The 57,671-nt window shown below is 37.2% G+C and carries 51 protein-coding genes (2 of these 51 cut by a window edge); 36 read left to right on the top strand and 15 right to left on the bottom strand.

What is annotated here, in order from left to right; genetic code table 11:
- The 4 genes from P278_RS12790 to P278_RS12775 all read right to left on the bottom strand — a co-directional run.
- Positions 1-1,165: the 5' portion of a BatD family protein gene (locus P278_RS12790; RefSeq protein ID WP_038267478.1), read on the bottom strand. It extends 491 nt beyond the left edge of the window; only the first 1,165 of its 1,656 coding nucleotides appear in the window; it begins with the start codon at positions 1,163-1,165; its stop codon lies off the left edge, out of view.
- Positions 1,166-1,167: 2 nt separating this feature from the next.
- Positions 1,168-2,034, bottom strand: coding sequence for a DUF58 domain-containing protein (locus tag P278_RS12785; RefSeq protein ID WP_038267476.1), 867 nt, complete (start codon positions 2,032-2,034; stop codon positions 1,168-1,170).
- Between the two features lie 94 nt (positions 2,035-2,128).
- The gene (locus P278_RS12780) at positions 2,129-3,130 is read right to left on the bottom strand and encodes an AAA family ATPase (protein ID WP_038267475.1); all 1,002 of its coding nucleotides are present in this window, start codon (positions 3,128-3,130) and stop codon (positions 2,129-2,131) included.
- A gap of 154 nt (positions 3,131-3,284) precedes the next feature.
- Positions 3,285-4,367, bottom strand: a complete 1,083-nt coding sequence (locus P278_RS12775; protein ID WP_038267474.1) for a DUF4382 domain-containing protein — start codon at positions 4,365-4,367, stop codon at positions 3,285-3,287.
- A 321-nt stretch (positions 4,368-4,688) separates the two neighbouring features.
- Between P278_RS12775 and P278_RS12770 the strand changes: the two genes are divergently transcribed.
- The 8 genes from P278_RS12770 to P278_RS12735 all read left to right on the top strand — a co-directional run bounded on the left by P278_RS12770 (position 4,689) and on the right by P278_RS12735 (position 11,982).
- Entirely contained in the window at positions 4,689-5,447 is a 759-nt protein-coding gene (locus P278_RS12770; protein ID WP_038267473.1) for an SDR family NAD(P)-dependent oxidoreductase, read from the top strand.
- Positions 5,444-6,580, top strand: coding sequence for an ATP-binding protein (locus P278_RS12765; RefSeq protein ID WP_038267471.1), 1,137 nt, complete (start codon positions 5,444-5,446; stop codon positions 6,578-6,580). Before P278_RS12770 ends, P278_RS12765 begins: the two co-directional genes overlap by 4 nt.
- A gap of 65 nt (positions 6,581-6,645) precedes the next feature.
- Entirely contained in the window at positions 6,646-7,377 is a 732-nt protein-coding gene (locus P278_RS12760) for a metallophosphoesterase family protein (protein WP_038267470.1), read from the top strand.
- Positions 7,378-7,437: 60 nt separating this feature from the next.
- On the top strand, positions 7,438-8,202 hold the full coding sequence (locus P278_RS12755; RefSeq protein WP_038267468.1) for an exodeoxyribonuclease III: 765 nt from the start codon (positions 7,438-7,440) through the stop codon (positions 8,200-8,202).
- Between the two features lie 25 nt (positions 8,203-8,227).
- The gene (locus tag P278_RS12750; protein ID WP_038267970.1) at positions 8,228-9,187 is read left to right on the top strand and encodes an OmpA family protein; all 960 of its coding nucleotides are present in this window, start codon (positions 8,228-8,230) and stop codon (positions 9,185-9,187) included.
- A 75-nt stretch (positions 9,188-9,262) separates the two neighbouring features.
- Positions 9,263-10,297, top strand: a complete 1,035-nt coding sequence (locus P278_RS12745) for an aldo/keto reductase (RefSeq protein WP_038267465.1) — start codon at positions 9,263-9,265, stop codon at positions 10,295-10,297.
- A gap of 88 nt (positions 10,298-10,385) precedes the next feature.
- Positions 10,386-11,303, top strand: a complete 918-nt coding sequence (locus P278_RS12740) for a GlxA family transcriptional regulator (RefSeq protein WP_038267463.1) — start codon at positions 10,386-10,388, stop codon at positions 11,301-11,303.
- 94 nt (positions 11,304-11,397) lie between these two features.
- The gene (locus tag P278_RS12735; protein WP_038267460.1) at positions 11,398-11,982 is read left to right on the top strand and encodes a DJ-1/PfpI family protein; all 585 of its coding nucleotides are present in this window, start codon (positions 11,398-11,400) and stop codon (positions 11,980-11,982) included.
- 150 nt (positions 11,983-12,132) lie between these two features.
- Here the strand turns inward: P278_RS12735 and radA are convergent, their stop codons facing one another.
- The 6 genes from radA to panC form a co-directional block, all read right to left on the bottom strand.
- Positions 12,133-13,500, bottom strand: a complete 1,368-nt coding sequence (gene radA, locus P278_RS12730) for a DNA repair protein RadA (protein WP_038267458.1) — start codon at positions 13,498-13,500, stop codon at positions 12,133-12,135.
- A 67-nt stretch (positions 13,501-13,567) separates the two neighbouring features.
- Positions 13,568-16,003, bottom strand: a complete 2,436-nt coding sequence (locus P278_RS12725; RefSeq protein WP_038267454.1) for a glycoside hydrolase family 2 TIM barrel-domain containing protein — start codon at positions 16,001-16,003, stop codon at positions 13,568-13,570.
- 150 nt (positions 16,004-16,153) lie between these two features.
- Positions 16,154-17,290 carry an alpha/beta hydrolase gene (locus tag P278_RS12720; protein ID WP_038267452.1) on the bottom strand — a complete coding sequence of 379 codons (1,137 nt, stop codon included), beginning with the start codon at positions 17,288-17,290 and terminating at the stop codon, positions 16,154-16,156.
- Positions 17,291-17,329: 39 nt separating this feature from the next.
- Positions 17,330-18,292, bottom strand: a complete 963-nt coding sequence (locus tag P278_RS12715) for a lysylphosphatidylglycerol synthase transmembrane domain-containing protein (RefSeq protein ID WP_038267449.1) — start codon at positions 18,290-18,292, stop codon at positions 17,330-17,332.
- Between the two features lie 3 nt (positions 18,293-18,295).
- Complete coding sequence (panD, locus tag P278_RS12710) at positions 18,296-18,646, bottom strand: aspartate 1-decarboxylase (RefSeq protein ID WP_038267447.1); 351 nt, start codon at positions 18,644-18,646, stop codon at positions 18,296-18,298.
- A gap of 12 nt (positions 18,647-18,658) precedes the next feature.
- Positions 18,659-19,507: a pantoate--beta-alanine ligase gene (gene panC, locus P278_RS12705; RefSeq protein WP_038267444.1), complete on the bottom strand. Its 849-nt coding sequence runs from the start codon at positions 19,505-19,507 to the stop codon at positions 18,659-18,661.
- Between the two features lie 112 nt (positions 19,508-19,619).
- On the opposite strand from panC, the gene P278_RS12700 reads away from it, so the two are divergent.
- From P278_RS12700 to P278_RS12670, 7 genes are all read left to right on the top strand, one after another.
- The gene (locus P278_RS12700) at positions 19,620-20,429 is read left to right on the top strand and encodes a glycogen/starch synthase (protein ID WP_038267442.1); all 810 of its coding nucleotides are present in this window, start codon (positions 19,620-19,622) and stop codon (positions 20,427-20,429) included.
- 13 nt (positions 20,430-20,442) lie between these two features.
- A complete protein-coding gene (locus P278_RS12695; protein WP_038267440.1) occupies positions 20,443-22,095 on the top strand; it encodes a DUF4270 domain-containing protein in 1,653 nt (550 codons plus the stop codon).
- Between the two features lie 62 nt (positions 22,096-22,157).
- The gene (gene glmS / locus P278_RS12690) at positions 22,158-24,005 is read left to right on the top strand and encodes a glutamine--fructose-6-phosphate transaminase (isomerizing) (protein WP_038267437.1); all 1,848 of its coding nucleotides are present in this window, start codon (positions 22,158-22,160) and stop codon (positions 24,003-24,005) included.
- Positions 24,006-24,531: 526 nt separating this feature from the next.
- Positions 24,532-27,288, top strand: a complete 2,757-nt coding sequence (locus P278_RS12685; RefSeq protein WP_038267435.1) for a TonB-dependent receptor — start codon at positions 24,532-24,534, stop codon at positions 27,286-27,288.
- Positions 27,289-27,313: 25 nt separating this feature from the next.
- The gene (locus tag P278_RS12680; protein ID WP_038267434.1) at positions 27,314-28,936 is read left to right on the top strand and encodes an SGNH/GDSL hydrolase family protein; all 1,623 of its coding nucleotides are present in this window, start codon (positions 27,314-27,316) and stop codon (positions 28,934-28,936) included.
- Between the two features lie 224 nt (positions 28,937-29,160).
- Entirely contained in the window at positions 29,161-30,669 is a 1,509-nt protein-coding gene (gene atpD / locus P278_RS12675) for a F0F1 ATP synthase subunit beta (protein ID WP_038267431.1), read from the top strand.
- Positions 30,670-30,692: 23 nt separating this feature from the next.
- Positions 30,693-30,971: a F0F1 ATP synthase subunit epsilon gene (locus tag P278_RS12670; protein WP_038267427.1), complete on the top strand. Its 279-nt coding sequence runs from the start codon at positions 30,693-30,695 to the stop codon at positions 30,969-30,971.
- A 122-nt stretch (positions 30,972-31,093) separates the two neighbouring features.
- On the opposite strand, the gene P278_RS12665 is transcribed toward P278_RS12670, so the two are convergent.
- A complete protein-coding gene (locus P278_RS12665) occupies positions 31,094-32,863 on the bottom strand; it encodes a M61 family metallopeptidase (RefSeq protein ID WP_038267425.1) in 1,770 nt (589 codons plus the stop codon).
- 54 nt (positions 32,864-32,917) lie between these two features.
- Between P278_RS12665 and P278_RS12660 the strand changes: the two genes are divergently transcribed.
- From P278_RS12660 to bioA, 3 genes are all read left to right on the top strand, one after another.
- On the top strand, positions 32,918-34,072 hold the full coding sequence (locus P278_RS12660) for an aminotransferase class I/II-fold pyridoxal phosphate-dependent enzyme (protein ID WP_038267423.1): 1,155 nt from the start codon (positions 32,918-32,920) through the stop codon (positions 34,070-34,072).
- Between the two features lie 145 nt (positions 34,073-34,217).
- Positions 34,218-34,841 carry a dethiobiotin synthase gene (gene bioD, locus P278_RS12655; protein ID WP_038267420.1) on the top strand — a complete coding sequence of 208 codons (624 nt, stop codon included), beginning with the start codon at positions 34,218-34,220 and terminating at the stop codon, positions 34,839-34,841.
- Between the two features lie 16 nt (positions 34,842-34,857).
- Positions 34,858-36,126, top strand: a complete 1,269-nt coding sequence (gene bioA / locus P278_RS12650; protein ID WP_038267417.1) for an adenosylmethionine--8-amino-7-oxononanoate transaminase — start codon at positions 34,858-34,860, stop codon at positions 36,124-36,126.
- Positions 36,127-36,136: 10 nt separating this feature from the next.
- Here bioA and P278_RS12645 read toward each other — a convergent pair whose 3' ends face one another.
- Entirely contained in the window at positions 36,137-36,562 is a 426-nt protein-coding gene (locus P278_RS12645) for a cytochrome c oxidase assembly factor Coa1 family protein (protein WP_038267967.1), read from the bottom strand.
- Positions 36,563-36,630: 68 nt separating this feature from the next.
- On the opposite strand from P278_RS12645, the gene P278_RS12640 reads away from it, so the two are divergent.
- The 10 genes from P278_RS12640 to P278_RS12595 all read left to right on the top strand — a co-directional run bounded on the left by P278_RS12640 (position 36,631) and on the right by P278_RS12595 (position 46,353).
- A complete protein-coding gene (locus P278_RS12640) occupies positions 36,631-37,785 on the top strand; it encodes a beta-ketoacyl synthase N-terminal-like domain-containing protein (RefSeq protein ID WP_038267413.1) in 1,155 nt (384 codons plus the stop codon).
- Positions 37,786-37,972: 187 nt separating this feature from the next.
- Positions 37,973-39,076, top strand: coding sequence for a biotin synthase BioB (bioB, locus tag P278_RS12635; RefSeq protein WP_038267410.1), 1,104 nt, complete (start codon positions 37,973-37,975; stop codon positions 39,074-39,076).
- Positions 39,077-39,140: 64 nt separating this feature from the next.
- Entirely contained in the window at positions 39,141-40,010 is an 870-nt protein-coding gene (locus P278_RS12630) for a cupin-like domain-containing protein (RefSeq protein WP_038267406.1), read from the top strand.
- 249 nt (positions 40,011-40,259) lie between these two features.
- Positions 40,260-42,074 (top strand): erythromycin esterase family protein, encoded by a 1,815-nt coding sequence (locus P278_RS12625; protein WP_051413552.1) that lies wholly within the window; start codon positions 40,260-40,262, stop codon positions 42,072-42,074.
- A gap of 30 nt (positions 42,075-42,104) precedes the next feature.
- Entirely contained in the window at positions 42,105-42,980 is an 876-nt protein-coding gene (locus P278_RS12620) for an RluA family pseudouridine synthase (protein WP_051413551.1), read from the top strand.
- 155 nt (positions 42,981-43,135) lie between these two features.
- Positions 43,136-43,690 (top strand): carboxymuconolactone decarboxylase family protein, encoded by a 555-nt coding sequence (locus tag P278_RS12615; RefSeq protein ID WP_038267404.1) that lies wholly within the window; start codon positions 43,136-43,138, stop codon positions 43,688-43,690.
- Positions 43,691-43,755: 65 nt separating this feature from the next.
- On the top strand, positions 43,756-44,166 hold the full coding sequence (locus tag P278_RS12610) for a nuclear transport factor 2 family protein (protein ID WP_038267401.1): 411 nt from the start codon (positions 43,756-43,758) through the stop codon (positions 44,164-44,166).
- A 9-nt stretch (positions 44,167-44,175) separates the two neighbouring features.
- Positions 44,176-45,069 (top strand): helix-turn-helix domain-containing protein, encoded by an 894-nt coding sequence (locus P278_RS12605; RefSeq protein WP_038267399.1) that lies wholly within the window; start codon positions 44,176-44,178, stop codon positions 45,067-45,069.
- 21 nt (positions 45,070-45,090) lie between these two features.
- On the top strand, positions 45,091-45,573 hold the full coding sequence (locus P278_RS12600) for a cupin domain-containing protein (protein WP_038267397.1): 483 nt from the start codon (positions 45,091-45,093) through the stop codon (positions 45,571-45,573).
- A gap of 72 nt (positions 45,574-45,645) precedes the next feature.
- Positions 45,646-46,353 (top strand): DNA alkylation repair protein, encoded by a 708-nt coding sequence (locus P278_RS12595; RefSeq protein WP_038267395.1) that lies wholly within the window; start codon positions 45,646-45,648, stop codon positions 46,351-46,353.
- A 109-nt stretch (positions 46,354-46,462) separates the two neighbouring features.
- On the opposite strand, the gene P278_RS12590 is transcribed toward P278_RS12595, so the two are convergent.
- Entirely contained in the window at positions 46,463-46,936 is a 474-nt protein-coding gene (locus tag P278_RS12590; protein WP_038267393.1) for a regulatory protein RecX, read from the bottom strand.
- A gap of 209 nt (positions 46,937-47,145) precedes the next feature.
- Here P278_RS12590 and P278_RS12585 point away from each other — a divergent pair, with 209 nt between their 5' ends.
- From P278_RS12585 to P278_RS12555, 7 genes are all read left to right on the top strand, one after another.
- On the top strand, positions 47,146-47,364 hold the full coding sequence (locus tag P278_RS12585) for a PLD nuclease N-terminal domain-containing protein (RefSeq protein ID WP_038267390.1): 219 nt from the start codon (positions 47,146-47,148) through the stop codon (positions 47,362-47,364).
- A 120-nt stretch (positions 47,365-47,484) separates the two neighbouring features.
- The gene (locus tag P278_RS12580; protein WP_038267389.1) at positions 47,485-50,727 is read left to right on the top strand and encodes a S41 family peptidase; all 3,243 of its coding nucleotides are present in this window, start codon (positions 47,485-47,487) and stop codon (positions 50,725-50,727) included.
- A 139-nt stretch (positions 50,728-50,866) separates the two neighbouring features.
- On the top strand, positions 50,867-52,138 hold the full coding sequence (locus P278_RS12575; protein WP_038267386.1) for a glycoside hydrolase family 27 protein: 1,272 nt from the start codon (positions 50,867-50,869) through the stop codon (positions 52,136-52,138).
- Between the two features lie 83 nt (positions 52,139-52,221).
- Positions 52,222-52,578, top strand: a complete 357-nt coding sequence (locus tag P278_RS12570; protein ID WP_038267384.1) for a nuclear transport factor 2 family protein — start codon at positions 52,222-52,224, stop codon at positions 52,576-52,578.
- Between the two features lie 135 nt (positions 52,579-52,713).
- Complete coding sequence (locus tag P278_RS12565) at positions 52,714-53,247, top strand: hypothetical protein (protein WP_038267381.1); 534 nt, start codon at positions 52,714-52,716, stop codon at positions 53,245-53,247.
- Between the two features lie 68 nt (positions 53,248-53,315).
- A complete protein-coding gene (locus P278_RS12560; RefSeq protein WP_051413549.1) occupies positions 53,316-54,620 on the top strand; it encodes a TlpA family protein disulfide reductase in 1,305 nt (434 codons plus the stop codon).
- Between the two features lie 35 nt (positions 54,621-54,655).
- Positions 54,656-55,237: an LOG family protein gene (locus P278_RS12555; protein WP_038267377.1), complete on the top strand. Its 582-nt coding sequence runs from the start codon at positions 54,656-54,658 to the stop codon at positions 55,235-55,237.
- A gap of 67 nt (positions 55,238-55,304) precedes the next feature.
- Here P278_RS12555 and P278_RS12550 read toward each other — a convergent pair whose 3' ends face one another.
- Positions 55,305-56,849 (bottom strand): Rne/Rng family ribonuclease, encoded by a 1,545-nt coding sequence (locus P278_RS12550; protein WP_038267375.1) that lies wholly within the window; start codon positions 56,847-56,849, stop codon positions 55,305-55,307.
- A 290-nt stretch (positions 56,850-57,139) separates the two neighbouring features.
- The gene (locus P278_RS12545; protein WP_038267373.1) at positions 57,140-57,430 is read right to left on the bottom strand and encodes an HU family DNA-binding protein; all 291 of its coding nucleotides are present in this window, start codon (positions 57,428-57,430) and stop codon (positions 57,140-57,142) included.
- Positions 57,431-57,567: 137 nt separating this feature from the next.
- On the opposite strand from P278_RS12545, the gene mutY reads away from it, so the two are divergent.
- A protein-coding gene (gene mutY, locus P278_RS12540) for an A/G-specific adenine glycosylase (protein ID WP_038267370.1) crosses the window boundary here: on the top strand, positions 57,568-57,671 show its start. Its footprint extends 931 nt past the window's final position; the window shows 104 of its 1,035 coding nt (coding positions 1-104); it begins with the start codon at positions 57,568-57,570; its stop codon lies off the right edge, out of view.

Here is a 57,671-nt window from a genome sequence, read left to right as displayed (position 1 = left end):
TCCAGTCGCCTTCCACTAATTCTTTGGTAGGATGACCTATTATGGTGTCTTTTACATATCCAAAACCATAATACCATCCAAAAGCACTAATTGTAATTCCTATAATTAATAAACTAGTGATCGTTGTAATTACAATTTTTCGCTTACGCTTTTTATTAGCCAACTCTTCAAGGTATTCTTCATTTTGAAGAAGTTCCTCCTCGGTTGGTTCAGGTAAGGCCTCTTTTGTTTTGATTACGATGTTTTCAATTACTTTACGATCTCCTTCGATTACTGAACTTTCTGGTGTCGAGCGAGCAAACTTAACCAGGTCGGCAGTTTCTAAAACCTTCTTAAACTGAATTATAGTTTCATTGTCAATATCCAGACTTCCAGCATCTTTTAATAATTCGATTTTGTTAATGAGCTCATCAGTAGTGCTTTCCAGTGCTGTAATGTGTACGTCTTCTTCCAGATAAGAGCGCACAATATTAGTTAGTTGGGTATAATATTCTTTATATTCAGATTGAATCAAAAATTTTGATTCATCTAATTTTTTTAATTCCAGCATTGCTCTGTCATAGGGCGGTAACAAAGCTTCTTTTTCTTCTTGAGTTAAAGGTTTTTCTCTAAAAACAAACCAGTATAAAAGTCCACCTATAATAGCTAAACCGATAAATGCATAAAAAATATACTTCCACCATCCCGAGTAATTTTTATCAACTTCAACTAGAGGTTTGATGTCATACATTTTTTGTTTGGTTGTGTCGACCACAACGGAAGCTACATTTACTTTGATTGAATCAAGTAGGTATGGTTTTTTGTTAACTAAAACTGTTTGAATAGGAATGTTATAAGTCCCTGAGTCGAATTTGGTTAATGCATATTTTTTAACCAGATTCAGTTTATCCGCAATAATAACAGAGTCAACAGGAGAAGTTTCTACAACCTCAAGTGGGGCGAAGGTTTGTCCTTCGGGAAACATCACCAGTGCACTTGTATCGGTTTCGACTTGAATCTTATATTGGATTTGTTCACCAATTTTGATAGTAGTCGAATCAATACTGGAAGTTACCTTTGGAGTGGTTTGTGAATATGCAGCAATAGATCCAAAACCAAAAAAGCTCAATAGGAGCCAAAGGTTAAAAAGTTTTATTTTAATAATATGTAATTTGTATACTTTCATTCTTATCCACGTTGCTTAAAATAACCTAACAACTTTTTTACATAGCTTTCATCAACACGGCAGCTTAAAACGCCACAGCCGCTTTTGGTAAAGGCATTTTTAAAATAGGCTTTTCTGCCTTGGTAAAACTTTGAATATTCTTTTCTGACAGATTTAGATTGAGTATTAACCAGCATAAGTTCACCGGTTTCTGCATCCTCCATCCTAACCATTCCTATATTTGGAATTTCTTCTTCACGTTTATCAAAAACCCTGATCCCGGTTACATCATGTTTTCTTCCAACAATCCTCAATGTATGTTGATAGTCATCAGTCATAAAATCTGAAAGAATAAATGTAATTGCCTTCTTTTTAATTACGCTTGATAGAAAACGAAGTGCTTCTGAGAGGTCTGTTTTTTTGCTTCTAGGCTCAAATTCGATAAGTTCACGTATGATTCTTAAAATATGAGACCTTCCTTTTTTTGGAGGGATAAAGAGTTCGATTTCATCGGAAAAAAGAATTAATCCAACCTTGTCGTTATTCTGCATTGCTGAAAAGGCCAGGGTGGCTGAAATTTCAGTTAATACTTCTTTTTTAAACTGATTGGAGGTTCCGAAGAATTCAGAACCAGATACATCAACCATGAGCATCATAGTGAGTTCACGTTCTTCCTCAAACACTTTAACGTAGGGTTCATTGTATCGAGCTGTTACATTCCAGTCGATTGCACGAACATCGTCACCATAAGTGTATTGACGAACCTCACTAAACGTCATTCCACGCCCCTTGAAGGTTGAGTGGTACTCACCTCCAAAGACATGGTCGCTTAAACGACGTGTTTTAATTTCAATTTTCCTTACTTTTTTTAATAGCTCTTTGGTATCCATCTTTGCATGTCATTCCGTCTCTAAAGACGTAATCTATTAGTGCTTCATTTGGGTTGGTTAGATTCCTGATGTTCTCAAGAATGACAACAATCGACTATGGTACTTCTACCTCGTTTACAATTTTATTAACGATGTCAACGGAAGTGATGTTTTCTGCTTCAGCTTCATATGTGATTCCAATTCTATGACGGAGTACATCATGAACAACTGCTCTAACGTCTTCAGGAATAACATAGCCTCTTCTTTTGATAAAAGCATAGCATTTAGCTGCAGTTGCTAAATTAATACTTCCACGTGGAGAGGCACCAAAACTTATCAAAGGTTTTAAGTCTGCAAGGTTATACTTTTCCGGATAACGGGTTGCGAAAATAATATCTAAAATATATTTTTCAATCTTCTCATCCATATAGACTTCCCTTACTGCTTGTTGTGCTTTTAAAATTTGTTCTAATGAAACCACTTGTTTGACATTTTCAAAAGCTCCTTTTAAATTCTGTCGAACAATCAACTGTTCTTCATTAAGTTTAGGGTAGTCAATAACTACTTTTAACATAAATCGATCGACCTGTGCTTCGGGTAAAGGGTACGTTCCTTCTTGTTCAACAGGGTTTTGGGTCGCCATTACTAAAAATGGTTTATCTAATTTGAAGGTTTCGTCACCGATGGTAACTTGTTTTTCCTGCATAGCTTCCAGGAGAGCAGATTGTACTTTCGCAGGAGCACGATTAATTTCATCAGCCAAAACGAAGTTTGCGAAAATTGGTCCTTTTTTTATAGAGAAATCATTTTCTTTGATATTGTAAATCATAGTTCCTACCACATCTGCAGGAAGCAAATCAGGGGTAAACTGAATACGGCTAAAAGAACCGTGAACAGCTTTTGATAAAGTGTTTATGGCAAGGGTTTTTGCCAGACCCGGAACACCTTCTAATAAAATGTGTCCTTGTCCAAGAAGACCAATTAACAAACGCTCTACCATTTGCTTTTGTCCAACGATTACTTTATTTATTTCTAAAGTAAGAGCTTCAATAAAGGCGCTTTCCTGAGCAATTTTTTCGTTAATAACACTAATATCAATAGTACTGTTTTCTTCCATCTTCAAGTTTATTTTTGAGGCGTTAATTTAATACGCTTATTAATTGAATGCAAATTGAAAATTTATTTACTGTCCTGCTGTTAACGATTGGTTAAAAAATAAAAGAGCAACCCTTTGATAGGCTGCTCTTTACAAAAAATTATGAATTATTAACTTATTCTAAAGTTATATCATCTAAAACTGTGGTTTCTCCAAGTTTTACTTCTACGTCAGTTATTTCTTTAGAAGTAAGGTCAGATACTTCTTCCGGGGTAAGTGTAACCGTATAGGTTCCGGGAAGAATACCTTCTAAAGTAAAAGTTCCGTCTTCGGCAGTAGTTGTCGAAATCGATTCAACTTCTCCTTCCTCACCTCCCTCAACAGGAACTTCGACAGAAATATTTACTGAAACGCCTTCATTAAGTATTTTACCGGAAATAGATCCCGTAGTAACTTCTTCTAATTCAATTGTGCCCAGATCCAGGATTTCCCCATTAACTACTTCGATACCTTCAACAAGAGCATTTTCATACCCAGAATCTTCGGCTGTTGTTATCATAACATCATGAGTCCCTTCCGGAACGCCATAAAGCATGAATACACCATTTTCGTCAGTGTAGGCAGAAATTGTAGTTTCTTCATCCAGTACAATGGAGACCATTGATTGGAAATCAGAAGGTGTTACAGTTCCGGTTACTATTCCTGAAGAAACTTCAGCACTTAATCTTAAAACAGGTTTTAAAATATACTTCCCTGAGTTTCCCGCTTGAACAATTGATTTATCCGCATCGAAGTCTATGGTAAACTCATAGCTGAAACCGGCTTCCAGTTCTTGATTAAGTTTTAATTTCAAACCTGATTGTTGAGCACTAGGCGTATCCAGATCAATTTCTTCTCCATCCACAACAATAGTGTTGTTGTCACCTAAGATCAGGCGAATTTGATCAACCATGCCAGAAGGCACTTCATTGTCAGCTAAAACAACATTAACACCTCCGGTTAATTCCAACAAATCATAGACGCCGGAGTTTATTTCTCCAATACTTTCCCAAGCTCCATTTTCGTCATATTGAACCATTACGTCCTGGACATCAATATTAACAGCATCATAATCCCCCGGAGCATCCGTTAGTTTCACAACAATATGCGAAGATCCGTCGACTTTTGTCGCTCCATCATCTTCACTACATGCAACAAATAATGTTGTAAAGGCGATAAGACTTAGGGTTTTTAATAAATTTTTTTTGAGTGATTTCATAGATAAGACTTTTGTTATTATTATTTTCATATGGTAATTTATATACGGCTCTTAAACGAGTTTAGATGTTAAAAAACCTTAAAACACTATAGTTTGAAGTGATTTCTCAAGTATAAATTATTTAAAATTTTCTAATGTTACTGTTATAAATTCTTGGCAATAGGGGAGTTTAGCCTATGATGCTTTGTTTGTATAGCATGTAGATTAAATCGGCAGAAAAACTATAAATATAGATTGCTTACAAAATCTGTGATAGTATTAATTCGCTGGGATAGAGAAACAATTTAAGAAAAAAATACAATAAAATCTAAGAAAAGTATAATGAACAATAAGACAGCTTTAATAACAGGTGCATCAAGTGGGATTGGTCTCGCAACAGCCAAAACATTTGCGGAAAATGGAATTAATCTCATTCTGTGTGGTAGAAGACAAGATCGACTGGAGCGTTTAAAGAACGACCTTAAATCTAAAGTGTTTATTCATTTGTTAAATTTTGATGTTCGGGATAGAGAAGCTGTTTTTAATGCTTTCGATTCATTGCCTGATGCTTTCAAGAGAATTGATATTCTGATTAATAATGCCGGTAACGCTCATGGTTTGGATTCCATAGACGAAGGAGATATTGATGACTGGGATATGATGATGGATATTAATGTAAAAGGCTTGCTATATGTAACAAAAGCTGTTCTGCCTCAAATGACCAAAAGAAAAGAAGGACATATTATAAATATTGGATCAACTGCAGGTAAGGAAGTATATCCAAATGGGAATGTTTATTGTGCTAGTAAGCATGCGGTTGATGCGTTGAATCAGGGGATGCGAATTGATCTTAATAAATTTGGGATTCGGGTAGGAGCTATAAATCCTGGAATGGTCAAAACGGAATTCAGCGACGTACGATTTAAAGGAGATAGTGAACGTGCCGATAATGTTTACCGCGGTTTTCAGCCTTTAAGTCCCAATGATATTTCAGAGATCATCTATTTTGTTGTTTCACGTCCGCAACATGTTAATATTGCAGATCTTGTGGTTATGAGTACAGCTCAGGCCTCATCTACTATAGTTAATAAAGAGTTATGATTAACAAACGCCTTTTAGTTAAAAACCTTCTTTCCCATAACGATGAAAACAGCTTTTATGATAAAAAGCGGTATGTTAATATTGGAGATAAAGAAGGGAAGGCTAAATTTTTAAAACACGTTTGTGCTCTGGCTAATTCTAACCCATTTAATAATTCTTTTATTGTGGTAGGAGTGGAAGATGCTACTAATGAAATTCTGGGAGTTGATTTTTTTGATGACAGTAAAATTCAAAATCTTGTGAATGCTTATTTGAGTAATCCGCCGATGATTTCTTATGAAAACATACCCTTTCCAAATTTGCCAGAAGGAAAAGTAGTTGGTCTTGTAACGATAAAGTCTACCGGAGCCTTATGTGCCCTTAGAAAGAATATCTGGAAGTATTGGGGTGGAACAGTGTTTTTCAGAGAGGGGAGCATAAGTATGCCACAAAGTTTTAACGTTGAAATAAAAGACGTTAACGCATCTATTGTAGCAGAAATAGAGCAACATGCGAGCAATAACATAGAATTAACTTTAGACGGGGTAATTGATTTTTTAAACAATCGTCATGCCGATCTGGAGTCTAGCTATAAGGTTTTTAAAGAACAGTTTGTGGTTTGTTGGGCAGGTCAGACCAAAAAAGTAAATGAAAATGTTTATTATTCAAGGCTTGATATCGAGCTTATAAATGAGCAGGTTAAGCTTTTTTATTCGGCTTTGGATGAAGTGGAAGTCACGGTTACAGAAGACATGTTCACCATTACGGAATATGTGCAATTGGGATTGAACGATCAACAAAAGTATTATCCATTGGAGAAAGTGGTAATTAAATTTAAAAACAACGGGACCTATAAAATAGATAGTACTTTGTTATTTGAACCTCCTCAATTCGATCGTAAAATGCTGTATCATATCTTTAACAATAATAATTCAATACTTGAAAAGTTGAAGAAAGGAGTCACCTTAAATGCTCAGAATAAAAAAGATATAAAAAATCTGCCTGCAACCCATCTTATTTGTTTTTTAAATGGATTTGAAGGCGCTAAGCAAATGCTTGAAGATTATAGATGGTTTGTTAAGGAGTATGATCTAAAAATTTACAGATCATTAAAAGAGGCATTAAGAATTTTAAGAAAGGTTAAATATGCTTAATCAGTATGACAACTTTTTTTTGAATAGAAACTCAACAGCTATCTTTGTTTAAAAAGATTTAGTTTATGCCTCAAAGAACTTTAGTTGTAGGAGATATTCATGGTGCTTTCAAGGCATTGATACAGGTGCTGGAAAGAGCAGGAGTCAGTCAAAATGATAAATTGATTTTTTTAGGGGATTATGTTGATGGATGGAGTCAGTCTCCTGAGGTGATAGATTATCTAATAGAGTTAAATAGTAAAAACGAATGTGTTTTTATAAGAGGGAATCACGATGATCTATTCCGAAAATGGCTGGATGAGAGAAAGCATAACCCTCAATGGCTAATTCATGGTGGTCAGGCAACTCTTGATGCGTATAATCTGTTGGAAGAAAATATTGTTAATATTCATAAGGGTTTTTTAGAGTCATTAGAAAATTATCATTTGGATGATAAAAATCGTCTTTATGTGCATGCCGGGTTCACAAATCTTCATGGAGTAGATTATGAGTATTTCCCTAAAATGCTTTATTGGGATCGATCGTTATGGGAAATGGTATTAGCTCTGGATCCTGAATTGTCTAAAACATCAGATAGGTATCCTAAACGTATTCAGCACTACAAAGAGATTTACATCGGGCATACCCCGACAACCAGGATAGGTCAAACCAAACCTGTTAAAGCAGCGAACGTTTGGAACCTGGATACTGGAGCCGCCTACAAAAGTCCTCTCACCATAATGGATGCTGATACCAAAGAATTTTGGCAAAGTGATAATGTAAACTTACTATATCCGAATGAAAAAGGAAGAAACTAGTTTCTTTTCATTCTCGCAACAAAGTGAAATTACTATTTTAGCCTTCATAAAATGATTTAGATGAAAATTATTTCCTATAATGTTAATGGTGTTAGAGCCGCGCTAAGAAAAGGATTGATAGATTGGTTGAAGAGGGCTGACCCCGATGTACTCTGTTTGCAAGAAATTAAGGCTATGAAGGAACAAGTAGACCTTGATTTATTCGAGGAAATAGGGTATAAGTATCACTATTGGTTTAGTGCTGAAAAAAAAGGATATAGTGGAGTAGCAATTCTTTCAAAAAAAGAACCAGATCATGTAGAGTTTGGAACAGGAATTGATTATATGGACGCTGAAGCCAGAAATCTTAGAGCTGATTTTAATGGTTTGTCGGTGATGAGTTTGTATCTGCCATCCGGGACTAATTTGGCTCGATTGGAGCATAAGTTTAAGTATATGGATGATTTTCAGGAATATGTGGACGGTCTGAAACAGGAAAAGCCAAATTTGGTAATCTGTGGAGACTATAATATATGTCATCAAGCTATCGATATTCATGATCCAGTGCGTAATGCAAAAGTTTCTGGTTTTTTACCAGAAGAGCGTAAATGGTTAGATGGATTTATTAATAAAGGGTTTATCGATAGTTTCAGGTATCTTAATAAAGAACCTCATAATTATTCATGGTGGACTTACAGGGCGAATGCAAGAGCCAATAATAAGGGTTGGCGTATTGATTACAATATGGTTTCAGAACCTTTGCAAGAAAATATTAAAAGAGCCGTTATATTACCAGAAGCAAAGCATAGCGATCATTGTCCTATAATGGTTGAACTGGATGTTTAAAATAGAATCCCCCAAAATTATACTTATGTTAAAAAAAATATTTGTTGGAACAGTGTTAATTGCAATGGCATCTTCTTGTGTGTCATCCAAAGTTTATAATGATTTAGAAAGTCGTTATGCAAAATTGAAACAGGAGAGAAATGAGTTAGCTGCTGAGAATCAGGAGCTTGAATCGGCTAATAATAAATTGAATAATGGTGTTAGGGTCCTTCAGGAGGCTTATGACAAGGTGGTTGCTGAGCGCGATCAATTACGTCAGGATTATGAAGCTACCAAATCTCAATTGACAAAGCTGCAAGAGTCTTATGATGCCTTAGAGAAACAAAGTAGTTCTGCAATTGCAGAAAATTCAAGGAAGAATAGAGAGTTGTTAACACAACTGGAAGAGAAGGAAAGAGTTTTAGCGGAAGAACAGGCTCGACTAGAACAACTAAAATCCGAGTTAGATAGTCGCTCCCAGAGGGTAAATGAACTGGAAGGTTTAATAGCGTCTAAGGACGCGGCAATGAGACAATTAAAAGATGCTATTTCAAAAGCACTCTTAGATTTTGAAGGTAAGGGACTCACCGTTGAACAAAGAGATGGGAAGGTTTATGTTTCTATGGAAAATAAATTACTGTTTCAGAGTGGGAGCTGGGCTGTAGGAAGCGAAGGTCAGAGGGCCGTTCGGCAATTAGCAAGTGTGTTGGCTCAAAATCCGGAAATAAATATCTTAATTGAAGGTCATACAGATAATGTACCATATCGCGGTAATGGATCTTTAGATGATAATTGGGATTTATCAACTAAAAGAGCAACTGCAATTGTGAGATTGCTTGTGAAAAACACTGGGATTGACCCTAACAATCTTACTGCTGCTGGACGAGGGGAGTATGCTCCAGTTGCTTCAAACTCTACTGTTGATGGGAAAGCTAAGAACAGACGTATTGAAGTGGTGTTAACCCCGAAGCTTGATGAGGTTACAAGATTGTTAAACGATATGTAGAATAATATTGATTCTTTAACTTTGAACCTCGCATAACGCGAGGTTCTTTTTTTTAAATAATAAATTATTTGCACTATGAAGTATACAAAACTACCTAATACGGATCTAAAAGTTAGTAAAATATGTTTAGGGACGATGACCTGGGGCGAGCAGAATTCAGAATCAGAGGGGCATGATCAAATGGATTATGCCGTTGATCAGGGCGTGAATTTCTTTGATACTGCTGAATTGTATTCTGTGCCGGCAAAAAAAGAAACTCAGGGTTCAACCGAAAGTATTATAGGGAGCTGGTTTAAGAAATCTGGCAAACGTGATCAGATCGTTTTAGCTTCGAAAATAGCAGGGCCTGGATTTTCCAACAGTCATATTCGAAATAACGGATATAGCAAAGAAGCTATTACAGAGGCGATTGATCAAAGTCTAAGTCGCTTGCAAACTGATTATATTGACCTGTATCAATTACATTGGCCTGAGCGTAACACTAATTTTTTTGGAACCCGGGGGTATGTTCATCAGGAAGATGAGAAATGGAAAGATAACTTCAGCGAAGTTTTAGTGACTTTGGAAGGATTTATCAAACAGGGAAAGATAAGACATATAGGGCTTTCGAATGAAACTCCATATGGTATTATGAGGTTTTTGGAGGCAAGTAAAGAAAATGATCTGCCGAGAATTTCGACGGTACAAAATCCGTATAGCTTATTGAACAGGTTGTATGAAATAGGGAGTGCCGAAATTTCTATGCGGGAAGATATAGGTCTTTTACCTTATTCACCGTTGGGTTTTGGTCGTCTTACGGAAAAACACATTCTGGGAACTCCAAAGGATTCAAGAATTGCATTATTTCCGATGTTTAGCAGATACAATGGGGAGAACTCTAAAAAGGCAGCTAAGATGTATTATGACCTGGCAAAGGATAACGGATTATCATTAGCTCAAATGGCCTTGGCATTTGTGAATCAGCAGCCATTTGTAACCAGTAATATTATTGGTGCAACGAATTTGGAGCAATTAAAAGAGAATATAGATAGTGTACATGTTGATTTAACTGCTGAAATAATTAAAGGGATTAACAAAATTCATGAATTGGTTCCAAATCCGGCGCCATAATAATAAATTCAATAAGGAGATTTTTCTCGTTCTGTTTTGAGAATGCCCTGAAAGTTTCGATGTAATACTCATTAAATTTATCTCAAGGATGCAAACAGTTTATTTTTATATAACCAATCAGGTTCATTTACTTGATTTAAGTGGTGTTTTGCAAGTATTTCAAGAAGCTAAAGAGTTAGGGTTTGATTATGGTTTAGAATTCATTAGTGATCGTCCTGTAATTAATAGTTCTGCAGGATTAAAGCTGAATTCCTTAGTTCATTATAGCGTAACCCAGCCGGGCGAAAAAGATTTTGTTTTCATACCCGGATTTAATACAGAGCAGAGCGATACTCTTATTGATGGAGCTCCTTTTTATGAATGGCTAAGAAATGTAAACAATCATGGGGCTACTATTTGTAGTATTTGTACTGGTGCATTTCTTTTAGCAAAGTCAGGTTTGTTAGACCATAAGATGTGCACCACTCATTGGAGATATATTGATCTGTTGAAGACTAAGTTCCCTTTTGTAAAAGTCAAAAACAATAAATTATTTGTACAATCAGGTAATATTTTCACTAGCGCGGGGGTGGCCACAGGTATAGACTTAGCTTTGTTTTTAATTGAAGAAAGCCATGGAAAGCTGAATGCAATCAAGATAGCTAAAGAATTGGCAGTATACATAAGAAGAAATGGAACTGATGAGCAGGAGAGTGTTTTTTTACAGTTTAGAGACCATCAAGATCAGAAAGTACATATAGTTCAAGATTGGATAATTCATAATTTAGAGAAAACTTCCACCCTAGAGTCATTAGCTGAAATAGTTCATACAAGTCCTAGAAATTTATCTCGTATTTTTAAAAAACATACAGGAGTGACTATTGCTGAATATCGAACAAAGTTAAGAGTTGAAAAAGCTACAAGTTTGGTAGAAAATTCAGGGTATAAACTGGACTATATTGCGCGGTTGTGTGGTTACAAAACATCCCGTCAATTACGAGAAGTTTTAAATAAAAGTTCGCTTTGACATCTTCGTTATGTCTCAAAACCTCCAACTAATGTCCTTTTCTTACATACAATAGGCGGTTACATTTGTTGTTGCTAATCATTAAATTAAATTCATGAAAAAAAATGTAGCTATTCTTGTTTTTGATGACGCTGAAGTATTAGATTTTTCAGGTCCGTTTGAAGTTTTTGCAGTAGCATCACAAGTGCATGATCATAAGCTTTTTAATGTTTTTACTGTCGCAAAAACGCAAGAATCTATTACGGCAGTAAATGGTCTTTCAGTGAACCCTAATTATTCTATTAAAGATACTCCTAATATTGATATCTTAATTATAGCAGGTGGGCAGGGGACAACTCCGTTACTTAAAGACGTTGAAATTTTGAAATGGGTACAAGAGGTCCATAAAACGACAGCTTTAACTGTAAGTATATGTTCTGGTTCTAGAATTTTAGGAAAGCTCGGACTTTTAGATAATAAATCATATTGTACACATCACCAGGTTTATGACAGTATGCAGGAAATTGTTCCTACAGGTATTCCTGAAAAGGAGAAGAGGTTTGTGAATTCTGGAAAAATTTACACCTCTGGAGGCATATCAGCTGGAATAGACCTTTCTTTTCATATCATAGAAAAATTACACGGTAGTAAAATCACGAATAATACTGCTAGGTATATGGAATATAATAGGGTCGATTAAAAAGAAAAAAATGAAGTATCGAGAATGTCTCTCAGGTTCATTCAGTTTTTTAAAAAAGAAGTTAAATCTTTAAGGGTTATATGATTTAAAAAAATGATTAATGACACCGGGATTTTTAATAATCTGTACGCTCTTTGGGGCTGAGGTGTTTTACCCAAATAATTCATCAACCACATCTTCAATACGAGCAACCAGCTTTACCTGAATTTGTGGTTTTTTTACGGTTATCTTATTGTGTTTGGATACAAAAATCTTTGCGAATCCAAGTTTTTCAGCTTCCATAATTCGTTGATCGACCCTTTGTACAGGTCTTATTTCACCAGCAAGGCCAACTTCGGCGGCAAAACAAACATCCTTTTCTATAGAAATGTCTTCGTTACTTGAGAGGATTGCGGCAATAACACCAAGATCAATAGCTGTATCATCTACTGATATTCCTCCAGTTATGTTCAGGAATACATCTTTCGCTCCAAGTCTGAATCCTGCTCGCTTTTCAAGTACAGCTAATAGCATATTAAGGCGTTTGGCATTGTAACCCGTAGTACTTCGTTGGGGTGTCCCGTATACTGCAGTGCTCACCAGAGCTTGAATTTCTATCATTAACGGACGCATTCCTTCAAGGGTAGCAGCTATGGCAGTTCCACTTAGATCCTCGTCATTTTTAGAGATAAGTATTTCAGATGGGTTAGAAACTTCACGTAAGCCATTGCCCAGCATTTCGTAAATGCCCAATTCTGAGGTAGATCCGAAGCGATTTTTTAGAGCCCTCAGAATTCGATACACATGATTTCTGTCTCCTTCAAACTGAAGTACAGTGTCAACCATGTGTTCTAATATTTTTGGTCCGGCAATATTCCCGTCTTTGGTAATGTGGCCTATTAGAATAACCGGGGTCGCAGTTTCTTTTGCAAATTTTATAAGTTCGGAGGTGCATTCACGAATTTGAGAAATACTTCCTGCGGATGATTCTATATAGTCTGTGTGCAGTGTTTGTATAGAGTCAATAACAAGAATATCCGGTTCAGTAGCTTCAATCTGCTTGAAGATATTTTGAGTTTTAGTTTCGGTTAAAATATAACAATTCTCACTTCTGGGATTAATGCGTTCAGCCCTCATTTTAATTTGTTGAGCGCTTTCTTCACCTGATACATAAAGGGTTTTGTACGGGAGTTTTAGAGCAATCTGAAGCAATAAGGTGCTTTTCCCAATTCCTGGTTCTCCTCCCAAAAGGGTAACAGAACCAGGAACGACTCCGCCACCTAAAACACGATTAAATTCGTTGTCTGAACTGTTCATTCGAAGCTCTTCAACCTGATTGATGTCAGCAACTTTTTGAGGTTTTGGAGCTTTTTTGTTTTTGGCATTGGTAGTATTTGAATTCCAGCTTTTTTTGTCATCCTTTTGAACTAGTTCTTCCGCAATGGTATTCCATTCTTTACATGCGCTGCACTGTCCTTGCCATTTGGCATACGAAGTGCCACAATTTTGACAAAAAAAGGTGGTTTTTACTTTGGCCATATTGATTTTTTAAAACTCGAAAGTTACGAATTACTTCTTGACTCTGGTGATGGTGATTTGTAATATTTTAATTTTCTGAGGAAGTTGAATTCAGGGCAATTTTTCCGCTTTTCAATTTCTTTCCTGTTACCTTTAACTCTATTGGGCCACTTTTATGAGTCGATTGAACGATTACCACCAATTTTCCGCTGAACAGTTTCATGGTAGGTTGGTGGAATAGTTCCAGGGAGGTTGGATCTCCATTACATGCTGCTCTGTAAGCTCCTGCACCCTTAACTTTGAAGTTAAGCTGATTAGTTGCTGTAGGACATGGATTGCCATCTTTGTCAACAACTGATACCGTTACAAAAGATAGGTCTTTTCCATCTGCTTTAATAGTTGTTCTGTCGGCATCCAATACTATTTGATCAGGTGCTCCTGCTGTTTTAATTTCTTTCTCTGCAATTGGTTCTCCTGCTTTGTTAAAAGCAATAACTTTAAGTACTCCCGGTTGGTACTTGACATCCATCCACATCAGTCGATAACGGTTTTGAGGAGTACTGTGGTTCTTTTTTTGAACGCCAAGGCTTTTCCCATTTAAAAAGAGTTCAGCGCTGTCGTAATTTGTATAAACAAAAACAGGGGTGTTTTTACCTTCTCTTCCTTCCCAATTCCAATGAGGAAGTATGTGAAGTGTTTCATTTTCCTTATTCCAACGACTCCTGTACAGGTAAAAACGATCTTTTGGCAGACCTGCAAGATCATTTATGCCAAAGTAAGAGCTTCGTGAAGGCCACATTTCATCATAAGGTGTTGGCTCTCCAAGGTAGTCAAAGCCGGTCCAGACAAATTCGCCAATTACCCAATCTTTGTCATCTTGTAATGCGAAATCATCGTCCGGGAGATTAGACCAGCTACAATACTCCAGATCATATGAAGAGGATTGGTAGTCTTCATATTGCTTCATCGAGGCTTTTTTAACTGGGAATTTATAGACACCTCTAGAGCTAACCGTAGAGGCAGTTTCTGAGCCTAAAATAATTCCTTGTGGAAATTTGTCGTATGCTTCTTCGTAAAGATGGACCCTATAGTTTAATCCCGGAATATCAAGTACTGCCCCGAAGCCTGATTCCATGGTAGCTTTGACTTGATCCATCCCTACGGTTACAGGTCTTGTTGGATCCTCTCTGTGGAAAATATCCTGAAGCCATTTGGCGCGTTTAACTCCTTCGGTGCCCCATTGGTCAGGAACTTCATTTCCTGAGCTCCACATGACTATAGAGGGGTGGTTTCGGGTAGCATGAACCAAATTAATAATATCTTTTTCTGCATCCTCCTTAAAAAATCGGTTATAGCCATTCTTTACCTTAGGTTTAGCCCATTCATCAAAACTCTCGGCCAGGAACATAAATCCCATTTCATCACATAGTTCTAATTGTTCAAAAGAAGGCATATTATGAGAACTCCTGATGGCATTTGCTCCCATGTCCTTTAGTATTTTTAATTGTCGTCGTAATGCAGCTTTGTTTATCGCGGTTCCTAGTTGCCCCAGATCGTGATGTAAACAAACACCTTTGAATTTTGTGATCTTGCCATTCAAGCTAAATCCTTTTTCTGCTTCGTATTTAATTGACCTGATTCCAAATCTGGTCCTGATTTTATCTTTGAGTTCGCCGTTGCTATATAGTTCAGATATGGCGGTATATAAATAGGGAGTTTCAGGACTCCATAGTCTTGGGTTTAAAACAGCTAAGTTTATTTCGAATTCATTTCCGAAAAGAGAGGAGGAGCTTTCATTCGCCACTTCATTTCCTTCATTATCTATAATTTTAGTTCTGAGTTTTAGATTGTTGCCACTAACTTTGGATTTGATTTTCACCTTGGCTTTATTTTCAGAAATAAATGGTGTTGTTATGAAGGTGCCCCACTGATTGAAACTGGTCTTGTTTTTTGTAATGATACTTACATTCCGGTATAAACCAGCTCCGGGATACCATCGAGAGGATTCACCTTTATTAGATATATGTACGGCTAAGGTATTTTCACCCTCTACTATGTAATCGGAAATATCGAAGTAAAAATAACTGTACCCATAATTCCAACTACCTGCCTTTCTGCCATTGATAAAGACTTGTGGTTGGCTCATGGCGCCTTCAAAGACAATGAGTGTTTTTTGGGTTTCCTTTAAATCAGGAATCAAAAATTCTTTTCTGTACCATGCTTGGCCTATGTATGGCAGCGCACCTGTTCTTCCAGTTTTTTCGGTTGGAACTTGTTCGCCATTTTGTATGATGGCAACTGATTGCTTGTCAATTTCCTTATCAAAAGGTCCATATATGGCCCAGTCGTGCGGAACGGTAACGGTTTCCCATCTGGAGTCATTGAAGTCTTTAAGGTGAGCGTTAATAATAGTCCCTTTTTTAAACTTCCAGTCCTCCGTCAATTCTATGGTGTCACGTTTTTGTGAACATATAATTGTGGGAAGAGTAAAGAGTAGTATTAGGAGTGGTTTAAGGGTCTTCATAGTGGATATAAAAAATTAGAAACCGAAAAATACAAATTCGGCTGAATTCTCTATCTGCTATCAGACTAGTTGTTTGTTGAAAGCTAATATAGTTTTAAATTCAGTTATTGGTTTTTATAAAAATAGAAGGATTCAACACTGTATTAAATACTACCAACCGAAATCTTCCTTTATGCTTTGGATGCGTTGTAAAGCAAGATCTTTAGTGATAAAATCAATTTCCTTCATCCCGAAAGCTTTTTCATAGGTGCGCATAGCTTTTTTTGCTTCTCCCATTTGTTCGTGATACTCTGCTTCCAGGAAAAAACCAAGCATGGTTTCCGGGAACTCATTTTTTGCAATTCTACTTAATTCTTCTAATGAAGGGAGGTCTTTATTTTTTTTGGTGGCAGCGTAAATGGCCATAATGTCATTTAACAATACCGGTTTTTTAAATCCAAAAAGCGACTCCATGGTTTGGTATTTGTCATAGAGGTAGTTGATAACAGGGCCTTCATATGTTAACACCTTTGTTTGGTATTCTTCTTTACTAATAGGCTTGTAGATTTCAAAAAATTGATTTAAAGCTTTTGGAATCCCATAAGATGCCAGGCTGTAGTGATTAGTATTATCAAAATCATCAAAATAATAATGGATGTTTTCGTTATTGATTAATCTTAGTTGAGCATTGAAATATTTTGCTCCTTGAATATTCTCTTTTTTATCGTTAGATGAAGTGGCAAGGTAGTAGAATATCATATCATCATAACCCTTTAAACGCTCCAATAAATAATCTTCCATTCTTGGGGCATAAGAAGGAGATAGGTTGATATATGCTTTGAACAAGGGTTCGCCTTTAAGTAAATAGTAATTGGCAAAATTTCCGGTAATTCCGTGACCTACAATAGCTCTGAAATTCGCTAAACTGTATTCTTTTTGAAGCGATGGGATAAGTTCCATTCCCAGGTATTCAAAAAAGCGATTCCCTTTTTTCTCCGGAAGGCTGTTTTCACCATATTGAGAGTCAGCATCCCGTAGGCCTTTTTGTTCAATTCCTACCACAATACTCTCCGGCATATCGCCATTATAGTTCAGAAATTTACAATTCGCAACTACGACATCAAAAAGGTAATCAGCGTCTAAAACTACAATTAGGGGGTATGATTTTTCGGCATCGTAATTTTCAGGTATGTATAAGCGAAGATTTCTTGTCTCATCAAGTTTCAGTGAATAAGACTTAGTGTTTTTTATTTGTGCAATAGTAGCTAAAGAGCATAGGAGAAGCACAAAAGTTAAGTACTTTTTCATGGTTATGTTTGTTCGATTTGGATTACCGAAGATAATAAATTATTTATTTCTATTGTATACCGGAAGTAATAATAGTGATAGTCCTCCAAAGAGAAGTATCATTACAAATTGAGAAATCCATACGATCCAACCGAAGGCAGTCCCCACTGTCGCAGAGATGCCAAAAAGCAATAATATTTCTGCTATAAAGAATGGATATGAGCCAAACCCGCCATTAGTAAAGGCGATGGCAAAGCTGCCAACCACAAAAGCAGTTATTACTGTTGAGAAGGAAAAAGAAGATGTTTCTTCCAGGGCAAATATGCAAATGTAGAACATGGCCACATACATGATCCAAATAAACACGGTGTGAAAAATAAAAGGCCATACTTTTTTCATTTTAAGAATAGCAAACAGACCTTCTTTTAAGCCAGCAATTAACTTTCTTATTTTGAGACTGATCTTGAAATTCGTTTTATAAATGAAGAAAAGACCTGCTATACCTAAAAGCGTTAGGGTGATTCCGGCTATTAAAAGTTTTTGAATAGGTATAATTTCAAGAAGAAAGTCTTTTAAGGCATCAAATTGAAGCGCGAATGCCAGAAGTACGATAAAGCCTAGTACTAGCACATCGGCTATTCTCTCGGCTACGATAGTTCCGAAAGCTTTGTCAAAAGGCACATTGTCGTATTTGTTAATTACGAGGGCTCTTGATACCTCGCCCGATCTTGGAATGGCAAGGTTAAAGAGATAGGCAATAAAAACAGCCATAGCATTATTAGCCAATTTGGGCTTATATCCCATGGGTTCCAGCATGAAATTCCATCTATATGCCCTTGATAAGTGACTAAAGAATCCAAACAATAACGATAGTAAAAGAAACCAGTAATTAGCGTTTTTAAAATGGTCCTTGATTTCGGTTAATTGGTCTGGTGTAAACTTGTTGTAAGAATACCATATTAAAAAAACTCCCAACAATAGTGGGAGTACAATTTTTAATATTTTAACTGTTTTCTTTTTCAACGATTATTTCAAGGTGTTGTTTGTCTCATTTGGGAAAATCAAAGTAGGCTTAAAGTTTTTAGCTTCTTCAAAATCCATGATTCCATAAGAAATAATGATGATGACATCACCTTTCTGTACCCTACGTGCTGCTGGGCCATTAAGTGTGATTTCTCCACTATTTCGGTTTCCTTTAATCGCATAAGTTTCAAGGCGTTCTCCATTGTTAATGTTGACGATTTGAACTTTTTCTCCTTCAATAATATTGGAAGCCTCCATTAGAGCTTCATCGATCGTGATGCTACCAATATAGTTCAGTTCTGCACCTGTTACGGTGACTCTGTGAATTTTTGATTTTACTACTTCTATTTGCATGTGGCAAAGTTATTAATTTAAGGCGATATTATCTATAAGTCTTACGCTGTCTGCATAGACGGCAATAAAGGCCCTATATTTCTCATTATCTCTTTTTCGTTCTATCGGTTCTAAAGTATCTGCATTTGCAATTTCTATATATTCTAAATCAAATAAAGGTTCTTGTTTGAACTTTTCTTTTATCCAATTTGTGACGTCAAGAGCACTTTCCGTGCCAAACTTTTCTTTGGCTTCAAGGAGTGTCTTGAAGATAAAAGAAGCTTTTTTTCGTGTTTCTGAGGGAAGTCTCTCGTTTCTTGAACTCATTGCCAAACCATTATTTTCACGTTCTATAGGGCATCCTACGATTTCAACAGGTATATGATTTTTTTCTACGAGTTTTTTGATAATTAGTAATTGTTGGTAATCTTTTTCACCAAAATAGGCTTTATGTGGATCAACAATTTCCAGTAGTTGTTTAACGATAGTTCCTACTCCGTCAAAGTGTCCGTTTCTGAATTTACCTTCCATTTCGTGTTCCAGGCCATCATAGTCAAATTTTTGAGCATTAATGTTGTTCGCATAGATCTCTTCGACAGATGGAGTGAAGACAATGACCTCAGAATTAACTTTTTTTAAGGTTTCCAGGTCTTTTTCTAAAAAGCGAGGATATTTTTCTAAATCGGACTTATTGTCAAACTGTGTAGGGTTAACAAAAATACTAACCACGACAAGGTTGTTTTCGGCTGAAGCCCTCTTCACCAAAGACATGTGTCCACTATGCAAGGCTCCCATGGTAGGTACTAAACCAACCGTTTTAGACTTCATTCGCTCCTCTTTTAAAAAAGAAGAAAGCGGTTGTTTTTGTTTAAATATTTTCACTTTAGAAAAAATTAACAGCGTGCAAAGCTATATAAATTAAACTAATTCAGCATATTTTTTATATTTTTGCATGCCTTAGACTCAAACTGTAAAAGAAAAACATATAGATTTTATGACAGACAAAAGAGTATTATTTGTCGCTTCTGAAATGATTCCTTACTTGCCGGAAAACGAAGTATCATCGTTGGCCTATGAAAGTCCAAGAATGGTGAATGACAGGGGAGGACAAATACGAATCTTTATGCCAAGATTTGGAAACATCAACGAGAGAAGACATCAGCTTCATGAAGTAATCAGGCTTTCAGGAATGAATTTAGTGGTAAACGATATGGATATGCCACTTATTATTAAGGTTGCTTCTATTCCTAAAGAAAGAATTCAAGTTTATTTTATCGATAACGAAGAGTATTTCAAAAGAAAAGCTACTTTTTCAGATGAAGAAGGTAATTTGTTTCCAGATAATGATGAGCGTGCTATATTCTTTGCAAAAGGAGTCATTGAAACGGTTAAAAAACTGAATTGGAATCCTGATATTATTCATGTTCATGGTTGGATGGCCTCTTTGTTGCCGCTTTATTTAAAAAAGTATTATGGTGACGAGCCATTGTTTGCAGAAAGTAAAATAGTTACTTCTGTATACAAGAAAGGTTTTGAAGGCACGTTAAATGAAGAGATGTTGAGTAAGGTCAAGTTTGATGGAATTCAGGATGATGATGCTAAGTGGTTGGAAAATCCAAATTACGATGCATTAATGAAAGTGGCGGCAGATTATTCTGATGGGGTTATTGTTGCTTCGGAGGAATTGTCTGATGAATTGAGTGATTATATTTCAAATTTATCGAAACCAGTCTTAGGTTATAAATCGATATATGAGTTTGAGGATGCGTATCACCAGTTCTATGAGGAGAAAATTTTAAGTTAATCAGAAACAACGTATGAGATTTAAATCTAATAAACTTCTGAACACACTACTTGTATTAGGTAGTGTTGTTTTTTTTATAGCCTGTGATGAAGAGTTTAACACCATAGGTTCAGACATCTTCGATGAGAATGATCGTGTAGCAGATGCAACCTATGAGGTTTCGGCTGTTAATAATAAAATGGACAGGATCCGAACTGATAATTTGCCAGTATTCCAATTGGGAGATTATAAAGATCCTGTGTATGGGAAGACGAACTATGAATTTATTACTCAGGTTAGTTTATCTTCAACCGTTTTTGGTAAGTATTCCCAGGAGCTGGAAGATAATTCAGATGCGGATGATTCAGATGCCACCATTGTTGAGAATGAAACGGTGAGTAGTGTGTATTTGTATATTCCGTTTTTTTCTGAGGAGGTAGAGGATACAACCAGTACTGAGGTTGATGAAAATGATCCTAAGGAGTTTACTTTAGATTCTATTTACGGAAATATGGATCAGGAGTTCAACCTAAAGGTTCAGGAGTCCACCTACTATTTAAGAAGACTTGATCCAGATCAGGAATTTACTGAAGCTCAGGAATATTATTCTGATGGTGATCTTAAGTCCTTTAATACTACCGTGATTTATGATGATGTATATAAGATAGATCCTTCAGAAATTCTGTTTTTCGAAAATGAAGATGATCCGGATACGGAAGATGAAGACGAGTCTCAAAATGTATCGAGTCGATTGACGCCGGGTCTTTATGTGCAATTGGATAATGCTTTTTTTCAGGAAAAGATTCTCGATATGGAGGGTAATTCAGTTCTTGCAAATTCGGATAATTTAAAAGATTATTTGAGAGGGTTTTATTTTTCAATTGATTCTCCTGCCGATGATTTATTGATGTTGTTAGATATTGAGAATGCCAATATTCGTATAAATTATGATTACGATGAATGGGATAATAATGATACAACAGATGATACTTCTGATGATCAAATTGTTACTTCCAGTGGTAATATTACCTTAAGTCTTTCTAGTAACGGAAATGATGTACATGTAAATTTCATTGAAGAGTCGGCATATCCAGCAGTTATTACAGAGCAATTAAATAGTGCGGAAGATGCGTCCAGAATTTACTTGCGTGGAGGGGCTGGAGCCTATGCGGCATTAGATCTTTTTGTTGGAGAAGACTTAGAAGCATTAAGAGCTGAGAACCGATTGGTAAACCAGGCTGATCTATTGCTTTATATAGATACCGAAGCAATGAATTCTTATGGTGATCCTATTTATCCTGATCGTTTGTTCTTGTATAAACTAGAAGAAGGGGAGTCAATTGTAGATCAGGTTGCTGATGTTCAGTTGGATGCTGGAGGAGCCATATATAGCGGTGTATTGGAATTGGATGAAAATGACAATCCATGGCGCTATAGATTTGGTGTAACTGAACATGTTACCGAAATTTTAAGAGGGGATAGCGAAAACGTAACACTAGGTTTGTCATTTACTGCAGATGTGACTAACTTTAATTACGTTGCTGCAACATCTGAGGGGAATGATATTATGGCTCCGAAGACTGCAGCTATAAGTCCGTTAGGTGTTATACTTTACGGTAACAATATTTCTCAGGATAATAATGATAAAAAATTAAGGTTAGAACTATATTATACTAAGACAAAATAGCGCACTCCCCCACACAATAGCACAATAATTAAACACAATAAACTCAAAAAAAACTAACTATTATGTGTGGAATCGTAGGTTATATAGGCCATCGACAGGCGTACCCTGTTATTATTAAAGGCCTTGAAAGACTTGAATACCGAGGGTATGATAGTGCAGGTGTTGCTCTCTTCGATGAGGGAGAAATAAGCCTGAGTAAAACGAAAGGTAAGGTTGCTGATCTTAAGCGTATTTCCGAAGCCAGTTCCAATATCCAAGGGATGTGTGGGATTGGTCATACGCGTTGGGCAACCCATGGTATTCCTGATGATTTAAATGCCCATCCTCATTTTTCTAATTCTGGGAATCTTGTTATTGTTCATAACGGAATTATTGAGAACTATGACGCTATAAAGAAGGCCCTTATTGGTCGAGGATATACTTTTCATTCGGAGACGGATACGGAGGTTTTAATCAATTTAATTGAAGACGTTAAAAAGAACGAACAGGTTAAATTAGGTAAGGCTGTTCAGATAGCATTACAGCAGGTTGTAGGTGCTTATGCTATTGCTGTTTTTGATAAAAGTAAACCGGATGAAATCATAGTTGCAAAACTAGGAAGCCCGTTGGCGATTGGTGTTGGTGAAGAGGAGTTTTTTATTGCTTCGGATGCCTCTCCATTTATTGAGTATACTAATAATGCTATTTATTTGGAAGATGAACAAATGGCTATTGTTAGATTGGGTAGGGATATCAAGGTTAGACAGATTGAAAATGACGCTTTGGTAACTCCTTATGTGCAAGAGCTCGAGATGAGTTTAGAGCAGATAGAAAAAGGAGGGTATGACCATTTCATGCTCAAGGAAATTCACGAACAACCTGAGGTTATTAAAGATACTTATCGTGGACGAATGATTGTTAATGAGGGCATTGTTAAGATGGCGAGTATTGATGATCACCTTGAGAAATTCTTAAATGCAAATCGTATTATTATTGTAGCCTGTGGAACTTCATGGCATGCAGGCCTGGTGGCGGAATATATATTCGAGGATTTAGCCAGAGTGCCTGTTGAAGTGGAGTACGCTTCTGAATTCAGGTACAGGAATCCTATTATAACATCGAAAGATGTGGTTATTGCTATCTCTCAATCTGGAGAAACGGCAGATACTCTTGCAGCCATTAAACTAGCCAAAGAAAACGGAGCTTTCGTTTATGGGGTGTGTAATGTTGTAGGATCTTCTATTGCCAGAGAGACTAACTCAGGGGCTTATACTCATGCCGGACCGGAAATAGGGGTTGCTTCAACAAAAGCATTCACTACGCAAATTACGGTATTGGCGTTAATAGCGTTAAAACTTGCATCTGAAAAAGGCACGGTTTCGAAATCTGAACTCCATCAGAAATTGGCTGAACTGGAGAGTATGCCAAGAAAAATTGAAGAAGCCTTAAAGGTGGATGATCATGTGAAATATATCTCTTCTATTTATAAGGATGCTGCCAATTTCTTGTATTTGGGAAGAGGTTATAATTTCCCGGTGGCGTTAGAAGGGGCTTTAAAGCTCAAGGAGATATCATATATTCATGCGGAAGGATATCCGGCTGCTGAAATGAAGCATGGGCCGATAGCGCTTATTGATGAACAAATGCCGGTAGTTGTGATAGCTACTAAAAAAGGACATTATGAAAAGATTATCAGTAATATTCAGGAGATTAAATCCAGAAGCGGTAAAATTATAGCTATTGTTACTGAGGGTGATGAAGATGTAAGGGCACTTGCGGATCATGTGATTGAAGTTCCTGAAACTTCGGAGGCTTTATCTCCGTTGGTTAATACTATTCCATTGCAATTACTGTCTTATCATATCGCGGTAATGCGGGGTTGTAATGTAGATCAGCCAAGAAATTTAGCTAAATCAGTTACAGTGGAGTAACTAAATATATTTTTTTATAAGATAAAGGCCGTCTAAGCATGCTTAGACGGCCTTTTTTAATCTGTAGCTTTCCTTGGTGAGATTTCGATTTTTTAAAGTTGATTTCAGAGCAGTATGTTCAACGTGTGCAGTTGGTCATTCTCCTTTTTTAAACCTCTTTTAGTTGTAAAGAGCTATAAGGATAACATAGGGATATAATGGGGATAATATGGGGATAACATGGGGATAACTTTGCTTTTTGTAAGTAAAAGCCTCGCTTTTGTTAAGGGGGTTGGGGTCTTTACCTTTGTTTTTTAGATCCTTGATTTAGGAGGGAGTTTAACGTTTTGGTTATGATTTTCTTTTGAAGCCATCAGTTGTTTTGAGTACTAAATGAGAAGTCTCGAAAAACGCTTTATGATCTTTAGTTTAAGGAGCTATTAGTGTTAGCTGTCTATTTTTAACAATACGTCAATTATTTGATTAAAAAAATCGTAAATAGAAAAAATATGTATATTGTTCTTGCATTAAAAACAAACTAAGTATGATGAGAACATTATTTTGTGGACTTTTGATGTTATTCAGTCTTTGTGCGTTTTCGCAAACGACAATAACAGGTAAAGTAGTCGATCAAGACAATCAGCCCATACCCGGGGCTAATGTGGTAATTATTGGTAAAGCTGAGGGGGCAGTAACCGATTTCAATGGGAGATTTTCCCTAACCACTGATCAAACACCTCCATTCAAACTTCGAGTTACAAGTATTGGGTTTTCTTCTGTTGAGCTTGAAGTGACTTCTGATAATCAAAAATTAGATATTATTCTTGAGGAAGCTCAGACCCAGCTGGATGAGATTGTGGTTTCTGCTTCCAGAACACCTGAAAGGATCTTTGAATCGCCGGTAACTGTTGAGCGATTTGGATTAAAGGAAATTAAGAATGCAGCTGCTCCGGATTTTTATTCGGGGTTGGAAAACCTAAAGGGAGTTGATATCAACACCAATAGTTTAACGTTTCAATCGATCAATACCAGAGGGTTTGCGACTTTTGCGAATAACCGTTTTGTGCAATTGGTGGATGGAATGGATAATACTTCTCCTGCCTTAAACTTTGTTTTAGGAAATTTATTGGGAATGACAGAGCTCGATGTGAATAGTGTTGAGTTGTTGCCCGGGGCTTCTTCTGCGCTGTATGGGGCTAATGCCTTTAACGGGATTTTGTTTATGACCAGTAAGGATCCGTTTAAATTTAACGGTTTGAGCGTGTATGCTAAATCGGGGTTTACTTCTCAAGAAGCTGCCGGAGATAATCAATACTATGATTTCGGTATTCGTGCTGCTCATAAGTTTTCAGAGAAATTCGCTGGAAAAGTAAACTTCTCCTATTTAAACGGGACTGATTGGTGGGCTGTGAGTGAAGAAGATGTTTTGAATCCTGGGAGAACTCGTGCGCATCAAAATTACGATGGGTTGAATATTTACGGGGATGAAGTAAGTACGAATATCAGAGCCGTGGGAGCGGCTTTGGCTGATATGGGACTTATTCCTTCCGGTGCAGAGAATTTATTGCCTGATGAAAATGTGAGTCGAACCGGTTACGCCGAAAGAGATCTGACTGATTATAATGCGGAGAGTGTTAAGTTTGACGCCTCGTTACATTACAGACCATTTGCAGATGATTTTGAGATCATATATCAAGGAAAATTAGGTAAAGGAACTACTATTTACCAAGGGTCGAACCGTTATTCTATTAAAGATTTTTTTCTGCAACAACATAAATTGGAATTCAGGAATGATAATTTCTTCGTTAGGGGGTATATAACGAGTGAAGATGCAGGTGATTCATATGATATGAGATTTGCAGGTATTAACATCAACCGTGCGTGGAAAGATGATTCAACCTGGTTTGGTGAATACGCAGGGGCTTACCTTCAGGCTTCTCTTGCAGGGGCGAATTCTGAACAGGCTCATATGGTGGCGCGGCAAACGGCTGATACCGGTAGGTTGATTCCGGGTACAGCGGCATTTGAGTCTACTTTTAACAGGGTGATAAGCGATCCTGACTTTACTAAAGGAGCCCAGTTCAAGGATGAGACTAAGATGAGGCATGTAGATGTAAATTACAATTTTTCACATTTAACTGATGACTTTGCAGAAGTACAGGTTGGGGGATCTTTCAGAGAATATGTTTTGAATTCATTCGGAACGATCTTTACGGATGCCAACGGTCCGATAAGTTATTCGGAAATTGGTGCGTATGCTCAAATCCAGAAAAAATTCGCAGATGATCGTCTAAAGGTGACTGCGTCAGGGAGGTATGATAAATCACAACTTTTTGATGGGTTCTTTTCTCCTCGGTTGTCTTTAGGTTACACTATGGGGGAAGCCCGTAATCATAATTTAAGAGCATCTTATCAGACGGGATTCAGGAACCCTACTACCCAGGATCTTTTTATCGGGTTGGATGCCGGTAGAGCTATTTTGGTAGGGTCGGCTGAAGAAAATCTCGACAGGGATATCAGGGAATTCAGAGTGAATAATATTGCTGCCAATGGCGGGAATGATACCGCTACGATTCTTGGACGTGAAGCTTATGAAAATTCATTTACTTTAAATTCCGTAAATAACGGAACCTTTCAGAAATCTGATGTTTCTTTAGTTGAGCCGGAAAAAGTACAGTCTTTTGAGGTTGGTTACCGTGGTGAGGTAAGTAAGGTGACGATTGATTTAAGTGTGTACTATAATATTTATGATAAGTTTATAGCGAATGAGACTGTAATTGTTCCGTTCTATGGCGAAGTGGGTGATAACTCTTTGTCTTTGCTGGCCATGCAGAGTGGCGACTTCAAACCTTATCAGACTTATACGAATTCGGATGCTGATGTGAAATCTTATGGTGCCTCGATCGGGCTTGACTATAGAATTTTCGGTAATTTTGATTTAGGAGGAAGTTATACGTATGCTAAACAAGATTTTGATCAGGCTTCTGCTCCTGACTTCAGAACAAGTTTTAATACTCCTGAGCATAAAGTAAAGGTGTCATTTGGCAATACGGATCTTTTTGAGAATTTCGGATTCAATATCGATTACAGATGGAGTGATTCTTACTTTTGGCAGGCTACTTTTGCTGACGGAAATATTCCATCATACAGTGTTTTTGATGCCCAGATTAACTACAGGGTTCCAAGTTTGAAGTCTACCTTTAAGGTGGGTGGTTCTAATATTGGTGGGAAGGATTATTTCACTGCCATAGGAACAGGATATATAGGATCTCAATTTTATGTTTCCTGGGTAATCAATAATTAAAAGAATTCATTTAAAAAATATTCCAATGAAAATAAATTATAAATGGCTTTTACTTTTGGCGTTTGGCTTTATAGCATGTGACTCTGATGATGATATGTCTTCTGAGGGGCCGGATGCAGTAATGCTAACTTCAGGTGAAGCCGATTTTTCAACATACGTGGCGGTAGGGAGTTCGCTGTCTGCCGGATATTCAGATGGAGCTCTTTTTATTGCTTCGCAAATCAATTCATTTCCTAACATATTGGCATCAAAATTCCAAATGGCGGGGGGAGGTGCATTTACCCAGCCTTTAATGGGTGATAATTTAGGAGGAATGCTTGTTGGGGGTAATCAGTTATTAGAAAACAGGTTGTTCTTTAACGGTGAATTGCCGGAGCGGTTGCCCGGTACACCAACCACTGAAGCTACCAATGTAATGCCGGGTCCTTATAATAATATGGGGATTACCGGGGCAAAGATTTTTCACCTGGGGGTGGAAGGTTATGGGAGCTCAGCCGCATTGTCCGTTGGGGCTGCCAATCCGTATTATGTTAGGATGGCATCGAGTCCGGGCGCGAGTGTCATAGGAGATGCGTTGTCTTTAGCTCCCACTTTTTTTACCTTATGGGCAGGTAGTGATGATGTGTTGTCATATGCTGTGAGTGGAGGTATAGGAGAAGATCAGGCCGGGAATTTTAATCCGGAAACATATGGTTCAAACGATATTACTGATCCTGCTGTCTTTTCACAGGCATTCTCGGGTATATTGACTTTGTTAATGAGTAATGGAGCTAAGGGTGTTGTGGCGAACATACCAGATGTAACGGCATTACCTTATTTTACTACGGTGCCTCATGCTCCGCTAGACCCGACTAACGAAGATTTTGGGCCTCAAATCCCTCTATTGAATACAATATTCGGGGCATTGAATCAAATATTTGTTGCCCTTGGAGAAGGAGAGCGAGCGGTTGTGTTCTCTGAAACCTCTGCTAGTCCTGTGGTCATTAAGGATGAGAGTTTAACAGATATATCAGCACAAATTGAAGCTGCCTTAAACGCGAGTGAAACATTTCCACAGTTTATAGCTCAATTTGGATTGCCACCTGAAGCAGCTCCGGGAGTTGCTAATTTGTTGGGATTAATGTATGGTCAGTCGAGACAGGCCACGGAAGCTGATTTATTGGTTTTAACCAGTTCTTCGGTGATTGGGGAGGTGAATACAGCTGCTGTGCAATTTTTAATATCAAGAGGGTTGTCGCAGGAATTGGCGGCACAATTTTCGGTGGAAGGGATTACGTATCCGCTTGATGATGGTTGGGTGTTGTTGCCTTCTGAACAGAATGAAATTAAAACTGCTACCACAGCTTTTAATACGACTATTGAGAGTTTGGCTTCGCAAAACGGTTTGGCGTTTGTGGATGCGCACGCTTTGATGAATGAGGTTGCTTCCGGGGGGCTGCCTTTTGATGAATTTACTTTAAACTCAAGTTTGGTCTTTGGGAATACTTTTTCTTTAGATGGAGTCCATCCTACGGCCAGAGGTTATGCATTTATAGCCAATCAGTTTATGCTGGCCATAGATGCTGCTTATGGTTCGAATTTTGAGGAGGCTGGTGTTTTGGCAAAGGCAGGGGATTATGGTACAATGTATCCGGTTGAATTACCTTAGAGAGTGATAAATATGGTTTTTGAAGGTCGGCATTATCAGATGTCGACCTTTGTTTTTATAAAGAGATGAGGAAGTCCGATAATTGGAATTAAAAAAAAATAATATCGGTTACTTTTTTTTCAATTAAAAACATATCTTTGCACCGCGAAAAAAGCATCTTTTTGAGATGTTGTAAAGAAAATATGATTTCGCTTTTAATACGCTAAACATTAAATAGTTGAGTAATGTCAAAAGTTACAGGTAAAGTTGCACAAATAATTGGTCCGGTTGTGGACGTAGAGTTTGGTTCTGACTCAGAGCTTCCAAGAATATATGATTCATTGGAAATTACAAAACAAGATGGTACTAAGCTTATACTAGAGGTTCAATCTCATATTGGTGAAAATACAGTAAGAACCATTTCGATGGATTCTACTGATGGTTTAAGCAGAGGTAGTGAGGCTGTAGCAACTGGTAGTGCAATTCAAATGCCAATTGGCGAAGATGTTTACGGACGTCTATTCAATGTAGTAGGAGATGCTATCGACGGATTGGCAGATTTACCTAAAACGGGTAAGGACGGTCTTCCAATTCACAGAGAGGCACCAAAATTTGAAGATTTATCAACTTCTACAGAAGTTTTATTTACAGGTATTAAAGTAATTGATTTGATTGAGCCTTACGCAAAAGGAGGTAAAATTGGTCTTTTCGGTGGTGCTGGTGTAGGTAAAACGGTACTTATTCAGGAGTTGATCAACAATATTGCAAAAGGTCACGGTGGTTTATCAGTATTTGCTGGTGTAGGTGAAAGAACTCGTGAAGGAAATGACCTTTTAAGAGAGATGTTAGAGTCAGGAATTATCAAGTATGGTGACGACTTCTTACATTCTATGGAAGCAGGTGGTTGGGATCTTTCTAAGGTAGATAAAGCTGCTATGAAAGAATCAAAAGCTACTTTCGTTTTCGGTCAGATGAATGAGCCTCCAGGAGCACGTGCTCGTGTAGCATTATCTGGTCTTACTATCGCAGAATATTTCCGTGATGGTGCTGGTGACGGACAAGGAAAGGACGTACTTTTCTTCGTAGATAACATCTTCCGTTTTACACAGGCAGGTTCTGAGGTGTCTGCACTTCTTGGTCGTATGCCTTCAGCGGTAGGTTATCAGCCGACATTAGCAACTGAAATGGGTGCGATGCAAGAGCGTATTACATCAACTAAAAAAGGATCAATTACATCAGTACAGGCGGTATATGTACCTGCGGATGACTTGACGGATCCAGCTCCTGCAACGACCTTTGCTCACTTAGATGCTACAACGGTACTTTCTCGTAAAATTGCAGAGCTAGGTATTTATCCAGCGGTAGATCCATTAGATTCTACTTCCAGAATTCTTACTGCTGATATTTTAGGTAAAGATCACTACGCTTGTGCACAAAGAGTAAAAGAGTTATTACAACGTTATAAAGAACTTCAGGATATTATCGCAATCTTAGGTATGGAAGAACTTTCTGAGGAAGATAAGTTAGCGGTATCAAGAGCTCGTCGAGTTCAGCGTTTCTTATCTCAGCCATTCCACGTAGCTGAGCAGTTTACAGGTATCCCTGGGGTATTGGTAGATATTAAAGATACTATCAAAGGATTTAATATGATCATGGATGGTGAATTAGATCACCTGCCGGAAGCAGCGTTCAACCTAAAAGGAACTATCGAAGAGGCTATCGAAGCTGGTGAGAAAATGCTTGCTGACGCATAATTTAATATCAAATTAAAAGGCATATGTATTTAGAAATAGTATCACCCGAAGCAACATTATTTAAAGGAGAGGTTGAGTCAATTGCCGTTCCTGGTATAAATGGTGAGTTTCAAATGCTTAAAGATCACGCCCCAATAGTTTCAATCCTTGGAAAAGGTGATGTGAAGATTTTTGGTGATGTGGAATTGGGAAAAGAGTTCGCTGATAAGTTTTCTAAAGGTGATAAGAATGAAACCTTATTACCAATCAATAGTGGAACTATTGAACTCAATAACAATAAAGTAATTATTTTAGCTGACTAGTTTCAGTAAATAAATATAATACTAAAAAAAACCGGACTTTTGGTCCGGTTTTTTTATGCATTCTATTGAGCAGGGATTAAATTGTCATCTAATTGATTATATGTTGAAAGTGGCTGTCTGGATTAGTTTAACAGCCACTCACTTCGCTTTTTCAATTGTTTTTTCGAGGCTTTGTCATCAATACTAATGGTGTAGGTTGGATCTGAAGAAAGGATGAGAGTTGTATTTTTCTTTATACCGTATCTTTCAAATTCTACTGTAATTTTATCACCCGGTTTATAGTTGGTAATCAGGTCTTTGAAGTTTCCGTCTACTTTTTTTCCGTCAATACTTAAGATCGTATCACCCATATCTAATTTTGCTTTATATGCGGGAGTATTTTGAGCGATGTTCTTTTGTATCGCGTTCTGACCATTCAAGCTTATTCCGCTATATGCTTTGGAGGCATCCTGATTGATTTGGATACCTACTTTAGAGAATAAAGTCTTGTAATCTGGCATTTCACTTTTGTATATATAGTTATTGAAGAAATTTGTAGCGAATGTTGTTCCGGCATATTCTTTTAGTGCTTCTTCTAAATTCTTAATGGTATATGGCTGTTCTTTTTTTCCGTATTTGATCCATACGAGTTTCATATAATCATCTAAATTAAGCCTCTCTGCACGTAGTGACAGGTCTAAAGCCAAACCAAGGACGCTTCCGTAGGAGTAATATGAAATAAAGGTGTTTTCTCTGTTTACCGGATCGATGGAAGTGGCCGCATCTACAAAAGGAGCCTGATAGCTCATTTCAATGGGGTTAAAGTATTGCCTGGCAGGTGAATTCCATACATAATTAAAAGTTCCGTTAAGGCTTTTAATGTACTGTTCCGGAGTGATAACCCCTGCTCTACTAAGGATTAGATTGGTATAATAGCTTGTGAAGCCTTCAGCAAACCACAGCGCACCACTCATATTTGCTTTGGTAAAATCAAAAGGCTCCAGGGACTGAGGTCGGATACGCTCTACATTCCATGCATGAAAGAATTCATGTGATACGGTTCCAATGTTACCTTGCATTCCTCCGTTCGCCAGACTTCGTGTACTGGTAAGGATAGTAGAGTTTCTGTGTTCCATGCCGTCACCACTGGCATTTGGTATGTAACAAGCTAAAAAGGTATAAGTGTCAAAGTCAAATTCCGGAAGTTCACCAAAGACTTTTTTCTGCTCTAAAACTGTTTTTTTTACATTTTCAAAGTAAGTGTCCAGTTCTTCTTCGGTGCCGTGATGGTGTAATACGAATCGGATGGTTTGTCCGTCTACATCAAAACTTCTTATAGAAAAGTCACTCACTTCTGTGGGGCTGTCCATAAAATACTGCAGATTTGGTGCCCAATACATGTTAGCACCTGTTTCTTTTAATTGAGTAGCTACCTTCCAGTTGAGATCTTTTCTTACGTTAAAGGTGATTTCCATGGGGAAGTCTTCCAGGGTCGGAGCGAACATAAAAGTTGCCGGCATATTCAGATGGGCGTGTGTTTCGTCTATTTGACTATAGGTGCCATCTCCCCGGTTGGCGAACAAAATATAATTTAGGTTTACTTCACCATCATGGTTCATTATTTTCCATGAAAAAGGATCTGGACGCATTATTTTAAGTGGAGTCCCTTTGCTGTCTGTGGCTTTTACTCCATAAATGTTTTTAGCAAAATGGTGCACGGCGTATCGACCTGGAGAAGCGCTGCTCATTCTAACAGTTAAATTTTCGCCTTCCAATTCAGAAAATATAACATTAACGTTTGCTTCATGGTGTACTGCATTCTCAAAGGAGATCTTATAGGTTGATTTTTGTGCCTGGGTATAAAAGCTAAAAACACAAAAGAGGGTTAAAAGGGGTGTGTATATTAATCGCATCAGAAAAGTTTTTTGCTAATATATTATTTAATTGAATGTTGATTACATTTGCGTATGCCTAAGTTCCCAACAAAGCTTCAACAGAAAATAGATGAGCGCATTAGAAATAATGCCCTCCGGGTATTGCCGGGTCTGAGTGATCGTATAGATTTTTCTTCCAATGATTATTTAGGATTTTCTAAAGCGTCTTCCATTTTTAGTGAGGCAGGTGCTATTTTAGAACGAACAGTTTCACAATCTAATGGAGCTACCGGATCCAGGTTAATTTCTGGCAATCATAAATTGTATGGTAAGGTTGAGGCCTTATTGTGTGATTTTCACAATATCGAGGCCTCGGTTGTTTTCAATTCGGGATACGATGCTAATATCGGTTTGTTTTCAAGTGTACCTCAGAGAGGTGATGTTATTTTATACGATGAATTCATTCATGCGAGTATCCGTGATGGCATTCAGATGAGCAATGCCAGGGCCTATAAGTTTAAGCATAACGATCTCGAGAATCTCGAAATGTTAATGGGGAAGAATGTAGATGGGGTTAAGGAAGTGTATGTGGTTACAGAATCGGTCTTTTCGATGGATGGTGATGCTCCTGATTTGAAAAAGATGCTCGAAATAGTGGAACGAAGTGATGCGCGTTTAATTATAGACGAGGCACATGCCCTTGGGGTAATTGGAGAAAATGGAGCTGGGATGTCGCAATATTTGGGATTGGAAAGCAGGGTTTTTGCCAGAGTGGTAACTTTTGGGAAGGCTATGGGTTGTCATGGAGCTGCGGTACTCGGATCCTCTGAATTAATAACTTATCTGTTAAATTTTGCGCGCAGTTTGATCTATACAACTGCATTGCCTCCACATTCATTGGCGACTATATTAGCCTCTTACGGGAAACTTAAAAGTTTAGGAGCCGGTGACAGTCAATTATTGAAGTTGCTTAATAATATTGCTTTTTTCAAATCTGAGGTGTTACACAAGGGATTAAAAGAACATTTTATTGATAGTGATTCAGCGATCCAATGTTGTGTGATTCCGGGTAATGATAAGGTCAAGTTAATAGCTGCTCAACTTCAGGAAAAAGGATTTGGGGTTAAGGCTATTTTGTCACCAACGGTTCCTGCTGGTGAAGAGCGATTAAGATTTTGTCTTCACAGCTATAATTCCACGGTTGAAATTTCGGAAGTGTTGGGCTTGTTGGCTACTTTTGTGATTTAAGAATCCGACATGCTGAAATTGTTTCAGTGTCCCATTGTGATATACAATGGAAGTTAGATTTAATTAAGCAAATGAATCCAACAATACATATGTTGAATTATAAAATTGATGAGATGCTGAAGTGAATTCAGCATGACGATACCGTATGAAAAGAAAAAAAATATTTGTTACCGGAATATCCACTGAGGTTGGTAAAACGGTAATTTCTGCAATAGTTACTGAGGCCTTAAAGGCAGATTACTGGAAGCCAATCCAGGCTGGGGATCTTCATAATGCTGATGCTCATAAAGTAGAAAAGCTTATCAGTAATGAACAATCGATTATCCATCCAAATAGTTATGCGTTAAACACACCTATGAGTCCGCATGCGGCGGCAGAAATAGATGGAGTTACTATTGCTTTGGAGGAAATTATAGAACCGGAAACAAAGAATCATTTGGTGATTGAAGGTGCCGGTGGACTTTTAGTTCCTTTAAACGATAAAGACACCATTTTAGATGTCATTCAACCGTCATACAAGGTTATTGTTGTTTCGAGGCATTATCTGGGGAGTATTAATCATACATTGCTTACCGTAAAAGCATTGTTGGATAAAGGGTATGATGTGTCTATCATTTTTAGCGGAGATGAAAATCCGACTACTGAAAATATTGTAAAGAAAATGACTGGGGTAAAGGTAATCGGAAGGGTTTCAGAAGAGCCTTATTTTGATGAAAATGTGGTGAAGGAGTATGCAGAAAAATTTAGTAAAACTCTTCAGGAGTTATAATAATTAAAGAAATAAAATGACATTACAGGAAAGAGATAAAGCTCATTTGTGGCATCCGTTAACCCAGCATAAGGTAAAACCTGATGCTTTAGGAATAACCAAGGCAAAGGGCGTGTATTTGTATGATGAACATGGAAAGGAGTATATAGATGGGATTGCCTCCTGGTATACCTGTATGTATGGGCATTGTAACCCCTTTATTACAGAGAAAGTAGCCCAACAAATGCAGACCCTCGATCAGGTTGTGTTTGCAGGTTTTACTCATGAACCTGCTGTTAAGTTATCTGAAGCCTTAGTCTCCATATTACCAGGGAATCAACAAAAGCTGTTTTTTTCAGAAAATGGTTCTACTGCAGTGGATGTTGCCATAAAAATGGCCTTTCAGTATCATTTTAACGGGGGTGATAAAAGGGATACACTTATTGCTTTTGAAGATGGTTTTCACGGCGATACATTTGGCGCGATGTCTGTTTCCAGCCTGTCGGTATATAACGGACCTTTTGAAGATTTCTTTTTGAAAGTAATTCGAATTCCGACTCCGGATGGAAGTAATAATGCAGATGTTGTTGAGAGGTTAAAACAGGTGATTGCTGAAAATAAAGTAGCTGCTTTTGTTTATGAGCCTTTAGTTCAGGGTGCCGCAGCTATGAAAATGTATGATTTAAATGGGCTGCAATCACTTTTAGCTTGTTGTAAAGAGAATGATGTCTTGACGATAGCGGATGAAGTGATGACAGGTTTTGGAAAGACCGGGAAAAACTTTGCTTCTGAATTTCTGGAAATTAAGCCTGACTTTATTTGTATGAGTAAGGCTTTGACGGCGGGTCTTTTGCCTATGGCGATTACTAGTTGTACTCAGGAAATATATGATGCGTTTTACGATGATGATATAGCTAAAGGTTTTTTTCATGGCCATACTTATACAGCTAATCCGTTAGCTTGTATGGCTGCATTGGCTGGAATTGAATTACTTGCTTCAGAAGATGTTCAGGGTAATATACAAATGGTCGTAGAGAGTCATAAGGAATTTGATCAGGAGATAAAGACTCATCCAAAAGTTGCCGGTACAAGGCAGCAAGGGGTTATTTATGCCTTGGATTTAAATATTAAAATGGAGCGCTACGGAAATTTGCGTGATATGTTATTTAAGCATTTTATGGATCAAGGTGTCTTTTTGCGTCCGTTAGGAAATACCATCTATATTCTAGCTCCTTATACTATTACGAAAAAGGAACTAGAAAAAATATACGATAGTATTAAATCAGCTCTTGATTTAGTTTTGTAGTAGTGAAAGCTTAAAATTCACTCTCCAGTAAAAATATGGTTTCACCTGTGGCTTTAATTACGATATACATATCAGAATAGTTCCAGGTGTCTCCTTGTTTTGTTCCAACGATATAGAGGGAGGCTTTTCCTTTAGCACCTTCCAGCGGTACTTTGATGTCGATGTCTCCATGGTCGTTTTCATAATTGATTTTACCTTGGATCATACCTTCTTGTACAATTGGTTCGCCTAATGCTTCAATGATTTGTTTGTTTTCTTTTACCCTTGTAATGGCTTCCTCATAGGGTGTTGAGCTTTTCATCATGGTACTGACACCAAAAAAGACCGTGCCTATAAAAACAACAATGAAGATAATAATGGTAAGACAACCACCAGCAGGAATAACCCATTTCCAGTTTCTGCCCCACCAGCTTTTTTTGGGGGATAGTTCGTTCATGTGATTTAGTAGGGTTTGTTTTAGGTATCTTCTTAAGATACCCTTAATTTTGCCCAAAATACAAAAAATTGAACAACAAGGTATCTATTAAGTCAATTGCTTCTGTTTCTCCGTTGGGAATTAAGGAAAATGAAATTTGGCAGAAGTATTTAGGTGATGAACATTGTTTAGAAGAAAGGGAGTTTGGAGAATTCAAAGCTATGGTTGCTCCATTAGCAGAGGGTGCAAAGCTTGAAGTTGAAAAACTTAGGGTATCGGATCAGAAATATAAAGCGCTTGATGATACGGTATTATATGCCATGTATGCTGCAAGAATGGCGATGAAAGATGCCCATTGGTGCTCAGATGATAATTTTGGGGTCAATATGGGTTCATCGAGGGGAGCAACTGCGTTGTTTGAATCTTATTATGAGGACTTTCTTTCAAGTGGTAAAACGGAAACCCTATGTTCACCTACAACTACTTTGGGCAACATATCCTCATGGATAGCCCACGATTTACAAACTAAAGGGCCGGAAATTTCACATTCAATTACATGTTCTACGGCATTGCATGCTTTATTAAACGGAGTTGCCTGGATTAATTCAGGTATGACCAGCAAGTTTATGGTTGGTGGTAGTGAGGCTTCACTGACCCCTTTTACAATTGCCCAGATGAAGGCTCTTAAAATTTACTCCAGGGAGACTGATGCGTATCCTTGTAAGGCTTTAAACCCCGATAAACAGGGCAATACTATGGTTTTGGGAGAGGGTGCAAGTGTAGCTTGCCTTGAAAAGGGCGTGTCGGATAATGCCATAGCAATTATAGAAGGAGTTGGTTATGCTACCGAGGTGCTTCAGCATAATATTTCGATTTCAACGAACGCAGAATGTTTTCAACGTTCGATGAAAATGGCTTTGGGAAATACAAGCCCATCAGATGTAGACGTTATTGTTATGCATGCCCCCGGGACCAAAAAGGGTGACAGTTCAGAACTCAATGCCATTGAATTGGTTTTTGGAAACCAGCAGCCCGCATTAACAACCAATAAATGGAAAGTTGGGCATACCTTTGGAGCATCGGGAATGTTAAGCCTAGAGCTCGGAATAATGATGTTACAGAAGCAAAAGTTTATTAATGTACCTTATTTAAATTCAAATAAGGAGCCGGAGAAGATTAGAAAAGTGATGGTGAATGCAGTGGGCTTTGGGGGGAATGCGGTGAGTGTTCTTTTAAGCTTATAGTTGTTTCAAATAAAATATATTGAACCAGAACTACATTAGGCAAAAAATGATTTGTTATTTTTGACGCATCGAAAGTTTGGCTTAGGGATGGAGCAAGAATGTTTAAGGATTTTAAAATGCATTGGTTTTTTTAAACATCTAGCGAATTGTCCGACTCTTTTTGGGGGAGCCTGTAAATTAAGATAATATGACTGAGAACAGACACAATTGGACAAAAGAAGAAGTTTTAGCAATATATAATAAGCCACTGATGGAGTTGCTTTATGATGCAGCAACGATACATAGAGAGCACCACGACCCGAATACGGTGCAGGTTTCTACTTTATTATCTATAAAAACCGGTGGTTGCCCGGAAGATTGCGGATACTGTCCACAAGCAGCCCGCTATCATACTGATGTTGAGGGGAATGACCTGATGTCTGTTCAGCAAGTAAAAGCTCAGGCATTAAGGGCGAAACAAAGCGGAAGCTCGAGAGTATGTATGGGAGCAGCCTGGAGAAATGTAAAAGACGGACCGGAATTCGAAGAGGTATTGGAAATGGTACGTACCATCAATAAACTTGATATGGAGGTTTGTTGTACACTAGGGATGCTTACTGAAAATCAGGCTCAGCGTTTGGCAGAGGCTGGGTTGTATGCTTACAATCACAACCTGGACACATCGGAAGAATACTATAAAGAAGTGATTTCAACCAGAGGGTATGAAGACCGTTTACAGACGATCGATAACGTTCGTAAAACAAACGTAACTGTCTGTAGTGGAGGTATAATTGGAATGGGAGAGAAGTTGGAGGACAGAGCCGGGATGTTGGTGTCATTATCTACGTTAAATCCTCATCCGGAATCGGTTCCTATTAATGCTTTGGTTGCAGTTGAAGGTACGCCAATGGAAGAACAGCAACCCGTAGAAATATGGGATATGTTACGCATGGTAGCAACTACCAGAATCGTCATGCCAGAAACTCAGGTTAGGCTATCTGCAGGACGAACGCAAATGAGCAGAGAAGGGCAGGCTATGTGTTTCTTTGCCGGGGCAAATTCTATTTTTGCAGGTGATAAATTATTAACAACTCCTAATCCTGATGTGAATGAGGATATGGAAATGTTTAAAATGTTAGGGCTTAATCCTCAAAAGCCGTTTACGAAAAAAGTGCAGCCGCAAACTACTGAAGCTGGCGACTCAAAGTATAAACCGTTAGGAGAAAAACCTAAATGGTCGCGTCCTGGTCATGTCATTGATAAAAATGAAGAGGCCAAAGCGAAAGCTCAACATGCTAAAGCCGATAAGTAGGCTTTAGCAGTTGCAAAGTCAGGCATTTTAGTATCTTTATCTGGTTATAATTAATTGGTTTGCTATGAGGTTGCAGAAAATACCCAGGGTAAAAACAATAAGCAAAGAAGACTTTATTGAGAATTATCTAAGACCGCAAAAGCCTGTGGTTATTGAGCAGCTGACGGCTGACTGGGATGCCTTTAATAAATGGAGTCTTGAATATATCTCTGAGATTGCGGGGGACAAAATTGTGCCTTTATATGACGATCGACCGGTAGACTATAAAGATGGATTTAATGAACCTCATGCCAAGATGAGGATGAAAGATTATATAGATCTTTTAAAAACAGAGCCAACTGATTATCGCATCTTTCTTTATAATTTGATGAAAGAGGTGCCACAACTGCAAAAGGATTTTAAATGGCCTGATATTGGATTGTGTTTAGTTAAGCAATTACCGATGTTATTTTTTGGCGGAGCGAATAGTAAAGTGTTTATGCATTTTGATATCGACTATTCGAATATTCTTCATTTTCATTTTCATGGAAAGAAACGATGTGTCATTCTTCCTCCTGATCAGAGCAAATACTTGTACAAAGTACCGCATGCCTTAATTTCCAGAGAAGATATAGATTTTGATAATCCGGATTATAAAAAATGGCCAGCGTTGAAATATGCAGAGGGCTATGTTACAGATTTAAATCATGGAGAAATGCTTTTTATGCCTGAGGGATATTGGCATTATATGAAATATGTCACTCCCGGATTTTCAATGAGTTTACGGGCCTTTCCAAGGAAATTTTCAAATCTTGCGAAGGCAGCATATAATGTGCTTGTGATGCGTCATTACGACAATTTAATGCGTAGGGTTCAGGGACAAGCCTGGATCGATAAAAAAAATGAAAAGGCTTTCGTGGAGACGCATAAGAAGTTGGGTATAACCAAGAGATAAATTTATTTCTTGAGGGACGTGTATTTCTCTTAGACAACGGTAAAAGTAGGTCTATTCAACTACTATTTTAGATGGAATACTTAGGCAGAAATCTTGTTGTTAAATTATCCTAAAGTTGTATTAAACTGCGTTAAAATAGTTGACGTTTAGAAAATGTGCTCTGATATTTACTATGAGAATAATCTGATTAATGTTCGTGTTTAAGGATTATTTAGACTCTAGTGAATCAACTTATTTAATCTAACTACCATGACTGCAATTTTTAAAAATGCCTTTCTTTTTTTGTTAATTCTATTTTATAAACTCGATGCTCAAGCCCAAAATCCAGAATTAGAAAAACATAATTTAGATTTTGAAATCTTGGATAAGGGAGCAGTAAAAGGATGGGAAGATTTTGGAAGAGGCCTTTATAAAATAGGAATTGATTCTATTGTAACTCAAAAGGGAAAGTATGCTACTACAATTGAGTTTGATAAAGATAGTACTGGGTTTAGGGCATGGTCTTATGCGATTCCAGCAAGATATAACGGCTCAAAAATAAAACTTACCGGATATATTAAAACACAAAATGTAACTGAGGGTTGGGCAGGTCTTTGGATGCGAGTAGATCCCAAAGTAGGATTTAATAATATGAAAAAGCAAGGTGTTACAGGAACCACTGATTGGGAGAAATATGAAATTGAGTTTAATTATAATCCTTTAAAAGCAGAAAAAATATTTGTTGGAGGTTTATTAGTAGGTAAGGGTAAAATGTGGATAGATAATTTAGAGGTTACCATTGATGGGAAGAAATTAGAAAATCTGAAATTTTTTGATAAGCCACAATTAACCAAAGAAGTACAGGAAGATCTTTACAAGAGAATCAAGAAGAATAGGGAGAGGGTCGATTTAACATCTGTGAAGAAATTAAATAAAAGTTTAGAATCTCTAATTGAATTGGTAGGTGACAAGAAAATTGTAGCCATAGGGGAAGACACCCATGGTACTTCAGAGTATTATAAATTGAGAGAAGCAATTACCAAAAAACTGATTATGGAAAAGGGTTTTAATGTGGTAATTTTGGAAAATCCATATGATGATATTGAAATATTAACAGATGAGATTCACAATAAGAACTTAGATTCTCTAATGCGTAAACATTTGTTTTCGATTTATCAAACTCAAGAAATGAAATCATTTTTAGCATGGTATAAAGAAGAGGGCTTTAGGTATAATGTTGAATTTAAAGGATGTGATGATTCTTTTTGGGTGCTTAATGAAATATTAACAGATGAATTGTTAAAACTTAATAATCCTCAATTAATTGAGATGTATCATGATTTTTCCGAAAAAGTAACTTTAAGTATAGAAGAATACCTCGACAAGTATCCTGAAAAAAGGAAATTACCAAAAAATAATTATGAGCTTAATAAGGAAGCTTATAATGATATTCTTGCAATTGAGGAGTATCTTATTGAACAAAAGCTTTATTCAGAAAGATTAAAAGAGTTGCTCTTAAATGCGAAGACCACTTATATTAATTATAAGAATGTAATTGATGAAATACCAATACAAAGCAGGGATGAAATGATGGCCGAAAGAATTAAGTTCTTAGGGACGAAGCCGGACACCAAGATAATTGTTTGGGCTCATAATGCACATATTTCAAACTCAGTTATTATAGATAACGAGATAGGTATTATGGGTAGAAATTTAAAACAGTTTTTTAAAGATGATTACCATTCTATAGGAATGAGTTCGCTTAATGGGACGTATTCATTTATAGAGGAAAAGTTTATTAACGGAGATCATAAATTTAATGATAGACTTATAAAAGGATATTTGTCAAATCAACCAAAAATAACGTGGGAGACAATTTTTGGTGATCAAGTTAACGATGCTTATTGTTTCCAGACAAATAATATTAATATGCACGAAGATATTAGAGGAGTTTTGAAATTAGTAGGATATAGAAAGGAAAGTGAAAAGGATTATTACCAATTATCACCGTTTAAGATGTTTGATACCATTATATTCATTAGAACGACGGAAGCAACAACTCCTTTGTTTCCTGATAATTTCTAATGTTTTATATTGCAGAATAGATTATAATTAATGCCGGATATAATTGAAACTCATACCGTTCCAAAACAGATAGCTCCGATACGATTACAAGAGTATGGAGTTGGAATTTTTTATGCCTTGCCTACTAAGTCGGGATTGAAAAAAGCCCTTAAAAAAGAGTATATAAGGGTTAATGGGGTTATAGCGAGTACAGCAACTTTCATAAAAGGAGGGGAGGTAATCGAATTAAATATTCCAGTAGCCACCACACCTCAGAAACAATTGATCTTTAAGTTGAAAGTATTGTTTGAGGATGAATACCTGGCACTTGTTCATAAACCTGCAGGAATTTTAGTAAGTGGTAATAGCTTTTATACGATTGCAAATGCCTTATCACAGAATTTAAAACTCAGTACACAGTCTGATGCTACTAAACCACAGCCTGTTCATCGGTTGGATTATGCTACCACCGGAGTTTTACTGGTCGGAAAAACAAGCAAGGCAATTCGAGCACTTAATAAGCTGTTTGAGGACAAGGCAATTCAAAAAACCTATTATGCCATTACTATTGGTGAAATGGACAAGGAAGGGGTGTTAAATGAACCCATAGATGGCAAAAAGGCAAGTTCTGTGTATAAGGTTGTTCAAACAGCAGATTCTCCACGATTCAATAAATTAAATCTTGTTCAACTGGAACCGCAAACGGGTCGACGCCATCAATTACGTAAACACCTATTTGGTATCGGACATCCTATATTGGGAGATAAGGAATATTTTTTGAAAGGTTTGGTGCTGAATGGTAAAGGTGTTTATTTGCATGCCTGTGGTTTAAAATTCATTCACCCAATCACGAATGAGGCCATGGAAATTAAAGATCCTCTGCCAAAAAAGTTCTTAAAGATATTTCCGGAGTCTGAGGTTATTTAGGGTGATTTTTTTCTTTCAATCATAGTTTAGCGGTTACTTACCGTGCTTTAGGAGAAATTGTCTATCAGAAAGCTCCTTTTGTCCATTTTAAAAGCCTTTAGCATTATGAACCTTTGTATCGTCGATATTGACAAAGAATTTAAATACTTAAAACGATGCAAAGAATTGAAGCACTTAATCCTGAACAAACTACAGGGCCGTCTAAAGATTTATTTGAAGCGATACAGTCTAAATTAGGAATGGTTCCTAATATGATGAGAACAATGGGGAATTCTCCAGCAGTACTAGGTGGGTATCTTTCACTGAGTGAATCCTTGGGTAAAAGTACCTTGGGAGGAAAATTAGGGGAGTTAATAGCACTTACGGTAGCCAATGTTAATGGATGTAATTATTGTAATGCTGCTCATTCATTTATAGGTGAAAAGTTAGTTGGTATTGATGCCAATACTATTGAAAATGCAAAAGCTGGTAAGGGCAATGATGCTAAAACTCAAGCGGCTTTAACATTTGCTCAGGTTTTATTAGCTAAAAGAGGAAGTGTTAGTACGGAGGATTTTAATGCTGTTAAAGGGGCTGGTTATACTGATGCTGAAATTGCCGAAATTATTGGTCATACGGTATTAAATATTTTTACAAACTATTTCAATAATGCCATTGAAGTAGTTGTTGATTTTCCTGAAACTGCCTTAGTTGAAACTTCAACGTTTTAATACTTGCTTGAAAGGGGCAAGATAAATTGCTTGTCCTTTTCTTTTGCAACAAAGACAGATTTGATATGGATATTAAAAATTTAGTACCTCCGTTTACGCTTGAATCTGCGTTGATGAAGGTGCAATTGGCAGAAGATGCCTGGAACACCCGAAACCCGAATAAAGTAGCTTTAGCTTATACCGTAGATTCTGAATGGAGAAACCGGACTCAATTTATAAATGGAAGAAAGGAAATTATAGATTTCCTGACTAAAAAATGGAAAACAGAGCAATGTTACCGGTTAAGAAAGGAGTTATGGGGATTTCGCAATAACCGAATCGCGGTTCGTTTTGAATACGAATATCGGGATGAGCATCAACAATGGTACCGTGCATATGGTAATGAACTATGGGAGTTTGATGATGAGGGGTTAATGCAAAAAAGATACGCAAGTATAAATGATCTTAAGATTGAAAAGAAGGATAGAAAACTGTAAATTTATTTTATGATGCAGAAAAGTAAGCTGACCCTGGTTAACCCGCAAACCGGTAACCTGGCGTTTAAAATTTATGATATTGATACTTTACAGGCTTTTGACCATATTCAAAGGCTAAATTATTATGCGTTAATATGGGTTAAAAAGGGTAAAGGAACTTTAAAAGCTGACTTTTCGGAGTATAAATTTACAGCAAATACCCTGATGTGTTTTTCGCCATATCAGCCCTTCATGATCATGAGTGATTCAGAAGAGGTGAAGGTGACAATCATTCACTTTCATCCGGATTTCTTCTGTATACACAAACATCAAAAAGAAGTAGCTTGTAATGGCGTTCTCTTTAACAATATTTATTGCCCACCGGTAATGGAAGTCAAGGAGCCGGTTAGTAATAAACTTGAAATGTTTATGGAACAGATCAAGAATGAACTGCAGAGTGATGCATTGGCGCAGTACGAGTCGATCATATCCTATTTGAAACTTTTTCTTATTACCGCCTCGAGAGAAAAGACACAGCAATCGTTATCAGCTTACAGCCAAAAGGAAGCGCAGAATGAGGAGCCGTTTATTTTGCAAAATTTAAAAGACAGTATCGAAGAGCATTATAAGACCAAACACAGTGCAAGTGACTATGCAAGAATGTTGACGATAAGCACCAAGTCATTGGGAAAACTTACTAAAAAGCATTTTGATAAAACGATTACCAACTTAATTGCTGAACGAATCGTAATTGAGGCTAAAAGGGAGTTGTATTTAACGGATAAAACGATAAAGGAAATAGCCTATGAATTAGGGTATAGCGATGAATATTATTTTAGCCGGTTCTTCAAAAAGAATGTAGAAATATCACCTCAAATGTATAGAGAAACTGTAGGTTTTAATAGATTAGCAACAGGTAGATAAATAATTTAATTCGAAGTAGATATGAATGGGAAAACCTTAATAGAGCAATTAGACTTACAACCCCATCCGGAGGGAGGGTATTATAAGGAAACATATCGATCTGCAGAAACGACTTTGAATCGTGATGGAGAGAAAAGAAATGTGTGTACTGCTATCCATTTTCTTCTTGAAGATATGGATAAATCGCATTTTCATCGAATCCAATCTGATGAGCTTTGGTTCTTTCATAAGGGTGCGCCCCTGGAAATATATTATATATCAGAAGGTATACTTCATACCGTTGTCTTAGGTGATAATTTAGAAAAAGGGGATAAGTTATTTTATAAAATACCTGCCAACACCTGGTTTGCGTCTAAGGTTAAAGACGAAAAGGGCTTCGCCCTTGTAAGTTGTACCGTGGCTCCAGGATTTGATTTTGCTGATTTTGAATTGGCAACCAATGCTCAACTAAAGAAGGAATTCCCCGATCTGAAGAGCGTAATAGATGAATTTACATTGGAATAGCTGATAGCGTCAGATATATAATTATTGATGCTATGGGTTTCTTTGTCCCTGTCTCCATACAATTTTAAGCAAATGGACAACATTATAGAATTAATCAGAAATGAATTAAGAGAAAATAGTTCTGTTAGAGCTCGGGAGAGCGGATACCGGTTTTTTAAAGAAGAGGTAAGGCTTTATGGGGTTAAGGCGGCTGTAGTTCGTAAAATTGGTAAAGAGTATTTTAAAGAAATTAAAGGAGCAGACAAACAGACTATTTTTAATTTGTGTGAAACCTTGTGGCAATCGGGTTTTATGGAAGAATCGTTTATTGCCTGCCATTGGTCTTATTATATTCGCAAACAATACGAGCGAGAAGATTTTGACGTTTTTAAAAAATGGGTGAATACCTATGTAAATAACTGGGCTTCGTGTGATACCCTATGTAATCATACTTTAGGAACCTTTGTAGTGATGTATCCTGAATATATAGAGGAATTAAAAAAATGGACAACTTCCGAAAACAGGTGGGTAAGGCGGGCAGCAGCAGTATCTCTGATAGTTCCGGCAAAAAAGGGTGAATTTCTGGACGATGTTTTTGATATAGCTGATAGGCTATTGTTAGATGAAGACTATTTGGTACTAAAAGGTTACGGATGGTTGTTAAAAGTAGCCAGCCAGGTACATCAAAGAAAAGTTTTTGAATATGTAATGGATAAAAAAGATGTAATGCCTCGTACCTCTTTACGTTATGCAATTGAAAAAATGACTTCTGAAAGGAAAAAACAAGCAATGAAAAAGTAAGAAGTACACTAAAACATTCAATACAGTTTGATATGGCTATGACTAGTTTTATGGTCTCAACACTTAAAGCTGAACACTGAGTAGTAAAAGCATGGAAGATACTAACGATTTATTTAATCAACTCATTTACTTTGTCATATACCATATGGCTTTCCCATCCACGATACAACAGGTAATCGGCTAATTTTTTCTTTTTTTTATACAAATTGCGTTCAGTCAGTTGATCTAAACGTTTTTTAGCCAATGCATCGAAGGTCTTATAATATACTTTGTCAGGGATTTCCTTTAAAGCAGTTTGAATGTTGTATTTAGAGATGTCCCTAGCTTTCAATTCTCTTATAATTCGATTTCGACCCCATTTTTTATGATTGAATTTGCCACGGGCGAAACTTTTGGAAAAGCGTTCCTCATTTAAGAAGTTATGTTCTATTAAATGTCCGACGATCGTGTCTATAGCTAATGGAATCATACCCATTTGCGTTAGTTTGGCAACAACCTCTTTATGGCAGCGGTCTTGATAGGCACAATAGGCTTCCAGTTTACGTTTGGCTTCATCGACCGTATACGAACGTTTTTCAATCATGGTGTAAAGAAACGAAAAAAGATTTTTCTATATTAGAGCGAAAATTCATCGTAAGATTGTTTAAACTGCTTTTAAATAGAATAAATTAATCGCTATTTCAAAGAGAAAGATAGCTATGATTTATTGCAGGAAGGGGATCTGCATTTGAAAATTATGTTTTTCGTTTTCGGTGGACAGTATATATTAAATCTTTATTTATTAAAATTATTATGACACACTTTTTAGGAATGATCGGCCCATGGCAGATCCTTATGCTGATTTTAATTCTCTTTATAATCCCCGTAATTTTTGCAATAATTGATATTGTTAAACATGAATTTGAAGGGTATGGAAAAATTATTTGGTTACTAGTTGTTTTATTTTTCTACCCTATAGGAGTTGTACTATACTTCCTGATAGGAAGAAGTCAGCGGATAAAGAAAGTGTAATTGTTCTAATCGCTTGTTTTTCATGGTTGTAGAAGGCAAATTTTTCTTAACTTCATAGTCCATTAAGGAAAGATCCTGGTTATTAGGGTCTGAATTGCTAACCGTCAAACAAAATAACTCATGAAAAACTTTTCATCATTTTTGGTGTTAGGGTTGCTGTTGATAGGCGTTACCGCTCAATCACAGAATGTAAACGACACCAGATTGTTAAATTCCCCTGCAATTAGTAATGACCAAATCGCATTTGTTTATGCTGAAGACCTATGGATCGCTGATAAAGATGGCTCGAATCCAAAACGATTAACTATCGATGAAGGAAGGGAGTCGAATCCGGTTTTTTCACCGGATGGGTCTATGATCGCATTCAGTGCGGAATACGATGGGAATACCGATGTGTTTGTGATTCCTTCAACAGGGGGAGTTCCTAAACGATTAACCTGGCATCCTTCGTGGGATATTGTTAGGGGTTTTACTCCGGATGGAGCGGTGTTATTTAACTCCAGGCGTACGAATTATACGAATCGACACGCAAAGCTGTATACCGTAAGTGTGGACGGAGGGCAGCCAAAAGAATTGCCCATCCCCACGGTTTTTAGAGGTACTATTTCAGGCAATGGAAATTACATAGCCTATAACCCGAATTACGAAGCATTCAGTCAATGGAAGCATTATCGCGGTGGTACACAAGCCCGTATTTGGGTGTATAACAGGAGCAATAAAAGAGTAAGTGAAATTCCGAAGCCGGCATCGGGGTCAAATGATGCGCATCCGCAGTGGATTGGGAATAAGGTGTACTTCAGAAGTGATAGAAATGGTGAATTCAATTTATTCTCTTATGATATTAATACCAAAGAGGTAGATCAACATACTAATTATACTGATTTCCCGGTTATAGGAATGGGCTCGAATGGTAAAGAGCTCATTTATGAACAGGGTGGGTATTTACATATTTTCAATCCGGAATCAAACTCCAGTGAGAAAATAACGGTGGGTATAGCTACCGATTTACTTGAAATGAGGCCGCGGTTTGTTTCAGGGGCTAATTATATTCGAAGTGCCGGTATTTCACCTTCAGGAGTCAGAGCAATATTTGATTTTAGGGGTGACATTGTTACGGTGCCAGCTGATAAAGGTGACGTCAACTATATCACTCAGACCCCCGGGGTTCATGAAAAGGAACCTCAATGGTCACCTGACGGAAAGAATATCGCTTATTTTTCTGATGTAAGTGGAGAATACGCCATTCACTTGAAAGATATACAAAGTGATAAGTTAACTTCTATAACCCTCGATGGAACGGGGTTTTATGCGTATTTAAACTGGTCGCCGGATAGTAAGAAATTAACCTTTGTAGATAACGGCAGGAACCTCTACGTGCTGGATGTTTCATCAAAAAGAATTAAAAAAATAGCTACCGATACCCTTTATATTCCGGGTGCTTTCAGGGATATGTTTGGTTCATGGTCGTACGACTCTAATTTCATTACGTATACTGTCATTACAGAAACGAACTTTGAACAGGCATTTATATACAGTCTGAAAAACAGTAAATCATATCCTATATCTGATGGTTTGTCTAATGTGTCTGAACCAATTTTTGATCCGGGAGGAAAGTATGTGTATATGCTAGCCTCAACGGATGCCGGTCCGGTTGTAAATTGGTTTGATCAATCGAATCAGGATATGGAAATGACAAATTCCATTTACCTGGTGACCCTTAGGGAAGATATAATTTCGCCCTTGGCCAAAGAAAATGATGTAGAAGTATTGGATGAAGACGCAAGTGATTCGAAAAAGGATAAAAAAGATAAATTGCTGGAAATAGATTTTGATGGTTTGCAGCATAGAATTATAGATCTACCTGTACAACCCGGAATGTATTCAGGGTTGGCATGTCCTGAAGAGGGGAACTTATATTATATGAATTTTCTACCTCATAGTGGATATTCAAGTCCACAACCCTTGATGCATTTTGATTTGAAAAAGCGGGAAGCCAAAGAAGTGCTAAAGGCGAATCAGTTTGTTATTTCAGCTGATGGTAAAAAGACTTTAATTCGTAGCGGTAGTTCGTGGAATGTAGCTGATACAGGTAAAAAACCTGATAATGGGGGTGTGAAAGTAGATATGATTAAAATTAAAATAGACCCGGTTAAAGAATGGAAAAATATTTTTGATGAAGCATGGCGGGTGAACAGGGATTATTTTTATGACCCGGGGATGCATGGTGCTGATTGGGATGCAATGAAGGCAAAATATATCGAGTTTTTACCTGATGTTGTATGCAGAAGCGATTTGTATCGGGTAATGCAATGGATGTTTAGTGAACTGGCGGTAGGGCATCATCGGTTTCAAGGGACAGGAGATCGTTTAAATAATCCGGAAACCGTAAATGTAGGATTGTTGGGGGCAGATTATGAAATAGTTAATAACAGATATAGGTTTAAAAAGATATACGGTGGATTAAACTGGACCCCTGATTTAAGATCTCCGCTTACTGAGCCGGGAGTGAATGTGAAAGAAAGGGAATATCTAATAGCTGTTGATGGTGTTGAGGTAACTGCCGATGATAATTTATTTAGTTATTTTGAAAATAAAGCGGGTAAGATTACCTATTTAAAAATAGGAAGTAATTCCAATGGTTCGAATGCCAGAGAGGTGAAAGTGGTTCCAATAGGAAATGAGGATGCGTTGAGAAACCGGGCGTGGGTTGAAGAAAATATTGAGAAGGTAAATAAGGCCACAGACGGGCAGGTTGCTTATGTATATGTGCCTAATACTGCCGGTGCCGGTCATGAATATTTCAAACGTTATTTCTTTCCTCAGGTGAATAAAAAGGCAATTATTGTTGATGAGCGTTATAATGGTGGTGGGCAGTTAGCCGATTATTATATTGACATTTTAAGAAAGCCTTATCAATCACATTGGAATTTTAGGTATGGGAAAGATTTAAAGGCGCCCAATGCCTCTATACAAGGTCCTAAGGTGATGCTGATTGATGAAACGGCTGGTTCCGGAGGGGATTATTTACCGTGGATGTTTAGAAAGTATGAGCTTGGTACCCTGATAGGGAAGAGAACCTGGGGTGGGCTCGTTGGGATACTCGGATATCCGGAATTTATTGATGGGGGCAGCGTTACGGCTCCTAATGTAGCGTTTTATAGCGAAAAGGGCTTTAGGGTCGAAAATGAAGGTGTTGCTCCTGATATAGATGTTGAACAATGGCCTAAAGAAGTTATTGAAGGACGCGACCCACAATTGGAAAAGGCGATTGAGGTTGTATTGGAAAAATTAAAAGAATATCAGCCCAATTATCCTTCTCGTCCAGCATACCCAAACAGGGTGAAGGGGCCAGATCGGGACTAGAAGTATTTGAAGTATAATAGGAAAGGGGGGGTGCCCCCTTTTTTTGTTAGATATTTTAAAGGGTGAGAAGCGGTTGACTACTTATCATACCAGTTTTTCAAAGTCTGTATAATGGGCTAAATTGAGCAAAAAATATAACATGAAATTATATCTTCCTGCATTGCTCTTCACTTTTGTATTCATGATTGCTTGTAATCCAAGAGGGAGCCGTGGTAATGATTCAGCTTCAATAATAAGTACTCATGAAACTGGGGTGAAAGACTTTAACCGTCCTATGATGGGATGGGCGAGCTGGAATGCATACAGGATCAATATAAGTGAAGAAATCATTCAATCTCAGGCAGATGCCATGGTGGCCTTGGGTTTGGATACGCTGGGGTATGAATTTATAAATATTGACGATGGTTATTTCGGAGGGCGGGATGAAAATGGTGCTCTTATAGCCCACCCGGTTAAATTTCCCAATGGAATGAAAGCATTGTCGGATTATATTCACAATAAAGGGTTAAAAGCAGGTATATATACTGATGCGGGGATTAACACCTGTGCGTCATATTGGGATAAAGACACCATAGGTGCCGGGATGGGGCTGTATGGTCATGAGTATAATGATTTAAGTGTTTTATTAAACAAATGGAATTATGACTTTTTAAAAGTCGACTGGTGTGGAGGTCAATGGATGGGACTCGATGAGCAAACCAGGTATACCGAAATAGGAGATTTGATAGCCGAAATTAAACCAGAAGTTTTATATAATGTATGCAGATGGAAATTCCCTGGTAAGTGGGTTACACAGGTTGCTGATTCCTGGAGAATCTCAGGAGATATAGCCAATAACTTTAATTCTATTTTGCATATTATTGATCAAAATGCAGATTTGTGGAAGTATGCATCTAATGGTCATTATAATGATATGGATATTTTACAGGTAGGTAGAGGGATGACCTATGATGAAAATAAGGTTCATTTTTCCATGTGGAGTATGATGCATTCACCGTTAATTTTGGGGAATGATCTAACCAAGATGAATGAGGAGACACTCCAAATTATAAGTAATAAGGAAATTATAGCCCTTAATCAGAGTTCTTTTGTGTATCAGGCCAGACGGGTGGTAGATCATGGCGAATTGGAAATTTGGGCCAAGCCATTGGTTTCAACGGTAAGTGGCGAAGTTGCCGTAGGCTTATTAAACAGAAGTGCCGAATCGACCAATATCACATTGGAGCTTGCAAAAGTTGGAATCAACTCCTCGAAAGGTTACACTATGAGAGATTTATGGGAGAAAAAGGATTATCCAGTTTCTAAGCAAGATTCAGTTACCATGGAGGTTCCTGGGCACGGTATTGTGGTGGTGAAGATAGAAGGTACTGCTATGCCTTTTAATGTGTTTCAGTATGACGATAAAGAATAGACAGGCTATTGTTTAAACTTTATTAGAAGTTAAGATTTGAATGCTCCGGGCCAGTTTGCTATCTTTAAGGAAAACGGTGTTTTATGAAAGAGTCAAAGCGCTTGGTTATGGAATGGTTTTCGAAATGGAGTTCCGGAGATTTTACCAATCTGCCAATTTCTGCTAATTTCTCACATACAAGTCCTTTTGGCACCATAGAAGGAAAGCAGGGGTATATAGACCTAGTGGCTGCGAATAAGGATAAATTTCTAGGCTATACCTTTTCGATTATTGATGGTGTTTATGAGCAAGATAAAGCATGTGTGCGTTACAAGGCTGTTCAGGGTGATTTCGAATTGGAGGTGAGTGAATGGTATTATTTTAAAGAGGCATGTATTGATAAAATTGTGGCTTATTACCATATAGGTGACATTAGAGAAGACAGGAAACTCCAGCCTTAACTGACGTATTTAATCTGGTAAACATCCAAGTTGGTTTTTTATCGATGAGAATTTCTTTGGAGGAGGCATTTTAGTAAATTTATTAGAAGAGCCATTGACTTATCTTATGCTGGGAATAATTTAAAACCTGGCATTATGAAATTCTTTTTGTTGTTTTTTTTCGTTTTAACTGCAAGTGTATCAGCTCAAAATCTTCATCAAACCACAGGGCCATTCATTCGGGTGTTTAATCTCGATGGACAAAAAATAGCCAATGGGAAAATCGTTTCTATGACGACAGATACCTTGAGGCTCTATAGTGCTAAAAAGGTTAGAGATATTCCATTAGAAAAAATCGGGCTCATTAAAACTAAGCGAGCTATGGGGCACACGATAGGTTTAGGGGCAGCTGTAGGGTGTATTTTAGGTGGGGTTGCAGCTTATGCTGGAGATGATGGTCTTTTCATGTCTCGGGGAGAGTTCGCCGTTGCCGGAGGGATATTAGGTGCTGCTGCAGGAACAGCAACCGGAAGCGTCATTGCTATTACAAAAAAGCGAAAAGTTTATGTGATTAATGGTGACAAAAACCGTTGGGAATTATTCAGGAAATCCATGAGTTCAATTATGCCTAAAGTTAGTGAAGATTATAATGATGCATTACAACCAGAGACCAATACCATACATCAATAAAATTGATGCATAATGTGCTCTTTTCATAGTTTTGAAGGTTAAATAAATAATAGATTAAGAGCGCCTAAATGTTTAGAATTATTTGGTTACTACTACTTGTGTTACTGTCCTATTTTGGGGTAGCCCAAAATACAAATGACAAGCATATAATTACCTTGCCTATTTCAGAAAAAGAAGGGTTTGGTCCCTTCTCCCCGGAGTTTAAAGAATTAACGTATGATCCTGATGAATTGATAACGGATGAATGGAGTAATACCATAGAGACTGTTAGTGGTATTCCGGAGGATTGGGATAAACCTGTTGTTAAGCGTATTATTTTTGATATCTACCAGTTTACGTATCAAAATTATAATTTGGGAGCCATAAGTGAAGATTTCTTTAATCGAGTGAAGGTGTTGTGGCAGTGGGATCTCACTAACAGAGATCTTTCGGAACAACCCATTCGTTGTTATACGCATATTGTAATGCATAAAACTCCTGGAGGCATCATTGAGTATAAAATTGATACCAATAATAATGATGATTTTAGTGATGATCGCATTATTTCATCGCCGATAATGGTGGTAGCGTTGGGAAATGAGGCAGATGAGGAATATGCTCCCATTGTGCAATATGAGGCGTTTGTAAAGGGAGGTGTGGTTAAGAAATCGATTCCGGTGTTGATAGCCCAAAGTGGAATGAACAGGTTGTTATATAATTTTCCGGTATATAAGGAAGCTACATTCAAAGGTGAGACTCTGATATTGAGAGGAGATATTGTAAGTACCACATTTGATAAACGTACGCTTATTGGTATTAAGGCGGATAAAGAAAATTTTAAGCCTATAGCAAAGGAGGGTGTTTTAAAAATTGACGGGGTAAGTTATCAGAATATGGGTGTTGATGCTAATGATCAGTTGTTGCTTTTAGGGGAGAAGCCAAGTAATAAAAAGCGTGTTTATAAAAAACCAAATGTTGGGGATGATGCCATCGCTTTTTCCGGTAATGAATTTACTACCAACCAAAAAATAAGTCTTAGTGACTTTGAAGGTAAGTACTTATATCTTGAGTTCTGGGGGAGTTGGTGTGGTCCGTGTATGAAGGAGATCCCAAATGTTAAATACGCCAAACAAAATTTAGATCCTGCTTTGATATCTTTCCTGGGAATTGCATATGACAGGCCGGTGGAACTTGCTAAAACAATTAAAAAGAAAAAAATCACCTGGCCACAAATCCTTCATAACGGTGATAATAAGATTGCAGATATATACGATGTTCAGAATTTCCCAAAATCGTATCTGATAGATCCTGACGGGAAGATCATTGCTGAAGATCTCAGTGGTAGCAAATTGATAAAAATTTTACAAAAGTATATTAACAAACGGTCTGAATGATTTAATAGCTTTGTGGTAAATCAAGCAAAGTAATTATGCAAAGTATAGCAGTTTTTTGTGCTTCCAGCAATGGTTGTGACTCGGATTTTGAAAAAATAGCTTATTCAGTTGGGGTTAAATTAGCAAACCAAAAAATTAAAATCGTTTATGGTGGTTCTAATGTTGGTTTAATGGGGGCTGTGGCAGATGGTGCTTTAAATGTTTCCGGAGTGGTTACGGGGGTTCTTCCAACTTTTTTACAGGAAAAGGAGATCGCGCATGATGGTCTAACAGAATTAATTCTGGTCGACTCTATGCATGAACGAAAAATTAAGATTTTTGAATTGTCGGAGGGGTCATTAACCTTACCGGGTGGTTTCGGTACAATGGATGAACTATTTGAAATGCTTACCTGGGCACAACTAGGAATGCATCATAAACCGATAGGAGTTTTGAATATAAAGGGGTATTATGACCCGTTAATTGAGTTGGTTGACAGCATGACCAAAAATGGTTTGTTGAAACAGGAAAATCGAAACATGATATTGTTTGAAGATGATTTAGATCGATTACTGCAAAGAATGGAGCATTATGCAGCTCCTAATGTAGGTAAATGGATTACAACGAATCGGATATAAAATTATATAGGATCAGGTTCCAGGGATAGTTATAAATAAAAAACCACGCATAAATGCGTGGTTTTTTTTATTTCAATATTTTTCCGTTTTTATCTTTGAAACGGTATTCTAAATACGTGTAAGCGTCTCTTGGTAAAATCTTTACCCATTTTTTGTGTTCTAAAAACCATTTAGAACGGATGGATGGAAATCCTTTTGTTAGATAAGCGGCTATAAACGGGTGTGTGTTTAAAATGATTCCGTTTTTAGCTTTATCATTTTTAATAATTCTTTCAAGATCAAAAGTGATTTTATCAATCAAAACGATAGGAGCTTCCACTTCGCCATTGGCATTAGGGTTGTCCTCTCTTGTTTTAATTGTTAACTCTTGTCTTACTCTTTGTCTTGTAATTTGTATCAAGCCAAACTTGCTAGGGGGAAGGATCTTGTGTTTGGCTCTGTCGTCACTCATTTCTTCTCTTAAATGGTTGTATAATGTTCTTCGGTTTTCGGCATCAGACATATCAATAAAATCTACTACGATGATACCTCCCATATCCCGAAGTCGAAGCTGTCTCGCAATTTCAGTTGCTGCAATAAGGTTTACTTCCAGTGCAGTTTCTTCTTGCGATTTAGCTTTATTGGATCTGTTACCACTGTTAACATCTATAACGTGAAGTGCTTCGGTATGTTCAATGACCAAATAGGCACCTTTACTCATAGATACAGTACGACCAAAAGAAGTTTTGATTTGACGTTCAATTCCGAATTTTTCAAATACCGGAACAGGAGCGTTGTACATTTTTACAATGGATTCTTTTTTTGGAGCGATATTGCTCAAATAATCCTTAATTTGATAATAAAGCGTTTCATCATCTACATGTATTCCGGTAAAAGTATCGTTAAATACATCTCTTAAAATAGAGGCTGCACGATTCATTTCACTTAATACTTTTGATGGCTGAGGTGCTTTATAAATTTTTTTGCACATTGCTTGCCAACGATTGAGCAAGTTTTGCAAGTCTTTGTCCAGTTCGGCGACTTTTTTGCCTTCGGCTACAGTACGGACAATAACTCCAAACCCTTTAGGTTTAATGCTTTGTACGAGCCTTTTAAGTCTATCTTTTTCATCTTTGTCTTCAATTTTCTGAGAAACAGAAATTCGATTCGAAAAAGGCACCAACACCAAGTATCTTCCGGCTATTGAAAGTTCGGAACTAATTCTTGGACCTTTGGTTGAGATAGGCTCTTTTACAATTTGAACGAGAATAGATTGATTGGCTTTAATAACATCATTAATAACGCCATCTTTGTCTATGTCTTCTTCAAATGGGAAATCTTTTAAAGAGAAATCTTTTAATTTACCTGTGCTTACACGTTTGATAAACTTTAACAAAGAAGAGAGTTGAGGTCCGAGATCGTGATAGTGCAAAAAAGCATCTTTTTCGTATCCTACATTTACAAATGCAGCATTTAAACCCGGAACTGGTTTTCTGACTTTGGCAAGCATAATATCGCCTACTGCAAAATCAGAACTGTTTTCTTCTTTGTGTAATTCTATCAGTTTTCCATCCTTTAATAAGGCAAAATCAACGTCAGAGGAACCAGATCGAACAATTAATTCTTTATTCACTCTGAATTGGTTTGTATCGACCCATAATTGGGAAGATGGATTAAACAAAATATTTTATTACACAGGTTCCTGTTATGAAACAGGATTAAACCCGGCGAAACCCCATAGGAAATCTATGAAATTTCTATTTCAATGAACAAACTGTTTTAAAAAGAAAAAGTAGTTGAAGAACTACTTTTTCTTTTTGTGGCGGTTAGCTCTTGCTCTTTTCTTACGCTTGTGCGTAGCCACCTTATGTCTTTTTCTTTTTTTACCGCTTGGCATAGGGTATAAATTTTATAGTTAATAAATTATTTTACGTCTACGTTCGCTTTAACGCCCTCTACAAATACTTTAGCTGGTTTAAAAGCAGGAATGTTGTGTGCAGGAATCTTGATGGTTGTGTTTTTAGAGATGTTTCTCCCGGTTTTTTCAGCTCTTGTTTTAATTATAAAACTACCAAAACCTCTTAAGTAAACATTATCTCCATTCTCTAAGGAGTTCTTTACTTCTTCCATAAAAGTTTCTACAGTTGCCTGTACATCTCCCTTTTCCATGCCAAGTTTTTCTGAAATTTTGGCTACTAGATCTGCTTTCGTCATTTTATTATTCTGTTTTTAAGACTATTATAATTTTTGGGGATGCAAATATATGAATTAATTAACCAATTAAAGAAACTCAATTAAGTTAAAATTAACCATATAACTTAGTATTTTTGACGATGTTATAAAAAAAGTGGATGTTTTCGAGTAAGATTATAGGTTGGTACAAGGAGAATATGAGGGTGCTTCCGTGGCGTAAAACAAGGGATCCGTACCGTATTTGGTTGTCAGAGATTATGTT

Origin of the sequence: Zhouia amylolytica AD3 (genome assembly GCF_000511935.2) — a bacterium.
In the GTDB taxonomy this organism is placed as follows: Bacteria; Bacteroidota; Bacteroidia; order Flavobacteriales; family Flavobacteriaceae; genus Zhouia; species Zhouia amylolytica.
Note: the sequence above shows the minus strand (reverse complement) of the source record. Positions and strands in the feature narration are given on the sequence as shown.

What these genes read in the sequence shown, in the direction of transcription:
- P278_RS12785 (WP_038267476.1), bottom strand. Translation starts at nt 2,034, where the DNA reads ATGGATACCAAAGAGCTATTAAAAAAAGTAAGGAAAATTGAAATTAAA.
- P278_RS12780 (WP_038267475.1), bottom strand. Translation starts at nt 3,130, where the DNA reads ATGGAAGAAAACAGTACTATTGATATTAGTGTTATTAACGAAAAAATT.
- P278_RS12775 (WP_038267474.1), bottom strand. Translation starts at nt 4,367, where the DNA reads ATGAAATCACTCAAAAAAAATTTATTAAAAACCCTAAGTCTTATCGCC.
- P278_RS12770 (WP_038267473.1), top strand. Translation starts at nt 4,689, where the DNA reads ATGAACAATAAGACAGCTTTAATAACAGGTGCATCAAGTGGGATTGGT.
- P278_RS12765 (WP_038267471.1), top strand. Translation starts at nt 5,444, where the DNA reads ATGATTAACAAACGCCTTTTAGTTAAAAACCTTCTTTCCCATAACGAT.
- P278_RS12760 (WP_038267470.1), top strand. Translation starts at nt 6,646, where the DNA reads ATGCCTCAAAGAACTTTAGTTGTAGGAGATATTCATGGTGCTTTCAAG.
- P278_RS12755 (WP_038267468.1), top strand. Translation starts at nt 7,438, where the DNA reads ATGAAAATTATTTCCTATAATGTTAATGGTGTTAGAGCCGCGCTAAGA.
- P278_RS12750 (WP_038267970.1), top strand. Translation starts at nt 8,228, where the DNA reads ATGTTAAAAAAAATATTTGTTGGAACAGTGTTAATTGCAATGGCATCT.
- P278_RS12745 (WP_038267465.1), top strand. Translation starts at nt 9,263, where the DNA reads ATGAAGTATACAAAACTACCTAATACGGATCTAAAAGTTAGTAAAATA.
- P278_RS12740 (WP_038267463.1), top strand. Translation starts at nt 10,386, where the DNA reads ATGCAAACAGTTTATTTTTATATAACCAATCAGGTTCATTTACTTGAT.
- P278_RS12735 (WP_038267460.1), top strand. Translation starts at nt 11,398, where the DNA reads ATGAAAAAAAATGTAGCTATTCTTGTTTTTGATGACGCTGAAGTATTA.
- radA (WP_038267458.1), bottom strand. Translation starts at nt 13,500, where the DNA reads ATGGCCAAAGTAAAAACCACCTTTTTTTGTCAAAATTGTGGCACTTCG.
- P278_RS12725 (WP_038267454.1), bottom strand. Translation starts at nt 16,003, where the DNA reads ATGAAGACCCTTAAACCACTCCTAATACTACTCTTTACTCTTCCCACA.
- P278_RS12720 (WP_038267452.1), bottom strand. Translation starts at nt 17,290, where the DNA reads ATGAAAAAGTACTTAACTTTTGTGCTTCTCCTATGCTCTTTAGCTACT.
- panD (WP_038267447.1), bottom strand. Translation starts at nt 18,646, where the DNA reads ATGCAAATAGAAGTAGTAAAATCAAAAATTCACAGAGTCACCGTAACA.
- P278_RS12700 (WP_038267442.1), top strand. Translation starts at nt 19,620, where the DNA reads ATGACAGACAAAAGAGTATTATTTGTCGCTTCTGAAATGATTCCTTAC.
- P278_RS12695 (WP_038267440.1), top strand. Translation starts at nt 20,443, where the DNA reads ATGAGATTTAAATCTAATAAACTTCTGAACACACTACTTGTATTAGGT.
- glmS (WP_038267437.1), top strand. Translation starts at nt 22,158, where the DNA reads ATGTGTGGAATCGTAGGTTATATAGGCCATCGACAGGCGTACCCTGTT.
- P278_RS12685 (WP_038267435.1), top strand. Translation starts at nt 24,532, where the DNA reads ATGAGAACATTATTTTGTGGACTTTTGATGTTATTCAGTCTTTGTGCG.
- P278_RS12680 (WP_038267434.1), top strand. Translation starts at nt 27,314, where the DNA reads ATGAAAATAAATTATAAATGGCTTTTACTTTTGGCGTTTGGCTTTATA.
- atpD (WP_038267431.1), top strand. Translation starts at nt 29,161, where the DNA reads ATGTCAAAAGTTACAGGTAAAGTTGCACAAATAATTGGTCCGGTTGTG.
- P278_RS12670 (WP_038267427.1), top strand. Translation starts at nt 30,693, where the DNA reads ATGTATTTAGAAATAGTATCACCCGAAGCAACATTATTTAAAGGAGAG.
- P278_RS12665 (WP_038267425.1), bottom strand. Translation starts at nt 32,863, where the DNA reads ATGCGATTAATATACACACCCCTTTTAACCCTCTTTTGTGTTTTTAGC.
- P278_RS12660 (WP_038267423.1), top strand. Translation starts at nt 32,918, where the DNA reads ATGCCTAAGTTCCCAACAAAGCTTCAACAGAAAATAGATGAGCGCATT.
- bioD (WP_038267420.1), top strand. Translation starts at nt 34,218, where the DNA reads ATGAAAAGAAAAAAAATATTTGTTACCGGAATATCCACTGAGGTTGGT.
- bioA (WP_038267417.1), top strand. Translation starts at nt 34,858, where the DNA reads ATGACATTACAGGAAAGAGATAAAGCTCATTTGTGGCATCCGTTAACC.
- P278_RS12645 (WP_038267967.1), bottom strand. Translation starts at nt 36,562, where the DNA reads ATGAACGAACTATCCCCCAAAAAAAGCTGGTGGGGCAGAAACTGGAAA.
- bioB (WP_038267410.1), top strand. Translation starts at nt 37,973, where the DNA reads ATGACTGAGAACAGACACAATTGGACAAAAGAAGAAGTTTTAGCAATA.
- P278_RS12630 (WP_038267406.1), top strand. Translation starts at nt 39,141, where the DNA reads ATGAGGTTGCAGAAAATACCCAGGGTAAAAACAATAAGCAAAGAAGAC.
- P278_RS12625 (WP_051413552.1), top strand. Translation starts at nt 40,260, where the DNA reads ATGACTGCAATTTTTAAAAATGCCTTTCTTTTTTTGTTAATTCTATTT.
- P278_RS12620 (WP_051413551.1), top strand. Translation starts at nt 42,105, where the DNA reads ATGCCGGATATAATTGAAACTCATACCGTTCCAAAACAGATAGCTCCG.
- P278_RS12615 (WP_038267404.1), top strand. Translation starts at nt 43,136, where the DNA reads ATGCAAAGAATTGAAGCACTTAATCCTGAACAAACTACAGGGCCGTCT.
- P278_RS12610 (WP_038267401.1), top strand. Translation starts at nt 43,756, where the DNA reads ATGGATATTAAAAATTTAGTACCTCCGTTTACGCTTGAATCTGCGTTG.
- P278_RS12605 (WP_038267399.1), top strand. Translation starts at nt 44,176, where the DNA reads ATGATGCAGAAAAGTAAGCTGACCCTGGTTAACCCGCAAACCGGTAAC.
- P278_RS12600 (WP_038267397.1), top strand. Translation starts at nt 45,091, where the DNA reads ATGAATGGGAAAACCTTAATAGAGCAATTAGACTTACAACCCCATCCG.
- P278_RS12595 (WP_038267395.1), top strand. Translation starts at nt 45,646, where the DNA reads ATGGACAACATTATAGAATTAATCAGAAATGAATTAAGAGAAAATAGT.
- P278_RS12590 (WP_038267393.1), bottom strand. Translation starts at nt 46,936, where the DNA reads ATGATTGAAAAACGTTCGTATACGGTCGATGAAGCCAAACGTAAACTG.
- P278_RS12585 (WP_038267390.1), top strand. Translation starts at nt 47,146, where the DNA reads ATGACACACTTTTTAGGAATGATCGGCCCATGGCAGATCCTTATGCTG.
- P278_RS12580 (WP_038267389.1), top strand. Translation starts at nt 47,485, where the DNA reads ATGAAAAACTTTTCATCATTTTTGGTGTTAGGGTTGCTGTTGATAGGC.
- P278_RS12575 (WP_038267386.1), top strand. Translation starts at nt 50,867, where the DNA reads ATGAAATTATATCTTCCTGCATTGCTCTTCACTTTTGTATTCATGATT.
- P278_RS12570 (WP_038267384.1), top strand. Translation starts at nt 52,222, where the DNA reads ATGAAAGAGTCAAAGCGCTTGGTTATGGAATGGTTTTCGAAATGGAGT.
- P278_RS12565 (WP_038267381.1), top strand. Translation starts at nt 52,714, where the DNA reads ATGAAATTCTTTTTGTTGTTTTTTTTCGTTTTAACTGCAAGTGTATCA.
- P278_RS12560 (WP_051413549.1), top strand. Translation starts at nt 53,316, where the DNA reads ATGTTTAGAATTATTTGGTTACTACTACTTGTGTTACTGTCCTATTTT.
- P278_RS12555 (WP_038267377.1), top strand. Translation starts at nt 54,656, where the DNA reads ATGCAAAGTATAGCAGTTTTTTGTGCTTCCAGCAATGGTTGTGACTCG.
- P278_RS12545 (WP_038267373.1), bottom strand. Translation starts at nt 57,430, where the DNA reads ATGACGAAAGCAGATCTAGTAGCCAAAATTTCAGAAAAACTTGGCATG.